Consider the following 45827-nt stretch of genomic DNA (forward strand, 5'->3'; position numbering starts at 1 on the left):
GCCGTAGGCGGCGGCCTCGCCGATGAGTTCGGCGACGGCCGCGTGGCGCGCCGTCGGCACGCTGCGCTCACGCAGCGGGTGGTGCAGGGCGTGGCGCAGCCAGCGCGAGCCCATGCTGGTGATGCAGGTATCGAGCAGCGAGAGCAGTGTGGGGGCCGCCTCGCCGCGCAGGGTCTCGGTCAGTTCCAGGTTGCGCCGTGTGGCGGCGTCCAGGCGCAGGTATTCGGACTCGCGCTCGACCGTGAGGCCGGTGACGTGGGCCAGGGTCTGGCGCTGAGTGGCCTGGGCGTAGTCGTAGAGCGCAGATGCGGCGCCGAGCGCCACCGGCAGGTCTTCGACGCCGAAGCCGACGAGATCGCGCGTACCGAAATGGCCGGTGAGCAGACGTGTCCCGGTGTCGGCGTCGAACTGCCAGTCGGCGAGCCTGCGCAGCGCCGGTGCCAGGTTGTCCAGGAGCGGCAGGGCGAGCCCGTCCGGCACCAGGACCTCGGCCGGGCGCAGGCGCTCGAACTGCGCCTGCAGCGCGTCCGACGGGCATTGCATGAGGCGAAAATCGCCATTGGCGAGGTTGAGCCAGGCCAGGCCGAGCACGCCGCGATGCATGTTCGCCGCCAGCAGCAGGGCGTCGCGGCGGTCGTCGAGCAAGGCGGCGTCTGTCAGCGTTCCCGGCGTGACGATGCGGCTCACCGCACGCTCCATCGGCCCCTTGGTCGTGCCCGGCTCGCCGACCTGCTCGGCAATCACCACCGACTCGCCCAGCTTGACCAGGCGGGCGAGGTACTGCTCGACGGCATGAAAGGGCACGCCCGCCATGCGGATCGGCTTGCCGCTGGACTGCCCGCGTGTGGTGAGGGTGATGTCGAGCAGCCGTGCTGCCTTCTCGGCATCTTCGAAGAAGAGCTCGTAGAAGTCGCCCATGCGGTAGAAGAGCAGGGTGCGCGGGTGCTGGGCCTTGATGCGCAGATACTGCTGCATCATGGGCGTGTGGGCGGCTATTTCGGCTTCGCTAAGCCGTTGTTGAGCTTGGATTTCTTCTCTTTCTTCCAGCATTTGTGCGGCTTCTAGCCTTTTAGCTGTACGTGCGTCTAGTTCCAGCAACGCCCGGTAACGATTGTCAAAACTTGCATTACGGAGTAGCTTTTCGCAGTCTCTTTAAGCGATTCCTACGCCGCACTTCGAAAACTGATGTTACGCCGCTGGCGGAGGTCTTGAGAACTTACGCTGCCATGACATTCGACGCCCGCACCATCAAGCTCCTCCCCGCGGGGCAGCATCTTACCAGCCCTGACTTTCCCGGACTCCGCATCGAGGCCAGCGCGCAGTACCGGACGTGGATCTATCGGTACAAGTCGCCGATCGACGGTCGCATGCGCCAGACCAAGATCGGCCGCTGGCCAGCCATGTCGCTGCATGCGGCTGTGACCAGGTGGGAGGAGTTGCGCGCCACCCGCGAGGCCGGCGTCGACCCCGCGCTCGAGGTGAAGCAGGCGCGAGAGGAAAAGCGCCAGGCCCACGCAGAGGCCAAGGCCGCGCAGATCCAGGCCGCCTACACCGTGGCCGACCTTTGCACCGACTACTACGAGGGCTACGTCCGCCTGTCACGCGCAAAGAAGGGCGCCGATGAGGTCCGGAGGATGTTCGACACCATGCTCGGGCCGTGCGGAGTCATGGCGGCGGCGGAGGTGACGCGGTCGCACGCCTTCGATCTGATCCAACACCACGCCGCGACTGCGCCAGTTCAGGCAAAAAAACTGCGCTCCGAACTAGGTGCGGCCTGGGACTATGCGAGTGACGCCGGCCGGCTGCCGGACACGGTACCCAACTGGTGGCGCCAGATCCTGCGCGGGAAGATCAAGTCGAAGGGGAAGAAGATCGCCGGCGAGCGTATCGGCACGGCAAAGCGCGTGCTGTCGCCGGAGGAGATTGGTACGCTGGTCCGATGGTTGCCGAACTTCACGGCACTGGTGGAGGATGCGCTGACGCTGTACCTATGTAACCGGTCACTGAGCGGCGTTCTTTGCCCGCCCGCGCCCACGCGGAACAATCCCTCCCACATTCATCAGGGAGGAGCCGGCAGTGACCAGGGCGACAGCGACCAACAACAAGTGGCGGCGGCGTAGCCGCCAGGAGTGGGAAACCGTCTTTGCGCGGTTTGCCGCGAGCGGCCTGGGGATCGAGCCGTTCTGCGCCCGCGAGGGGCTCAGCGAGTCGAGCTTCCGGCGCTGGCGTAGCCTGCTGGGCGAGCCGAGTACGCAGCCTGCCGCGCTGGCGATGGAGGCCACTGGCTTCGTCGACGCCGGCACGCTCAAACTCGGCGGCACGGGTCGCCTCGAACTGCGGCTCGACCTGGGCGACGGCGTGATCCTTCACCTGTCGCGCGGCTGATGTTCTTCCCCGAAGGCGCGGTCCGGGTCCATGTCTATGGCCGCCCGGTCGACATGCGCAAATCCTTCGACGGCCTGTACGCGCTCACACGCCAGGCGCTCGGCTGCGATCCGCTGTCGGGCGAGCTGTTCGTGTTCATCAACCGACGCGGCACGCAGATGAAGGTGCTGTACTGGGATCGCACCGGATTCTGCGTGTGGGCCAAGCGTCTCGAGCAGGGGCGCTTCGTGTCGAACTGGGCGCAGGTCCGCACGCGCCAGATGGACTGGACCGGGCTCAAACTCTTGCTCGAAGGCATCGAGCCGGCCCGCACCAAGCGCCGTTTCCAACTGCCCGCAAACGCCGTGCAACCCGCATGAATGCTGGGTTCTGCGGTAAAATACGCGCCATGCCCGCGCCGCACTGCACCCCCGTTCCGACCCTTGCCGAGGCCGCCCAGTGGGCGCCCGAGCGCATCGTCGAGATGGCGCAGGCGAACGTCGCCTTGCAGCGCGACATGGATGCGATGCGGCTCGAGTTTGCGGCACTCAAGCATCAGCTTGAGTGGTTCCGCCGCCAGCTCTTTGGCCAGAAGAGCGAGAAGCGCGTGGTGTCACCCGACACCACGCAGATGTATCTGGGCGAGTTGCCGATCCCCGACACACAGCCCGATGTCCCCGGCAAGACCGTGGCGGGACACACCCGTCGTGCGTCGCGCACCGACTTCACCCAGAGCAAGGACGACTCGGCGCTGTTCTTCGACGAGACGCGCGTCCCGGTCGAGACGATCACGCTCGCCAACCCCGAGACCGAGGGCCTCACCGCCGAACAGTTCGAGGTGATCGGCGAGAAGGTGAGCCATCGCCTGGCGCAGCGCCCGGGCAGCTACGTGATCCTCAAGTACGTACGCCCGGTCATCAAGCGCCGCGACACGCAGACGATCCACTGCCCGGCGGCCCCCGCCGGGGTGATCGACGGTAGCCGCGCCGACGTGAGCTTCATCGCCGGGCTCATCACCGACAAGTTCTGCTACCACCAGCCGCTGTACCGCCAGCATCAGCGGCTCGGGGACAACGGCATCCGGGTCTCGCGCCCGTGGCTCACGCAGCTCACCCACGCGGCGCTCGCGCTGCTCGAGCCGGTCTTTACGGCCCAGCTCGACTCGATCCGCGCAAGTCGCATCAAGGCGATGGACGAGACCCCGATCAAGGCCGGGCGCGCCGGCCCGGGGAAGATGAAGGGCGGCTACTTCTGGCCGGTGTATGGCGAGCGCGACGAAATCTGCTTCGCCTATCACGAGGGGCGTAGTGGCAAACACATTGCGCAGACCCTGGGGACCGACCCACCGCCCGAGGGGGCGGTGCTGCTCACCGACGGCTACGCGGCCTACGAACGTTACGCACAAAAATGCGGGCTCACGCGCGCGCAATGCTGGGCGCACTCGAGAAGAAAATTCTTCGAGGCCCAGTCGATCGAGCCCGAACGGGCGACGCAGGCATTGGAGATGATCGGCCAGCTCTACGCGGTAGAGCAGCACATCCGTGAGGCACAACTCATCGGCGAGGCACGCCGCGCATACCGGCTCGCCCAGGCCAAGCCGATGGTCGACCGGTTCTTCGACTGGGTCGACGCCCAGTTCGAATCCCAGGGGCTACTGCCGAGCTCACCGCTGACCACTGCCCTGGCCTACGTGCGTGAGCGCCGGGCCGCCCTCGAGGTCTACCTCGCCGACCCCGAGGTGCCGATCGACACCAACCACCTCGAGCGGGCGCTACGCGTAGTGCCGATGGGCCGCCGCAACTGGCTCTTCTGCTGGACCGAGGTCGGCGCGAAATACGTGGGGATCGCGCAGAGCCTGATCGCCACCTGTCGCCTGCACGACATCGACCCCTATGCCTATCTGGTCGATGTGCTCCAGCGCGTCGGCCAGCACCCTGCCGCCGATGTCGCGCAACTCACCCCAAGGCTGTGGAAGCAACACTTCGCGGCCAATCCGCTTCGATCCGATCTCCACCCGCGCTCGAAGTAGGCAAGAACGCCGCTCGGTTACCGCTTACGTACCTATGGACGGGCACGCGCGGCGCGGAGATCGTGGCGCTTGAGGGGAGGGAGGTCCGCCAGGAGACGGGTGGGATCTGGTGGTGGACGATCCCGAAGGCCAAGACCAAGAATGCGCGGCATGAGAATGCGACGGACTTGCGTGTGCCGCTGTTTGGGCGGGCACTGAATGTGGTGCTGCGCCGCAAGGAACGATTTGGAGATGGGTGGCTGTTCCCGGCCAAGCGGCGCGACGGCAAGGTAACGCACTCGGAGCAGAAGGCCGTGCAGGTGGCCGTCTACTACCATCAGCCGTACAGCACGACGCGGCCCGAGATCGAGCGCGCTCGATTGCCGGTGACGCATTGGGCTCCGCACGATCTTCGCCGGTCGGCGCGGACGCTGCTGGCGGCTATGGGCTGCCCGGGGGATGTGGCGGAGTCGGTGCTCGGCCACATGATTCCGGGGGTGGCTGGCGTGTACAACCGCCATCAGTATGACGAACAGCGGATTGAATGGCTGCGCCAGCTCTCGGAGCGCATCGAGGCGCTGGCGCAGCCAATTTGATCATGCTGTCACTCTAGCTGCGCGTGGTTTTGGCGAGCCGGTGTTTGGAGGTGGCGGAAGGTTCGATACTGGACGGGACTCGGCCCACTCCTGCACCTCGCGCACGAGCCAGCCTACGCGGCGCCCTGACATCTGCCGAGGCTGTGGAAATTGTCCTTGGCGCACCAACTCCTGAACCGTCGACTCCGAAAGTGCCACCGCCAGCGCAACCGTTGGCAGATCCATGAAGATCGGGTTAACGGGGATTCTTTTCTGCGCGCTCATACTGTCCCTTCCAGCATGTCCATGGTATTCGGGCAGCGATACTGCGGCAGTTCGTCCGCGGGGCTCCCCTTTCCTCCGGCCGCGGCCACGCGGCCGCTGGTCTTTGCCTTTTCCTTCGGTCTTCTCGCCGCGCTAGCGGCCTGGGCCTTGGGTTTCGTCGGCTTCACGGCGCGCGCGGGCGCAGCCTGTTTCGCGCGAGCGGCCGTTTTGGCCTTCTGGGTTTGGGCGGGTTCGTCGCCGGCCGGCGCAGCCTGGGGAGGGGTAGAAGGGGCTTCCGGCGCGTCGTGCTCGAGCGCGATCGCCGGAAGGTAGTGACGGCGGGTGCCATTGTGGAACAGCACGTCATAGCCATCGCCGCCGGCGGCGCCCTGGATCGTCCCAGGGGTATCATCGGCATTGATCGGCGTACCGTCGTCCCAGCACGCGCCGGGCCGGATCCTCACGCGCTGGCCAGCCTCGAACGTCGGCGCCGAGTACTCGCCCGCCGGCGCAGCCTGGGGAGGGGTAGGCGCTGATATCGCCACGCCGGCCTGGGGTGTCATCAATGCCCGAATCCGGTCGACGTCCAGTCCGGCCCGCTCAGCAGCAGCGACCAAGGGCGCCGGCGTGGCGATATCGTCCCCGTACGTTGGCACGTCCAAGGTGCTCACCAGCGCTAGATCGAGTAGTAGCAGCATGAGCTGCGGCGCATCGGCTTCCTCGATCATTTCGGTCAGTCGCCGACAGCGGCGGTAGTCCTCGTCCTGGTACTCGGAATCCCCGGGGCCGCGCGGGGGGGCGTCGGGGACGTACATGCGAGCGAGGATCTTGCTCGTCTCGCTCCCGCGTGCGGCAAAAAACTGGCGGGCGATCAGCGCAAGATCGTCCCGACTGAGGGCAGGCTTGGTCGTGGTGGCGGCGTTTAGCTGCGTCCGCGTGGCCGCGTGATGCGCATCGAACAGCGCGCGCCGGAACTTCTTCTCGGCCTTGCGCGCCTTTTCGCGCACGAGCTCACGCGGGTCCCGGTTGCTCTTGCTTGGCTTGATTCCGGCGGCCTTGAGCGCTTCGCTCAGATCCTGCTTGGCCACCATCGGCACGAGCGTGCCCTTCCGGTGGTCCTCGAGCATCACGATCTGCACGTCCTGCCCTTCGATCGCTTTGCGTGCGGTCTGGTAATGACCGCCGTAGTAGTCCTTCTCGTCAAGGGCCACGTAGTTGCCGGCGGTGGGGCCGTAGATGCCGTGCGGGGCGATCTTCTTCGCCGCCTCGCCGGTGATGACCTTGTGTCCGCCCTCGCGGGCGCGCGCTGCGGCTTGGGCCAGGTGCGCGGCACGCTTGTCCGCGTAACAGTTGGGGTCTGTGCAGACGTCTGGATGGATCCCCGGGTATGCCTCGGGGTCGTTGCCGGTGCGCTTGGGGCACTCGACGCAAGTCACCAGCCCCAGCGGACCTTTGCCCCCGAGGCCGGCTTCGACCGTAATCACGTAGTGCGCTGCGCGGTCGAACGGCGCCTTCGCCAGGTCGAGCATATAGCGGTTCTGGATGCAGGTCGCGGCCTGCCGCGCCGACATCGGGCCCTCGAAATGTCCCTCGCGGATTATCTCTTGCGCAGCCTGCACCTGTAGGGCGGGCACGGGGATGCGGGCGATGAGCAATGCGCGCGACGCGTCGAGCTTGCCATCCCGATAGAACTGCCGCGCCTCTGCGCACAGCGCGGTGAGCTTGAGTCGGCCGTATATGTACGCGCGGCTCTTGCCCACCTTGTCGGCCAGTTCGTCGGCGCTGTAGCCGTGGTCGCGCATCATCAGCTGGTAGCCCTCGGCCTCCTCGAGTTCGGTGACGTCGCGCCGCTGCAGGTTCTCGACGATCTGCGCCTCGAGTACCTGTCGGGTGGTGAGTGGCCGGACGAGAGCGGGGATGTCGGCGAGCCCGGCGAGCAGCGACGCCCGGTAGCGCCGCTCGCCTGCGACGATCTCGTACAGCGGGCGCTCTTCGCGGCCGTCGGGGGTGTCGTACTCGTCAGGCCACGGACGTGCGAGGATCGGCTGCATGACACCCTGCTCGCGGATAGAGGCGGCCAGGTCGGCGAGATCGGTCTCGCCGAAGGTCTTGCGCGGGTTCGTGGGGCTCGGCGCCAGGTGCGGTAGCGAGATGTCGTAGAAGGCGGGTTGGGCGGTCATGCGGTCCTCCGAGACTTGCGGTAGGTCTTGGTAAGCGGGCGGTTGATGCTGTGGCCGCGTCGTCGCAGGGTGTTGGCCAAGCGGGCGCGGTCGTGGTGGCTCTGCGGCGACTGGCGCAGCAGACCGAAATAGCTGTTGGCGGTCTCGTACAGGTCGGCCTGGTCGATCCGGCGCACGCGCTCGACCGCGACGCCGACGGTGCGGCGCCGGGTGCGGCGGCGCCAGGGCTTGATGACGTGGCCGACGAAGTCGACGCCGCGATCGACGGGCTGCAGGAGCGTCTTCGCGGGGTTGAGGCGGGCATTGAGCCTCCCCGGTAGGAAGGCCTCGATCTCGGCCAGGGCAGCGTTCAACCACTGCGGAGACTCGTGCAAGATGACGAAGTCGTCGACATAGCGCACGTAGTGCCGCGCGCCAACGCGGTGCTTGACGAACTGGTCGAGCGCGTCGAGATAGACGTTGGCAAAGAACTGGCTGCTCAGGTTGCCGATCGGCAGTCCGAGGTGCGCCGGCTGGCTGGCGAGCTGCTTGTGCGGCGGCACCCGCTCAAGCAGCTCGCGGGCGCCGCGCATCTCGTAGTTCTCGCGCGGGTCGTGGAACAGGATCAGCTCGGCGAGCTGCAGCCACCACGGCTCATGGATGCGGCTGGCGAGCTGTTCGCGCAGAATGGTCTTGTCGATCGCGACGAAGAAGTTCGCCAGGTCGCACTTCAGGTACCAGACCGGACGCGACCAGTTCTGCGTCACGCTGCGGATCTTGGCCTCGAGGCGCTCGGCGGCGTAGAGGGTGCCGCGACCGGGGATGCAGGCGCACGAGTCGGCGATGAAGCTCCGGTAGAAGCGCGGCGCGACGTGGTTGTAGAGGAGGTGATGGACGATGCGGTCTCGAAACTCTGCCGCCCACACCTCGCGCGCCTTGGGGCGCGCGACGACGAAGCAGATCGAGCGGCCGGGGCGGTAACTGCCGTCGGCGAGCTCGCCGTAGAGGCGCTCGAGGTTGCGCTCGAGGTCCTGCTCGAAGGCGAGGGCGCTGGCGGTGTTGCGCTTGTTCTTGCGGCAGGCGAAGTAGGCCACCGCCAGCGCCTCGAACGTAAAGCCCGCATGGGGGCACGCGGCTTGATCTGCGGACGGCGCGGGCACGACCCTCGTAGCTCTTGTTGTTGTTGTTCTGGTTGCCGTTGTTGAAGTTCCGATTCCAGGCATAGTCAGAGTCGGTGGCGTGCTGCGACCGATCGCGCTATCTACGTCGCCTCGCCGAAGGTCTTGGCCGATCAGCGGGGAAACTGCGCCGGACCGGACCCGGCTGCTGCCGGCGGTCTCCGAAGTGCGCATGGCGGTGGCCTCGTGGGCCAGCGGCGCGACCAGATCAAGATTTCGCACAGTCATGGTGGCCGTGACCATCACGAAACGGGCGACATTGCGGAGCGGCGCCATCCGCCGGCCTGCCGGCCAATGCTGGTGGTCAATTCCACCGCCTTGGCGTATTGCCCCGTGGAGATCAGGCGTTTGTCGCGGCCGAGCCGGAGCAGTAGCTCGGTCACCTGCAGGCGCTCGATCAGGGCTTCGAGGTGGGGCGCCTTCGCCCGGGCGGTGTTCGCCCGGAAGATCAGCACGACGATCTCGACGCATTCGTCCCGGAGCTTGCCGCCGATCGATGCCTTGAAGTCCCTCGGCATGTTCTTGGCGAGATCCGTGATGGCGTCGAGAAGGTCGTAAGCCACCTTGTAAATTGGCAGGGTCGTATGGAGTGCCATGCGGATGAAAAATGACTAAATTAATGAATCACTGATCTGCGGACGGCGCGGGCACGACCCTCGTAGCTCTTGTAGTTGTTGTCCTGGTTGCCGTTGAGGAAGAGCTGATACCAGGCAAAGTCAGAGTCGGTGGCGAGCTGCTCGCCCGACCAGTACCACCGCGGCTGAAACTGGTCGCGAAGGTTCGCGAAGAGCAGGGATTGTTCGCGCCGGGAGGGCAACTCTCCGCCGGCGGTGGTCGCCCATTCGCAGGCCTGCGCCCAGGTCACGTTCCCCGCCTCGCCGGGCAGGAGGATGAGGCGATAGTCCGGCTCGCCGTCCTTGCCAAGGATGATCCCGGCGTAGTGCTCGCCGGGCTGCAACGTGATCTCGGTCGCGGGGAGTGAAAACGTCTGCACCAGCGCCTGCGCTTCGAGGGCGGCGATCATGTTGGCCAAGCGCTGTTGCTCGGCCTTTACCGCATCGAGGGTGATGGTCGTCATCGGGTCACCTAGAAATTGATGAATGATTAAATGGGAAATCTGCGGACGGCGCGGGCACGACCCTCGTAGCTCTTGAGGAAGCTGTCCTGGTAGCCGCCGAGGAAGCGCTGACCCCAGGCAAAGTCAGAGTCGGTGGCGTGCTGCGATGAGCTCCAGTACCAGGCCGGATCGAAGGCCTCGAGGCCGCCTTCCTTGAAGGCCTCTGCGGTGGTTTGTGCGGGCATCTCCGGCGTGTAGGGCCGGGTCAGTTCGGGTGCGGCCAGGTTGATGCCGCTGCGGGCGTAGCAGTGGTTCTCGTCCTCTGTCGGCTTGAGGTTTCGGTAGCAGATCTCCAGCTCGTCCTGGCTCGGCAGGTACCAGTCGTCGACGCCGTCGATCTTGAGCGTGAGAGCCCAGGCCGCCAGCGGGCAGCCCGCTTCAGCCATCGCCCGGGTGTTCGCTCGTCCGTCGTCGTAGTGCTTGGCGCCGGGCACATCGGCATAGTCCTTGTGCCAGGAGCCCTTGGTCTCGCCCGTGGCCTTGGGGGCGATGACGAGCGCGTAGACCTGGCCGGAGATCTTCACTAGACCGGCGTAAAAGCCGCCGCCCATGGGCGTTCCGGGGGCAATCGAGAGGGGTGCTGCGGGAGTGGTTTCCATCGTGGGTCCTCGGGGTTGTGTTGCGGGGGTGGCGCTACTTCAGGGTGGGGCGGGAGCGCATGGCTCAGTGGAAGTTGGCTGCCTTGCACACCATGGCGCGCAGTGCGCTGATGTCGCGCCGACGGCCAACGAAGGTGTTGCGGGGCTGGGTCTGGCGGTACAGCAGGTAGTTGGTAACGCCGCGCGCGTCTTGCCGCTCGACCACGAAGAGGCCGTGGTCGTGGGCGATCTGCTTGGCTTCCTTGAGCTGCTGCAATGGGGAGTGGCGGCGGGTCATGTTGCGCTCTCCGCAAGCCCCGCTTTCTCGACCTCGATCTTGATGCAGGTCTCGTCCAGGTAGGCACGGGCCTCGCGCAGGGTGAGCGAGCCGGCGAGCTTGCGTAGCACAGCCGAGCACGAGCGGACGTCGTCGATGTCCTGCTGGGTGATCTCGTCGTCGAGCTCGAGCAAACGCGCAAAGCGGGTGATGGGCTCGGTCGGAACGTCCTTCCAGGCCTTGCGGCGCGCTGCGACCTGGTAGAACTCTGCGATGCCGCGGATTGCCTGCGCGCTGTTGTGCCAGCCGTTCGTGCCCGGGTCGTAGAGCTTGGGCTCGCCATCGACATACTCCGCGGTGCCGTCGATCTCGAGCTTGGTCAGGATCCGGTCTAGTGGCGCCCACACGCCGTGGATGTTCCACGGAATCAAGCGCAGGGGTAGGTCGGCACGCCTAGGTTTCTGGCGGGACGTGCGGGGCGCGCGCCGCATCGCCCTCTCGAACTTGCGGCGGTCGGCGCGAGAAAGCGAGGTCGGTTGATAGTTCATGCCTCCCTCCATTCCGCGCCGCGCACCGCCTTGCCGACGGGTACGAGTGCGAACACTTCGCCGCGCCCGCTGCCGTTGCGCGCGGCTGCCATTGCGGCCGCTTGGGCGGCTTCAGCCTTGCTAAAGGTGCGCAGCGGGCGCTTGGGCGCGCGCACCAGGTAGCCTGCGGGATCGATCGATTCCAGCGTCCGAGCGGCCGTGCTTTCAATCTGCTCCTGGAGCGCAATGCGCGCGCTGCGCTCGTAGGCGAGCTCGGCATTGGCCACGTCCAGTTGCTGGCGCAGATCCGTTTCAATCGGTTCGTCCACCGCAGCCGGCTCTGCCGAGAGGGAGGCAGCAGGCACCGGTGCGGGGTTGTGTTGGACGGCAGCGCCCGCAGGTTGAGTCGCGTTGGCACCTGCTACGCTGCTGCCGGTGTTTTGCTCCACCGCCGGCTGGGAGTTGATCCAGTACCACAACTCGTTCTTGCCCTTCTTTTTTGCACACTCGACGACCGCGTCGGTACGCAGGCGGTTGAGCTCGGTCGTGACCCGCGACGGGAAGTCGCGCTCTGTCGTCGCGGCCGCGATCTGCTTGAGCGTGGCTTCCTCTTGCCCGCTCAAGAAGGCGATGATCTGGTCGCGCAGCGGCGTGGCGTTTTTCTTGGTGCTCATTGAGCGGGCTCCGTAGTCAAGGAAAGTTCATAGGCCATCAGCCCTGTGTCGAACACAGCGTCGCTGACGTCGTTGTCGTCGATCGAGGGGTCGAGTGCGCGCAGGTCTGCGGTCAGCGCTTCCAGTCGGGCGGCGCTGGCGGGGGTCAGCATCACGGTTACCGGGATGCGCTCGTCTGGGCCGCCCGCGCAGTCCGGGAAGGGGTTCATGTCCAGGCTCACAGCAGCACCTGCTTGGCGTTGCGTTCGATGCGCCGGCGGATTGCCTCTGTGCTGATCGGCAGCAAGGGCGGCGCCTGCACCGCAGCGCGCAGGCGGTTCACGTGCGCGCGCTGCTGGGCGATCGCCGCCGGCCCGCGTGCTTCCATGTAGGCGAGGTCTGCTTCGGCCGCCTGCAGGCGGAGGTGGCGCGCCAGGCGCACGATGGGGCTCAGGGGGTTTCTCATGCTGCGATCTCCTCGACAACGATGGGGGTGTCCAGCCACTGGACTGACAGCAGCCAGCGTGCATCCGGGTGTTCGAACAAGGTGCTGCCCTGGGGGCTGCCGAACGACCGCAGCACCGCCAGCGCGGCGCGCACGTCCGGTTCGTCGGTCACCATGGCCTCGGCATGTACCAGCACGTCGTTCGACAGCCGGCCACGGCCGCCCGGCGCCGAATCGCGCCCTACCTGCATCAGCGTGATGCCGGTGATCTTGATCGGTGTCCCGCCGAGCACCGCCTCGATCGCTGCCAGTTCGTCGGTGCGCCAGGCGAGGAATCTCAGGTCCGATTCGTGCCGCTGCCGCAGCGTCTGCTCGGCCAGGGCCATCAGGGTGGGCGTGGCCGGTGCTCCACCACCCCCTGCGGCCTCACCCCCCAGGGCGCGGCGAGCCTCGGTTACGAGTTGGGTGAGCATCCCGGCGCCGATCAGACCGGCGTCGGGGTTGAGCGCGGCGACGCGCTCGGCGATGGCGCGTAGTGGGGAGGGGTGTGCAGACGTTTGCATGGCGGGCTCCATTGGCGGTGAGTGCGAACAGAGGTTAGCAAACGCTATCGTTCTAATCAATAGCAAACGCTAAGATTTTGCCGTCAGCGCGTACGTATTGCTTTCTTGTCATGTATTGCTAAGATGCAATACATGAAAGCAAAGCCGCTGACCCGCCGAACAGAGCGCCGCGACGACGGCAGCGCGATCCACCTGGTGATCTGGGAGCTGGATGCGCCGTTGGAACCCTGCCGGCATCCGTACAAGTACCGGCTGGCCTATGTGGTGGATGGGGTGTGCGTGGTGCGCTACGACAACGAGCGCGGCAAGGGCGACCACCGCCACGTCGGCGAACGCGAAGAGACTTATGAGTTCAGTACGCCGCGCCAGTTGGTGGCGGATTTCATGAACGACGTGAAGGAGTGGACGCGATGAAAGCCATCATCGAAGTGGCAGCCCCGAACAGCATCTTCGATGCCGCGCTGGCCGACCTGGCGGCCGGGGGCGATGCCGATTACCACCTGGCCTTCGAGTCGGCGCGCGCCTTGTTCGCCGAGGTCACGCCGGCGCGACTGGATTTGCTCGGGGTGTTGCGGCGGGCGGGGCCATGCTCGGTGTATGCGCTCGCCAAGGCGGCCGGGCGCAACTACTCGAACGTGCATACCGACGTGGCCAAGCTCGCCGAGCTCAACCTCATCGAGCGCACCGACGACGACGCGGTGTGCGTGCCGTTCGAAGAGGTCGAGATCCGCCTCGCCCTGGCGCAGGCGGCCTGAGCGCGTTTGCCGCGGCCCAGGCTTACTCGGCCATCTCCAGCAACGCGGTGGCGCCTTCCTCGGCGCTGGTTACCGGCTTCAGGCGGATGTTCACGTCGTCGGCCTCGCGCTCGATCTCGCGCTGGTTGCGCAGCGCGGAGGCGCGCTGCTTGTCGCCCAGCACGGGGTCGTTGGCGCGCGGCACGGCCAGCAGCAGCGCCGCGTGGGGGCGTCGCGCCGCTTCCTGCGCGCGGGCCAACTCCCACAGCCGTGCGCGCGCATCGCGCAGGCTCGAGGGCTGCTGCACTGGCCGCAGCACCCCGAAATGGATCACCGCGCGGTCGTTGAGAAAGCCGAAGCGCACCGGCTCGCCGTCGGGGTAGAACTTGGCGCGGCGGTTGAACCCGGCCGAAAGGTCCGGGCGCCGGGCCACCACGCGTTCGCGCACGTCGATAGTCCAGTGGCGCACCTGCTCGTCCTGGCTGGGCGCATCGGTGTCGTCCTGCTCATCCACCAGGTCGATGTTTGCCAGGCTGGAGAACATCGTTGCGGCGGTGCGCAACGCGTCGTCCACGCTCTCGGGCTCGGTGTGGCGCGCGCGCAGGCAGGTCAGCCCCATGCTGGCTTCGCCCTCCAGGGCGGCCAGGCCGCGGTGCTCGGCCACGGTGCGCAGGTCGTCGAGGCCGAACTCGATCAGCGCCTGCGGCCGCCCCAGCGCCTTGCCGTACAGCGCCTGCAGCGCGTCGTCGCGGATGATGCGGTGCGTGCTGATCTGCCCCGCAAAGCACACCACCACGCCGACCATGAGCCGCTCGCCGGTGCCCGCCACGGGCTCCCAGAAAACCGGCACCCAGCCGTCTTTCACGGGCTGAGCAAGTCCTTTTGCGGTTTCGGAAAGCATGCGATCACCCTGTTGGCTAGGTTCGGCAGGCGCTCGGCAACGAACTGCTCGAACGCCTCTCGGCATTCTAGCCAAGTTTCGGGGAGCTGCTCGGCCGCCGCGCTGATCGCCTCGTGCGCCAGGGTAAAGCACGCCGCCACCGCGGCGCGCTCGATGCGCTCGGCGGCGCCCACGGCCAGCATCAGCCCGGCCAGCTTGTTGATGCCCTTGGCCGCCGGGTCCAGCGCCGCGGCGTGGTCGATGTAGCTGCGCGATTCGCCGTCCCACAGGATGTTGCCCAGGTTGCGGTCGTGGTTGCCCAGCGCCTCGTCGGCGGCGATTACCAGCGGGGTTTCGTCCCACTCGCGCACCACCCGTGCGGCGGCCAGGGCGCGCGCGGCGCGTTCCGGCGCGGATAGCGTGGAGGCGATGCCGAAGCGGCGCTTGAGGCTGGGGTAGTGCGTGTCCAGGCTGGCAAAGAGCAGGGCGTCGCCGTCGCGCACCAGGGCGGCCGGCGGGGTGGGGATGCCCCAGCGCTCGAGCAACTGCGCGCAGAAGCACTCGACCGCCAGTTCGCGCGGGGGCAGCCGCTTGACGATGGCTTGCACGCTGCGCCCGTCGTCCAGGCGAATCTTCGCGCGCATCGGCGGGGGCTGGGTGGCGCCGTCGTCGAGCGGCGTCTCGGTGTCCGGGATCAGGCGTCCGCGCAGCATCAGTGTTTTTCCGGAGAGCTGGAGATCAGGGTCAGGATCGCCTGGCGCACGTGCTCGGGCAGCTCGTGAGTGGCAATGCCCTCGGTGACGGTGGCGAGGAACTCTTGATCCGCAGGCGGAAGACTGCGCGGGGATTGCTGATCAAGGTGGCCGTGCGGAAGACCGAGCCTTTTCTCCATGTTTCGTGCCGCTCGTTCACCGAAGTTGCGGTGGCGGTTCAGCAGCTGCGAAACGTAAGTCGGATCGACGCCGTCGTGCAACCGGGCAAACGCTGCCGGGCCGCCTGCAGACTCTACGAGTTCACGAAGAGCGCTTAATCGAGTTTCGCGGGTTGGATCGTCTGGCATTTCGGGATTCTCAAACGACGATAGCAATCGGTAAATTGATAGCTGCTATTGCCTCAGGGCTTAGCGTTTGCTATCGTTCTGAGCATGAGACTCAAGGACTACACCAAGGCGCACGGGCTGAAGCCGCTGGCGGGCAAGGTCGGCACGTCATCGGCCTACCTCAGCCAGATCGCACATGGCCACCGCGCGTGCTCCGAACCCCTGGCGCTCGCCATCGAACGCGAGACCGCCGGCGCCGTCACCGTGGCCGACCTGCGCCCCCAGTTCGCCGCGCTGCTCGCTGCGTGTGGCTATAGAAAGGGCGGCGAGCCGGCCGTCGAGATCGATGCCCCGATCGATCACCACGAGGCCGCGTGACGCGGCACAACCTCTGAGGAGCAATCGCATGTCCAACACCGTCCTGATCCATGGCCCGCAAGGTTGCGGCAAGACCCGCAACGCGCAGGCGCTCGCCGCGCACTTCGGCTGCAGTCGCATCGTCGATGACTGGGACGGCCAGTCGAGGATCGAGGATGGCTGCCTTGTCCTGATCAGCTCGATTGTCTTCGGATTCAAGGCGCCCGCATTGCCCGTCGGCTGTCGATTTGTTGCGTTCTCGAAGGCGATGGCCGAAGCCGGCCTGCCTTCCGAGGTCGACCACCACGAGGCCGCGTGACATGCAGTCCCTGACGACACCTTTCGCCATCGGTGTCGATGCCAGGCGCGAGAACGTCGAGGTCCTGTCCGGCCGCAACGGGTCGCGGCTGGTGGTCCCAGTGGCTGACTGGGCACTGCTTACAGCAGTCCTGCGCGACTTTGATCCGCAATCGTCACGACCCGAAAAACCTTGCCTTGATCTTTCCGAGTGAAGTGATGCGAGCGATAGAACGCCTGCACCAGCCTGGCTGCCTGCTGATCGGTCAGCGGATCGAACGAGACGACCTCGAAGTAGATCCCCTTGATCGTGAATCGCTTCGGATGCACGACGGACGGTATCGAGCTGCTCATGGTGCGCTCCTGTGGTGATGAACATGGTGGGTGAGATCTCCAATTCTATCCGCATGGGGCGCGCCGCCCGTTTTGCATGCTTGTCTCCCTCGGCCGTCTCGGCTGTTTGCGCCGGGTGGCGGTGCCGCCCGGCGTTCTTTTTCGGCTGAGGTTGAGGCGAGTCTAGGTGTGATGTTTCGAGAAGGGGACTGAGGGAATAACAAGATGACTCACGCAACTCCTGACCGCGCAGACGCTGTTCTGGCGCTGCATGCGGACGCTAAGCACTACCCCGGCGGTATTGCTGCCCTGGCGCGCCTGATCGGGCGTAGCCCCGGGATCCTGTACAACAAGTTCAGCGACTCCATGCCGAACTACGAGGTGACCGACCACGAGGCGGACGCGATAGCCGCGGCAATCCTGGAGAAGACGGGCGCGACGGGCTACATCGAGGCCAAGTGCGCAGGGTTCGGCGGGCTGTTCGTGCCGCTGCCGGTGAGCGAGGCCGGTGAGGGCGATCTGCTGCAGGCGCAGCTGGAGATGATGCGCCGCTTTGGCGAGTTGGCGCATGAGTACACTGAGTCGCGCCGCGACGGGCTCATCACACTCGACGAGGTGGCGGCGTTGCGGGTGGCCGGAAACCGCGTTGTCCGGGCGGTGTATGCCTTCCTGAAGGAGGTCGAAAGCCAGGTTAAGCCTGGTGACGACGTTGTCCACCCGATCTCTGCGGTGCGCTGAGGCGTTATGCAGGGTGTAACCGACCTGCCACCTCCCTGGGGTGACTTGCCCGCCTACAGGGCCGAGTTCCGCGCGCGCAATCCGCTGCCCGGCGCTGCGCCGGCCGGGCTTGCTGATCGCGCACAGTGGTTGCTGTGGCGTTATGAGCCGGGCGAGACGCCGGAGAAGAAGCCGCGCAAGATGCCTTACTACGCGGACGGTGGCCGGCGGTGGAAAGAGCAGGGGAGCGAGCGCGACCGCTCGCACCTGGTGCCATTCGCCGCGGCCGTGTCAGCGGCCGGGCGGGGCGATTTCGACGGGGTTGGGTTTGCCTTCCTGCCCGGCGATGGCCTGCTGGGCATCGACCTGGACGGGATGATCGATGCCGAGTCGGGCGAGGTGGCGGACCGCTGCCTGTCGATCATCCTGGCCTGCGACAGCTACACTGAGTACTCGCCCTCGGGCACCGGGGTGCACATCATCTGCGCCGCGCCGGCCGATGGCGAGGTGAGCACCTTCAAGAACAACAAGGTGGGGATCGAGGTCTTCACCGGGCGGCAGTATTTCACCTTCACCGGCCGCGCCTGGTGCGGGGGCCCTGACGAGGTGCGCGAGATCTCGCAGGTGACCTTGCGCCGGCTGTACGTCACGGTGAAGGGTAAGCCGGCCGCCGCCGCGCCTGTGGCGGTGCCGGCCGCGCCACCCGCAACGGCGGTGGATATCGGAGGCGGGCGCCAGCGCAGCCGGGCGGAGACGGTGGCGCTGGCCGAAGATGCGCTGGCGTTTCTGTCGCCCGACGAGTACGCGGAGTGGATCGAAACCGGCATGGCGCTCGTGGAACTGGGCGCACCGGGCTACATGGTGTGGGACGCGTGGTCGTCGCGCAGCCCCAAGTACGCCGGGCCGGACGATACCGCCAAGCGCTGGGCGGGCTTCAAGCCCACGAACATTTCGATGGGAACGGTGTTCGCGCGCGCCGAAGCGGCGGGGTGGGTGTCGCCCTGGGCCAAGGCGCGGGCAAGAAAGCCGCGTGCGCACAAGGCAACACCTCCCTCACCCTCACCCTCACCCTCACCTGCGCCCCCGCCGACGGAACCGCCGGCCGATCCCCGCCCGCCTGTCCCGGATGACGATGCGGCGCACTTCGACTTCGCCCCCACCGCGACGGCAGCTCCCGCGGGGGCCGGTCAAGGTGCGCCCGGTGCTCCCCCCGGTGACGACGAGCCGCCCGACGAGTGGGAACGCGATCTGCTCGAGAAGAAGGGCGACATCAGCCCGTGTCTCGCTAATGCGGAGCTGATCCTGTCGTGCATGCGCGAGTGGCGCGGCGCGATCGGCTACAACGAGTTCGCTGAGAAGACAGAGTTTCGCCGCCCGATTCCATGCGAGCGCAACGGACCGGACGCTGGGGAATGGACGGATCTGCTCGACATCACCACGGCCATTTGGCTTCAACGCAAGTGGGGGGTGGAGTTCAGCGCGAGTACCGTAGCGCAGGCGGTGGAGGTGCTGGCACGCAGACACCGCTTCCACCCCGTTCGCGAGGCACTCGAGGCGCTGCCGCCGTGGGACGGCGTGCGCCGCAACGCGCACTGGCTGAGCGACTTCCTGGGCGTGGAGCACAGCGAGTATGTAGCGTTGGTCGGGCAGTTCTTTCTTCGCGGCATGATCAAGCGCGTGATGGAGCCCGGCTGCAAGTTCGACTACTGCCTGGTGCTGGAAGGCGAGCAGGGGAGGGGTAAATCGACTGCCGCGCGCATCCTGTCCTGGCACTGGTTTGCCGATACCGACCTCGATCTGAGCAACAAAGACTCGTTGATGGCGCTGCCGGGCCACTGGGTCTATGAGATCGCGGAGCTGGGCTCGTTGATGAAGGCGGAGGAGCGCAAGCAAAAGTCGTTCCTCAGCCGGCAGGATGACGAGTATCGCCCCCCGTATGGCAAACGCATCATCAAGGTGCCGCGCCAGTCGGTGTTCATCGGGACGACCAACGAGGAGGAATACCTCAAGGACGCGACCGGGGCACGCCGATTCTGGCCGGTGATGTGCGCGGGCGATTTCGACCTCGACGGTCTGCTGGCCGTGCGCGAGCTGCTGTTTGCCGAGGCGCTGCACGACTACCGCAGCGGCGAACGCTGCTGGCCCACGCACGACGAGCAGCGCGCGCTGTTCAACCCTGAGCAGGCCAAGCGGGGCATGCCCGAGCCGTTCGAGGACTACCTGTACGACTGGGTCAATAAGCAGCCCGGCCCGTTCAGCATGGCGGACGTGGCTGCAGGCCCGCTCAATCTCACGCCGGACAAGCTCACCCCTGCGGTGGTGACACGCATCGGCATCACCCTCCGCAAGCTCGGCTGCGGGCGTAAGGAAGATCGGCTTGCCGCTGACCCGGGTCGCCGTCGTCTTTACACGCCGCCGAGTATTAATAAGGGTGTAAGCGATATTCGTGCCAGCGCAGTGCCGGTGCGGGTTTCACCGCCGTCGAGCGAAGGGGGCAGCCGTGCGCCGTTCTGATCGCTCTGTGGCTGCGTTCCCACCCTCCGCTCCCAACCTTCCCAGCCTCTGCGCAGAGGTTGGGAAGCTGCAGCCCGCGTCGTTGCTGAGGGTTCCCAACCTTCCCAGCCTTCCCAGCCTCGTCCCTCACGTGTGCGCGCCCGCGCGTGTACGAGGGCGCGGGGGCACACGCACGCCCCCGCGCGTGCACGCGTGTGCACCGGACAAAAAAAGGTTGGGAAGGTTGGGAAGGTTGGGAACAGGCAGTGTTGGTAAGGCTTCTGGCTTCCCACCCTCTGTCCTGAGGTTGGGAAGGTTGGGAATCAAGGCTGGGAAACGCGAGGAGGCAGTGCCGTGGAAACGATGAAAACGGTGATCGACAAGATGCGCAGCGACTTCGTCCGGGTGGCGGAGGTGCGCAAGGTGCGCGGCGACTGGAGCGAGGCCGACGAGAAGGAGATCGGCGCCGCGATCAAGGCCGCGGTGGAGAAGGGCGACCCCGACATGATCCTGAGCTGGGCTGCTTGGCTTGCAGACCTCTCGCATGCGATCGCGGCATGGGATCTGATCGTTCGCGGCAGCGTGGCGCGTATGCGCGCTCAGGCCCGCCAGGAACGCGAGGCGCGCGAACTGGCTGGGAAGGGGAAACGGTGATGGTGGCGAGGCTCAGCGTGAAGTCAGACATTGACCAGGTGATCGGTCGCGTGGCAAGGGCTGCGCCCCATGCGGTCGAGATCGCCACCCAGCGCGCGCTGCTGCACACGGCCCGAGAGGTGAAAAATGCCGAGGTTCGCGAGATGGGGCGCGTGTTCGATCGCCCCACCCGCTGGACCCTCAACAGCTTCCAGGTGCGGCTGGACAAGGCCGCGCTGCAGGCTCGCGTCGAGATCAAGGACGGCTACTGGTATCGGGCGGACAACTACCTGCAGACTCAGATTGAAGGCGGCAGCCGAAAGAGCAAGGCATTTGAGACTGCGCTGCGGCGGGTGGGCGTGCTTCCTGCGGGCTGGTTCATTGTCCCTGGTGAGAAAGCGTCGCTGGATGCGTTCGGGAACATCAGCGTTGGGCAAATCAGGCAGATCCTGTCGTGGTTCGATGCCGCTGAGATGGTTGCGGGCAGCATGCAGAACATGGGCGAAAGGGGCAGGGAGAAGCGTCGCAGAGGGACGCGCACCCGGCGAGGGTTCGAGTATTTCGTCGCGCAGCCCGGCAGCCGGGTGGGGCGCGGGTCATGGAAGAACGGGCGCCCTCAGAACCTGCAGCCGGGCGTGTATCGCCGCACTGCTTTCGGCTTCGGCTCCGCCATCGAGCCGATTCTGATCTTCGTGACCCGCGCCAACTACAAGCCCCGCTTCGACTTCTACGGAGTCGCGCAGCGCACGGTCGATCGTGAGTTCAAGCCACGCCTCGATGCCGCGCTGCAGTTCGAGCTCGACCGGCTGTCCGGCGCCGCGGGTCCTTCCAGATGACCACCAGCAAGGGTAATTCGAACCCCGTTCTTCCACTGTTTATCAACCTTCCTAAGGGGGTTCCGGTTTTGAGCACTCAACACGACATCATCGAGCACATCGACCCGGAGGCGCTGACGCCGCATCCGGATAACAGCATGAAGCACGGCGACGGGCAGATCACCCAGCTCGTGGCTAGCTTCGAGCAATTCGGCTTCAACGGAGTGATCGTCATCGACGAGAGCAACGTGGTGCTGGCGGGTCATGGGCGCCGATTGGCGGCGATCCGCGCCGGCATGAAGACGGTGCCCTGCCTGCGCCGTGCAGGGCTGAGCGAGGCACAGAAGCGCGCGTACATCATCGCCGACAACCAGATCGGCCGTAACGGCGAGTGGGACGAAGCCGTCCTGGCGCAGCAACTGGCCCTGTTGAAGGATGACGGCTTCGACCTCGATACGCTCGGCATCGGCGCGGACGCCCTCGCATCGTTGGCGGATCTCGGCGAGGCGCCGACGGAGCAGGCCTCGGATACGGAGAAGGCTCCGCCCGCCTCGCCTGCCATCAAGCGCCGCCGTGGCGTAGAGGCAATCGAGGATGTGATCAACGAGCGCGAGCGTCAGATTGCGGTCGAGGGCTGGGCACCTGCGCACGACGACAGGTATCAGGCGGGCGAACTGCCCCGTGCGGCGGCCTGCTACGCGCTGCATGGCTGCGCCCCGCAGCAGGACGATGGCTGCTCGTCGCAATGGCCGTTTCCGGCCGCATGGTGGAAGCCTGGCGCGCCGCGGCGCAACCTGGTGAAAGCAGCTGCGCTGCTGATTGCGGAGATTGAGCGCCTGGACCGCGACGCGAAGCGGCGGGCAGTGATCGCCGAGGCCGCTGCCAAGGCTGCCGCGAAAGCTGCCGAAAAACTTGACCGTGCCGCCGCAAAGAGCGAGCGCTAATCCGCCATGTCAGGCCATCTCAACCACGACACCGCCGCCCGGCTGCTGGATCTCACGCCGGGCGAGCTGAGCCGGCTCGTGGATCGGGGCGTTATCCCGCGTGTCGACAAGAACGCCTACAACCTGGCCCCGTTGGTGCACGCGTATGTACGCCATCTGCGCGACGAGGCCGGGCGGATCGAGCGCGCCCCCACGCAGGCAGAGATCGCCGCGCACCTGGATATCAGCGACAGACGTCTGCGCGAACTGCTGACCGAGTTCGGCCTCGACCACAAGCAAGTTCCCTTGGCGGAGATCCGCATCCGCTACCTGCGCAAGCTTCGGGAAGAGGCGGCTGGCCGGGCTGCAGCCGACGGCTCGATCGACCTGCCGACCGAGCGCGCCTTGCTCGCTCGGTCGCAACGCGAAGGGCAGGACATCAAGAACGCCGTCGCGCGCGGCACCTACGCCCCCATCGACGTCCTCACCGACGTGCTCTCCAACGCAGCCCAGTCTGCCGTGGATCACTTCGACCAGATCCCCGCCGGCATCAACCGCGTCTGCCCCGGCCTGCCGCAACCCGTGCGCGATCTGGTCATGAGCGAAATCGCTCGAGCACGCAACGAGATGGTCCGCAAGACGGCCTCGCTGATCGCCGACGCCCTGGACCCGTTCGACATCCAGGAAGACGACTCGCCCGACGCCTCAACGGAGGCCGACTGACCCATGACCGCACGACTGCCCACCGAAACCGTCGAGGCCCTGAAGCGCGCGATTGAAGCGGGCCTGCGCCCCCTCAAGGCCGACCCGCCCGTTCCCTACAGCGTCTGGGCCGCGGAGCACTTCGATCTGGACGAAGAGTCGAGCCACCAGCGCGGTCTGTTCGTGCCGTGGCCGTTCCAGATCGGTTGGATGGATGCCTTCTCCAACGACGACATCGAGGAGGTCGACGTCGAGAAGGCCAAGAGGGTGGGCTACACCAAGACCGTGGTCGGCTTCGCCGAATACAACGCATCTCACCGCCGCCGCAAGCTCGCCATCTGGCAACCCACCGACGACGACCGTGACAGCTTCGTCAAGTCCGAGATCTCGCCGTGTTTCGATATCTGTCGCGCGCTCGATCCCGTCCGCCGTCTCGGCCGCGACGACGACACCATGAAGTTCAAACGTTTTCGTGGCAGCGTGCAGCACTACCTTGGCGCCAAGGCCGCCCGCAGCTTTCGGCGCATCACCATCGCCGTGGCCATTCTCGACGAAGTCGACGCCATGGATCAGGTCGTCGAGAAGACCATCGACCCCGTCACCGGCGCCAAGGGCCGGCTAGAAGGCGCGCCGTTCCCCAAGCTCATCCTCGGCACCACGCCACGCCACAAGCTCACCAGCCACGTCCGCCGCCGCGTGCAGGCCGCCGAGGCCATCATGGAGTTCCGCATCGACTGCCCGCATTGCGAGCTCGATCACCCTCTGATGTGGGGCGGGTCAGAGGTCCGCCATGGCTTCAAGTGGGACAACGGCGACCCCGCCACCGTCCGCCACGTCTGCCCGCACTGCAACGAGTCCATCACCCAGGCCGACTACCTCTCCATCTGGGAAGCTGGCCGCTGGGTCAGCCGCTGCGGCGATTACCTCTACGACCACACCGCCAAGGTCTGGACCGACAGCCACGGCACCCCGCGCAAGCCCCCGCGCCACGTCGCCTTCGTTAACGTCTGGACGGCCTACAGCCCGCAGCGCGCCTGGTCCGATATCGCCCGCGAGTTTCTCGAGGCCCGCAAAGCACAGAAGCTCGGCGACAGCGGTCCCATGCAGGGCTTCAAGAACGAGACCCTCGCCGACGTCTGGGAAGAAGAATACGACCACACCGACGCCAGCCTGCTGCGTGCTCGTGCCCTCACGGACATCGACATCCCCCTGCAGCTCGTGCCCCAAGGCGCCTGCAAGATCCTGCTCGGCATCGACACCCAGCAAGACCGCTGGGAAGCCGTCGCCTGGGCCATCGGCGAGGGCGAGGAGATGTGGCCTATCGACTACCGCGTCATCTACGGCAACCCTGCTCAGCAGCAGGAATGGTTCGAAAAGCTCAACCCCGTCATCGAAGCCACCTACCGCCACATCAACGGCCACACCATGCCCATCGACGCCGTCGGCATCGACACCGGCGGCACCAACTGGACGCACCAAGCCTACACCTACTGCCGCGCCATGAACGCCCGCAAGGTCTTCGCCACGAAGGGCGACCAGGCGCTTGGCGCCCCGATCAAGATGAAGCCCAGCTGGGTGGATGTGAACGCCTTCGGCAAGACGCTCAAGCGCGGTATCAAGCTCTGGCGCATCTGCGTCGACACCGCCAAGGATCTGCTCCATGGCCGGCTCGATAAGGTCAAGCAGCCCGGCCCCGGCTATATCCACCTCAACCGCCACCTGCCGCCCGAATGGTTCGACCAGCTCACCGCCGAGCACCGCATCAAGGTGCGTATGGCCCACGGCTGGGCAGACCGCTGGGTATGCCCCAGCGGGCACCGCAACGAGGTGCTCGACTGCACCGTTATCGTGCTGTTCCTAGCTCAGGCCATGGGCTATCACACCACGCCCGCCAGCACTTGGCAAAAGTGGCGGGATGCCCTCGCGCCCGACCTGTTCAGCGCGCCCGCGCCTGCACAGGCACACCCGCCCGCTCCGCAAACACGCACTGAGTTGCCTCGAGCACCGACTACGCCCAGCCCTACCCCCATGGCCGCGCTCCTCGCCCGCCGCCAGGCCGCGGCCAACCCCACACCGGAATCGTCATCATGGCTGTAGAGATCAACGACCACGAAGAGGCCATCATCGATGCCGTGCGCGAAACGGTGATGGAAATGCTCCGCGACCAGGAGGTCGAGATCATCCGGCGCATCCGCGCGCGCATCGGCGGCGAGCAGTTCTACCTTCCCAAGGACGGGCGCGACAGCCAGCGTGCCGGCCGTGACGCCGCCATCCGCGCGGAGCGCGCCGCGGGGCTCAGCATCCGGGCGCTGGCCAAAAAGCACAACATCAGCCCCAGCCACGTGATGCGCGTCCTGCAAACGTCTGCAGAAGGGCCAGCAGCGCGATGACCGCCAAGGTGTACCGTCTTTTCCTGAAAGACGGTACACCCCCGCCAGCACGATACGCTGGCCATGGAAACCCTAGCCGAACTCCAAGCCCAGCTTGCTGCCGCCCAAGACGCCCTTGCCCGTTTGCGCGAGGGGCGCATGGTGCGCGCGGTCCAGATCGACGACGTCCGCCGCGAGTACGCCACCCCCAAGGTGGAAGAGCTCGAGCGCACCGTCGCCACCCTGCAATCCCGCATCGCCGCGGCCGGTGGTGGCGGAAGCCGGCGCCGCGGCCTCGTGGTGGTGCTATGACGGCACTCCCCCGATCGAAGCCGCACTTGCGCCCACGCACCGCGGCCAGCGCCTATACCGCCGCCAGCCACACCAACCCCGACCTCAAATCCTGGCAGCCGGCCATCGCCAGCGCCGACGCCGAGCTGCTGCCCGAGCTCGGCACCATCGTCGCGCGCTCACGCGACCTCGTGCGCAACTCGGGGATCGCCGCCGGCGCCGAGCAGACCATCGTCGACAACGTCGTCGGAACCGGCTTGCGCCTCAACGCTGCGCCCGACTGGCGCGCCCTCGGCATCGACCGCGACGCGGCCGAGGCCTGGGCCAACAACGTCGAAGCCTACTGGCGCATGTGGGCAGACACCACCGCCTGCGACACTACCGGCCGCATGACTTTCGCCGACCAGACCGCCCTGGTCGCGCGCAGCGTCTTCCAGTCCGGCGCCGCGCTGGCCTTGCCGCTGTGGCTGCCCGAACCCGGCGAGCCTTATGCGCTGCGCCTGCAGATCCTCGACCCCGATCGCCTCTGCAACCCCAACCACGCCCCCGACCGCGACGGCCTGCGCGGCGGCATCGAGGCCGATCGCTACGGTCGCCCCCAAGCCTACTGGCTGCGCAGCACGCACCCCTTCGAAGGCTTCAGCCTACGCAGCGCCGCCGGCGAATGGCGGCGCATTCCCGCCCGCACCGAGTGGGGCCGCGCGCGCATCATCTACTGCGCCCCGATCACCCGCCCCGGGCAAACACGCGGCGTCCCCGCGCTCGCTGCCGTGATGCGCCAGTTCAAGGTGCTGGGCGACTACCAGAGCGCCGAACTCAAGGCAGCCGTCGTCAACGCCATGGTCGCCCTGGTCGCAGAAACGCCGATGGATTCCGAGGCCCTCGCCACGCTCTTCAGCGGCGACAGCGAGTTCGCCAGCCTCCTGGCCGCCCGGGGCGAGGTCAAGCCCAAGGAAGGCATGATCATCCCGCTGCTGCCCGGCGAGCGGCTCAACGCCGTCGCCCCCGCGCGCCCGGCCGCAGCCTTCCCCGCCTTCACCATGGCGGTCATGCGGCACATCGCCGCCGGCCTCAACATCCCCTACGAACTGCTGCTCAAGGACTTCTCTCAGACCAACTACTCCAGCGCCCGTGCCGCGCTGCTCGAAGCCTGGCGCTACTTCAAGAGCCGCCGCGCCTGGCTGGCTGCCCACTGGGCGCGGCCGGTCTATGAACTGTGGCTGGAAGAAGCCATCAGCAAGGGCCACGTCGACGCGCCGAACTTCTACGCGCGCCGCGCCGCATGGAGCCGCGCGCGCTGGATCGGCCCCGGCCGCGGCTGGATCGACCCGGTCAAGGAGGCCAACGCCTCCGAGACCCGCCTGCGCATCGGTATCACCACCCTCGAGGATGAATGCGCAGAGCAGGGCGCCGACTGGGAGGAAGTCGCCGAGCAGCGTGCGCGCGAGAAGGCCAAGCTCGACGAACTGGGGCTCGACCAAGCCACAGCGGCGCCGGATGCGGCGCCCGGCAGCGCAGCGGACGACGAAGATCAAGGCGAAGACGACGCGGATGACGCACGCGACGACGATTCCGAAGATCAACGCCAGCGCGCAGAGCGGGCCCTCGACAGCCGGGTGCTCGATCTTCTCGGGGGGCACTCGTGAGTCTGCTGCGCAGTAAGGCCTTGCTCGCCGTCGTGGCCGAGCGGGTCGCGGCGGCGGAACGCAAGCTCGCGGACCTCCTCGCACGGCAGCTGGAGCGCGGCGAGCCGGGTGCGCCCGGACCCGCAGGCGAGCGCGGTGCCGAAGGCCCTCGCGGCGCACCAGGGCATCCGGGCCCCCGCGGCGAAAAGGGCGAGCCCGGCCCGATGGGGCCGAGAGGCGAGAAGGGGCCACAGGGCCCGCCCGGCCCGGCAGGCCCCCCTGGAGAGAAAGGCGATCGAGGCCCGCAAGGCGAACCGGGCCCAGTCGGTCCGGCGGGCCCCGCCGGGCGGGCAGGCGATGTCGGCCCCACGCCGCGCCACGAATGGCGCGGCTCCAAGCTGCGCTTCGAGCAATCCCCCGGCACCTGGGGAGACTGGACGGACCTGCGCGGTCCCCGGGGCCCGGTCGGCCCGGCGGGCGGCGGTGGGGGATCCGGTGGCGGCGACCTGGCCCGGCTACTGCCCGGTGGCGCGCACGTGGAGCCCGCCGGTCTTGCCGTCCTCCAGGCTGGCCAGTGGGTGCAACTCCCCTGGACCGCCTTCATCAGCATGATCGAAGGGGCCCTCGAAATGGGTGAAACCAACATGGCGCGCCGCGTTGACTTCGTCGGCGACACGCTGATCTACCGCGGCGAGGCCGCCCCCGGTGCCGACGAGGCAGCCCCCGTCTGGCGCATCAAGCGCATCCAGTTCGGCGCAGATGGCGACGTCACCGAGACCTGGGCAGATGGTGTCGCCGAGTTTGCACACGTCTGGACGGACCGTGCTTCGCTGACCTACCTGTAACCATAGTGACCGCCTACCTCTGGAACCTCCTCATCGCCCTGGATCAATTCGCCAACGTGCTGTTGCCCCCGATTCTGAACCTGATCTTGTGCCCCACGGTGGCGCGCTTCGGCCATCTCGACGAGACGATCTCCAGTGTGCTCGGCAAGAACGAGGAGTCGGGGGCGTGCGTGGGTTGCAGGCTGATCTGCCGACTGCTGCACATCTTTGATCCGGGCCACTGTGACAAGTCAATTGAACGTTACGAGGGTGTGGCATGAAGACCTATCGCGTAGTTCGCAAATCTGACGGTGCGCTCGTCTATCAGTACCAGTCCGAGACTCCTGTCGAGTGGTCGGGAATGAGCTTTGAGGAGTGCGATCACGTCGAAGAGCCGCAAGAGGTTTCGCCCGAGGCGGACACGCGCGTCTTTGGTGGTCGCCGTCGTCTGACCAAGCTCGAATTCGTTGCGCTGCTTGGCGACGCCTTCCCGGCAATTCTGACTGCTGCCAAGTCCAGCGTTCAGGCAGAGGCGTGGGTGAAGGTCGTTGAGTTGGCAACGCCCGACCCCGACACCTACTCGATTGACCTCGACGACCCTCGCCTTGAGCTGGGCCTGCGGGCGTTCGAGGCAATGAATGTGATCGATACCGGAACTACCGAGCGAGTGCTGAATGGCTGACAGATACTGTGATCATGGCGCCTACGGGGCGTCGAACCGTCTGGGTCTGAACAACCCCGTCTGGGGTGTGCCCCAGGATGGCGACGGCACCTCTCCGAGCGTATCGACCACTGCAGGCACCGCATTGATCTCGTTCAGTGCCACCCCGACGAGCGGCACAATCTCGGTGTGCGGCGTCACGATCAGCACTTCTGGCGTGCTCAATGCTGCAAGCGCAGATGCTGCAGCCAACGCCCTGGCGACGAACATCAACGCAACGACAACTACGGTTGCAACAGGCGTGTCTGCAGGCGTGCCTCAGTTGCGCAACATGGTCTTCGCTCGCGGCCCCTCGGGCGGTGCTCCGTCAGGTACGTGTCAGATCATGATGCGCGTGGGCGCGACCTCGCTCAACCACGCAACGAACCCGCTTTGCCTGATCGCCACCACGTTCAACAACGTGACCTCGAACGCGGCAAGTCACCAATTTTCCGGTGGCGTTGGCGGGTGCTGGGGCTGGGTCTGGAACCTCGAGACGGCACTCGGCGTTGCGAGCTCCATCATACCGACAGCCTACGGTGTGATCGGTTCTTCTCGCCCTATCGGTGGCACCGTCGCAGATGGTGACGTGGTGCATATCCGGGCTGGAAAGCTCGTCGCATTCACCGAATCGACCAGTCGAGAGTTCCACACGATGTACCAATGCGGGACTCCGCAGAACCCCGTCGAGTTTCGCGTCGATGACGGCACTGTATGGACTGCCGATGCGGGTCAGAACCTTGTGTTCGAGTTCAACTATGGCGGCGGTCTGACGACTGCATTTAACCTCGTTCACGCAATCCATCAGAATTCGCAAGTGATCTTTTCGGGCGCGAAGTACGCGAACGGCACTCGCAACTGGCGTTGGATTGGTAACAGCAATAGTCCCTCCAACTATATGTGCAGTCTGCGATGGCTGCCAACTCCGGCGCTGTTCAAGAACTTGCATATCGAGGATGCGGGCACCGCGACCAACAACGGCGCACTTCGCTTGATGCAGGCGGGCGTCACGTTGCCTGCGAGCAAATGCGCCGTCTTTGAAGATTGCTTCGTCGGGCTCGCTCGCAACCGAACCATCCAGTTCCGCCAAGCGAACTATCGCGGCAAGGTTCGCTTTATCGGGTGCCACATCGACATGAAGCTCGCTGTGGCGCCGGCAGACGTAGTCATTGAAATGACCTCCGGCCAGGCGAACATTGTCGAGATCATCGGTACGAAATTCACCGGCTTTGTGTCGGGCTCGACTCTGTTTTCGCCCAACGGAAGGACGCTTTTCTACATCCTCAACTCCGAGCTTGGCAACATCACCAAGTTGGGCGCATCGGCGATGGGACGTGATCTTCTGGCCTCTGAAGAATTCGTTTGGGTCAATCAGGTCGTCAATAGCGCTCAGAAGGGTTACTTCTTCTACGAGGACAACCTGGGCCAAGCATCCTGGGATCCGAATTCGAACCAGCCGGTCCTGAACGCGCTTCTGATCGATGGCGTGACTAAGACTTCGCTCCGGGCAAATACCACCAGCGTGTCGTCTTTGCTCAGTCGGACTAGCGCATTCAGACTCCCGCCTATCGTCAAGGTCAATACGCTGGGTGATACGCCCATTCAGTACGCGCTGGAGTTCCTGGCTGACAAGACCCTTCCGGCCCCGACCGGGAGCACGATCTGGGTTGAGTGCCTGTACGTCGATTCCACTGGTGCTCATCGCACCGAAAGCACCTTCGGAGGCGCAATTGCGGCATCTGGCGTCTCTTGGTATCCAGAAGACGTGAGTGGTTCGCCGTTCTTCGGTGCGCTGACCTACAACAAGCATCGAATCTCGGCAAGCACTTCGGCCCCGGTCAAGGCCGGCACCGAGGTCACGTTCGTAGTGAGCGTGTGTCAGCCCTCTTCGAACGCCGCGCAGTTCTATTTCTTCGATCCGTCGCCGTCGATGGGGGCTGCCTAATGCTTGGCGTCTTTTCTGGCGGGCCTGGTTGCGTGCCTGGAATCACGCACTACCCGCAGTATCGCGGGCGCGTATCCACGAACGCTGGCGGTGCGCTTCTTTCTAGACAGACGCTGCCGGAAGACCCTGCCGGCACCTACACCCTGCGTCTCGAGAACATCGTTCCTGGTTCCAGATTCCGAGTCGAGGCTGACCAGTCCGGCGTGGCGCTCGCGGACGGCATCGCAACTCAGTCAGTTGTGAGTATTCCTCTCCAGCTTTACGCGGCTGGCAGCCCACTCAACAGTTTGCGCATCAAGGTGCGCAAGGCCAGCGAAGAGCCGTACTTCCGGCCTTTCGAGTCTCAAGCCACAGCGCAGTCCGGGGTTGTGACTGTTTTCGTTTTCCAAGAACCCGATGAATAAAGGAGCCATACATGGCAATCACTGCATCTGATTTCTCGGTTGCCCTTAACGGCGACCTTCGTTCCATCGCTGGCAGCACCGTCTATACAGCACTTGAACTGCACGCTTGGTTGCAAGACCTTGCGGACAACCCTGCGCCAACCAGTGACGATCAGGTCTCGATCCTAGGCGCAAACCCTTCGGAGCTGGCGGGTAAGCGAAACGCCCTGCGTCCGATGGCGGTCACGCTGCTCAACGGCATCAACGTCGATGACACGACCAGCCGCCGCTTCAAGTTCGGCTCCATTGAGCAGCAGAATGGGCAGGTGCTCTACACCGGCCTGAAGACCATCGGTACGGTGCCGGGTGACGCCTCGATCTACATCGTCCAGAACAACGCCAAGATCAACGGTGGCACGAAGTGGTGGCCTGCTGGTCCGATTCAGACGCTTGTCAAAGCAAGAGCCGCAGGCACGCTGATCGCCGGTAACACGGTGGCCGGCACCGCCCAGCCCGCAGGCTACGCAACGGTGTTCGCCCGCGAGTTCGGTCGTACGTACTCGCACTTCGACGCGGACCTCGGTCCAGGCTCGGAGCAACAGGCTGCGCTTTCTGTCTCGACCGACCCGAACATCACACTGTCTTCGGCTCAGGCCCAAGCCAAGTTCGCAGACATCACTATCACCGTCGGCACAACCAACCAGACGCTAGGCGGTGTCACCAAGGAATATCGCGGCACGATCACGCTGGCGAACGGCATCACAGTGGCTGAAGCCTATCAGGCGCTCCAGTGGGCTACGTCCGAGTCCTCGGCGGCGACGATCAACGGTGAACCTGGCTGGCGCTACCGCAAGCTGCTCAGTGCCTACCCTGAGAACCAAGCGGCGCCGTTCGGCACCTTCGCGGGCGGTAAGCTCTTCGTCGCACAGGGTTGGTGGCTCGCTGGCGTGCTGCCAGCCGACTCGAAGAACTACCAGTTGATCTCGCACGACGGCACGACCGTGACTCCGCCGACGACCATCGGCGTGACCGTGGGCAACCTCGTGGTCGGAGACTACGTGATCGCGGCCAAGGACGACGGCGCGGGCAGCTTCGATTTCACGCACTCCGCGACCGGCTCCGCCGCCGCCACGACTGTGACGCTATCGCCCGCCCCGGACGCCAGCCAGCCCGCCACGGGCACGATCCGTATCAACGGCAACAAGCACAGCTACACCGGCAAGTCGGGCAGCACGCTAACCGGCCTGTCGCCCGCGATCCCGACAGGTGGCTACAGCACCGCACCGGCCTTCTTCACATATATCGACAAGGTGGCGGCATCTGCGTCCGAGTCGTCCGCGCCGTTCAACTACGTGAGCACTTTCAACATGCGTGCACGGGTTCGCAATGGCAACGACGTGAGCGCTATCGTGCCGTTCGAGTCGGTGTTCTCGGTGACGGAGGCCGGCGGCTCGGTGAACTCTGTTCGGACCGCAGACGTTTAAGGGTCGACCATGACCATCACGGTCGATTTTCCCGCCTCCCGCATTCGAGTGTCGTCCGACCAGACGGCGCTCGATGTGGGCGCGCTCTACGCCGCGATCAAGGACGCCCAGGACAGCGAGACCGGGGTGATGTACGCACCGATCGCTGCCGGGGCGGGCCGGTTCGACCTGGGTGGGGGGCGCATTTCCGGCCTCGTCGTGCGGTTGAATTCACCGTGGCAGGTTGAGTTCTTGGGCTCGGGTCAGCGCACGGTCGACGGTGGCACGCTGATGGGTGGAGCAGGGGGCCAGCCGGTGGCTGTGACCGAAGGCACGCAAGTGGTATTGAACCGGCCGGCAGACGCCTTTGGAGTCAGCACCAGCGGCACCCCCGCGCCCACCGCCGAGGAGGTGGCCAATGCCGTTGCCGCGCGTCTGTCCGCTCTCACGTTGAAGCAGTTCATCGCGCTGAGCTGACCGTGTTTGCCCGGTGTACCGTCTTTTCCTGAAACACGGTACACCCCCGCCCGCACCATGCGGGCTATGCGAAACCTTGCCTACCTCGCCGGTCGCCTCTACAACACCCCGCTGCTGATCCACCCGGACAAAGCAGAGGTCATCGAGCGCGTGTTCGCCGCCAAGCTTGGCGCCGACGTCCTGCTCCAGGACACGGCGGACATCGAGCGCCCATCGCCCGAAGCCGTCGCCTACGCATCCCCGCGCTACGCCGACAAGCCCTACATCGTCACCGAAGGTCAGGTCGCCATCATCCCGGTCATGGGCTCGCTCGTGCAGCGCGCCGGCGGTCTGGACGCCCTGTCCGGCCTCACTGGCTACAACCGCATCGAGCGCCTCTACCGCCACGCACAGGCCGACCGCGATGTACGCGGCGTCCTGCTCGAGCTCGATAGCCCCGGCGGCGAGGGCGCCGGTCTGTTCGACCTTGCCGACCTTCTGCGCAACGCCGCCAAGCCGGTCTGGGCGGCCGTCAATGAAATGGCCTTCTCCGCCGGCTACGCCATTGCCGCCGCCGCGCAGCGCATCAGCGTCACCCGCACCGCCGGTACCGGCTCGGTCGGTGTCATCGCCCTGCATATGGACCAGTCCGAGCGCGACGCCAAGGACGGCCGCCGCTACACCGCCATCTACGCCGGCGCGCGCAAGAACGACTTCTCCAGCCACGAGCCGCTCTCCACCGATGCGCGCCAAGTGCTGCAAGCCAGCATCGACCGCATGTATGCCCTATTCGTCGATCACGTCGCCGCCGCCCGCAGCATGAAGCCCGAGGCGGTGCGCGCCACCGAGGCCGGCCTCTTCGAAGGCCAGCTCGCGGTCGACATCGGTTTTGCCGACGTCGTGCAGCCCTTCAACGACACCCTGCTCGAACTCGAACAGCACGTCGCCGGCACTCGCACCCAGTTTTCAAACCAGGGCATCGCTGCCCGCCACACAGGAGTTCGTTCTATGAACGGCACCGAGAACCCCGCGGCGGGGGGCGAAACCGCCAACACCGGCTTCACCCAAGCCGACCTCGATCGCACCCGCGCCGAAGCCCACGCCGCAGGCGTCAAGGCCGGCGCGGAAGCCGAGCGCACCCGCATCACCGGAATCTACGGTCATGCCGAAGCCGCTGGCCGCCGCGCCATGGCCGACAAGTGCGTTTCGATGGGCCTCACCGTCGAGCAAGCCGGCGAACTGCTCGCAGCGGCGCCCAAGGAAGCCGCCCAGGCCGCTGCCGACCCGCTGTCGCGCGCCATGGGCGGCATCCCCAACCCCGCCATCGGTGCCGACCCCGCCGACCCGACCGAAACCACCGCAGAAGCCGAGGCCGCGAAGATCGTCGCCTTCGCCTCGCGCCGCCCCAAGTAAGGAGCCCGCGTCATGCATGCCTCGTTCTCCAAGGACGCCTACGCGCCCGACAACCTCATCGCCGGCAATGCCGACCTGCTCATCTCGCGCAAGGTCACCATTCCCTCCGGCCAGACCAACCTCAAGCGCGGGGCCCTGATGGGCAAGATCACCAGCGGCGGCAAGTACGTGCTCAGCCTCTCCGCCGCTACTGACGGCAGTCAGACGCCCGACGCAGTGCTCGCCCACGACGTCGGCACCACCACCGCCGACACCGAAGCCCTGATCTATGTGCGCGGCGACTTCCAGTCCGCCGCCATCACCTTCGGCGCCGCCCACACCGCCGCCAGCGTGCGCGAAGGCCTGCGCGCCAAGGGCATCAACCTCATCGACACCTTCGGAGCCTGACCACCATGGATCTGTTCTCGACCAACGTGCTCGCGGCTGCCGTAGGCAGCCTCTTCACCCCGCAGACCTTCCTGCTCGACAACTTCTTCCCCACCATCCAGACCGAGCAGTCGGAAGAAATCCACTTCGACATCGACACCGGCAAGCGTCGCGTGGCGCCGTTCGTCTCGCCGGTCGTGGCCGGGCAGGTGGTCGCCTCGCGCGGCTTCCACACCGCCACCTTCAAGCCCGCGTACATCAAAGACAAGCGCGTCTTCGACGTCAACCGGCCGTTCAAGCGCGCCATGGGCGAGCAGATCGGCGGCGCCCTCGCGCCCGCCGACCGCCTGCGCGCCATGCTCGCCACCGAGCTCGAGGACCAGATCGGCATGGTCACCCGCCGCATGGAGCTGATGGCTGCTCAGGCCATGCGCACCGGCAAGGTCATCGTCACCGGCGACCAGTACCCCACGGTCGAGGTCGACTTCCAGCGCGACGTCGCGCTCACCGTCGTGCTCACCTCTACCTCCCGCTGGGGCGAATCCGGCGTCAAGCCGCTCGACAACCTGCAGGCCTGGTCGCTACTGGTCACCCAGAAGTCCGGCGCCCGTCCGCGCACCGTCGTGATGGACGTCGAGGCCTGGAAGCTCTTCGCGGCCGATGCCGACGTGCAGAAGCAGCTCGACCGCTTCCGCGGCAATGCCACCCTCGAACCGGTCAAAACCGGCGCGGGCGGCAGCTACATGGGCAGCGTCGGCGACTTCGATATCTACGTCTATGCCGACTGGTACGTCGACCCGGCCGACGGCCAGGAGAAGCCCATCCTGCCCGCCTACACGGTCATCCTCACCTCGCAGGAAGTGCAGGGCACGCGCGCCTTCGGCGCCATCCGCGACGAAGCGGCCGGCTTCCAGGCCGTGCCGTACTTCGCCAAGTCGTGGGTGAACGATGACCCCGCCGTGCGCTACCTGCTCATGCAGTCGGCCCCGCTCACCGTGCCGTACCGCGTCAATGCCTCCATGGGCGTCACCGTCCGCTAACCGGGAGACTGGACCATGAAGCTCACCGCACGCATCACCCTGCACACCCCGAAAGGGGTGGTGCAGCCCGGCGAATCCATCGAGATCAAGGACAAGGACGAAGCTGCGTACCTGATCTCGATCGGCGCGGCGGCCGATCCCGCCGCATCCGCCGCGCCTGTCGCGACGGACGAAGCCGTCCAGCCCCCCGAGGCCTGATCAACGTGCTCGACGTTTCCGCACTCAAGCGCCAGGCCTACGCCGACCTCGGCGAGCCGGTCACTCCGGCTGCCGGGGCAGTGTTCTACGCCCTGTTCCGGCTGTCCGACGTCGACCCGCTCGGGGTGCCTTCCGTCGCCGGCGACTGCGAGCTGCGCTACCTGCTCGAATCGGCCGCGCTTGAGGTAGGAGACGTGCTCACCCTCCGCGGCCAGCAGTACCGCGTCGCCGACGACCCCTACCGCATCGGCGACGGTCGCGAGGCCGTTGTCCGTCTGCGTGAGGTCGCCGCCTGATGTTCGCCCTCGAATCCCCGCTTCTCGCCCGCCTGCAAGCTGACTCAGCCCTCGCCGGCTGGTCGGTGCGCAGCAGCGCCGCCGAGACCACCCGGCGCCCGCTGCCGGCCGTCGAAGTGCAATGCGAGGGTGCCGACATCACCGACGCTCGCAACACCGCGGTCGCCGTCGGCGTCACCTGGGGCGTGCACCTCATCGCCCAGTACAGCCCCACCGCGTTCGCCGAGCTCGACGCCGCCTTCGCTGCTGTCGTCGCCCACCTGCACAACTGGGCACCCGGCACGCACGGCGGTCGCGCCTGGCAGCGGCTGCAGCTCCAGCAAGTGCAGCGCGAGACCACCGACCAGGGCCTCATCGCATACAGCCTCATTTTCAAGACATCCGCCCGCTACGACGGGCAACCGTAACTTCAGGAGATCGTCATGGCTCTGATCCACACCAGCAACGAGTACCAGATCCCGCGCGGGCGTGTGTACTTCGACCCCCGTAACGCCCTGGATCAACTCACCGGCGAGGAGGCGTTTGGCAACTGCCCGTCGTTCGCGATCAGCATCGAAACCGAGAAGCTCGAGCATTTTTCCAGCGAAACAGGATTGCGCGAGAAAGACGACAGCCGTGTCGTCCAGGTCAACCGCACCGCATCCCTCACCTGCGACAACGTGAGTTTCGACAACCTCGCGCGTTATCTCTCGGGCCAGATCGAAACCGTCTCGCAGACCGCCGATGCAGTCAGCGCTGTCACCATGGCCGTAGTGCCCGGCCGCTACTATCAGCTCGGCCGTAGCGACACCAACCCTGCAGGCCATCGCAACATCTCGGCCCTGGTCGTGACCAACGAGGCCGGCACCACCACTTACGACGCGGGCGATGACTACGCGGTCGACCTCGTCAAGGGTCGTCTGCAGATCTTGGCCGGCGGCGACATTGTCGCGGGCAACATCAAGGTCAGCTACACCAAGGGCGTCAAGTCCTGGAAGCGCATCAAGACCGGCGCCGCATCCGAGCTGCGGGGCGCAATCCGCGTCGTCTCGGACAACGCCGGCAGCACCAACCGCGACTACTACATGCCGCTGGTCACGCTCAAGCCCGCCGGCGAGCTCCCGGTGATCGCCGAAGAAGCCGAGTACGTGACCATGGAATTCGAGCTTGAGGTGCTGACCCCGCCCAACGGCTCGGCCATCTATCTCGACGACGCCCCGGTCGCCGAGTAACCCGATCGCCAGACCAGAGCGCCTTGCACCGCAGGGCGCTCGAGCCTGCCGACCTGTACCGCGCCATGACCGAGCCCGCATCCACCACCACCGCAGCAGCCACCGCCGGCAGCATCATGATTGCTGGCCTGGCCACGGGCCTGCCCGCCGAGCTGATTTTCCCTGCGTTCGTGGGGTCGCTGTGGGCGCTGCGCACGGCCGACCAGGGCGGCCCCTGGGCGCGCGCCTTGCAAGTGCTCATCGGCACCCTTTTCGCAGCCTGGACGGCGATGCCGCTGGCGCTGTTCGCGGCCACGCTCGCGCCCGAGTCGGCTGGTGTCAGCCCTGAGCTATTGCGTTACCCCGTGGCGTTCGCGCTCGGGTGGGGCGGGCTCAGTATCCTGCTCGACCGCATCGGTCGATTCATGGGGGGGCTGCAATGACGCCGGCTGTCCTGTTCGTGGTTCTCGAAGTGGCGGCGGGCTGCGTCATCGCCTGGCAGTCCATCGCGCACCTCAACCGCATGAGCCGCTGCACACGCCTGCCCATCGTCCTGGGCTGGGTGCTGCTCGGCGGTGCCGCCGCGGCGATCGTTGCCGCAGTACTCGCCGGGCACACTGCGCCCGATCTCTACAGCGCCGCCACGCTCGCCGGCGTCGCGCTACTCGTTGCCGCAGACAAGAGGCGTCTATGATCACCGCGCTCATCAACCGGATCACCGGGCTGCTGCGGCCGTCGCCGTCGCCGGCAAACCATCCGCCCAGCGCCCCGGAATCGGTCATGCTGCCGCCGGCCGATCTCGTCACCCCTGCGCTGCTCGAGCGCCTGGGCGCCAGCCGTGCCAACGCCGCCACCTACGCCGCGCCGCTCAGCCGCGCGGCGCGCGAGTACGGTATCACCGCCCCTCGTCAGCTCGCGGCGTGGCTCGCCAACCTGGCGCACGAGAGCGGCCGGTTTGCCACTCTCGAAGAGCGCCTGGGCTACACCGCCCCGCGCCTGGCCGCGGTTTGGCCTGGCCGCTATGCCGTGCGCGGCCCCAACGGCGCGTACGTGCGCGATACCGCCGGCACCGGCTACCAGCCCAACGAGCTCGCGCGCAGCATCGCGGGCAGTCCGGTGCAGATCGCAAACCTCACCTACGCCGATCGCCTGGGCAACGGCCCGGCCGAGTCCGGCGACGGCTGGCGATACCGCGGGCGTGGTCTCATCCAGATCACCGGCCGCGCCAACTACCGCGACTGCGGCGAGGCGCTCGGCCTGCCGTTGCTCCTACGCCCCGAGCTGCTCATCGAACCCGAACACGCCGCGCGCTCTGCCGCCTGGTTCTGGGCCCGCAACGGGCTCAACGCTCACGCCGACGCCGGCCGGCTCGACCAGATCACACGCCGCATCAATGGCGGTCTCAATGGCCATGGCGACCGCGTCAGCCTCTACGAGATCGCCCTTGGCCACCTGGGAGGGGCCTGATGTGCTACCCGCCGCTTATCGTCTTCCTGCCGCTCTGGTGGCTGTCGCAGTGGCAGCTTGGGGCGTTTACGACCTCGGCCGCACGGCTGGCCGCGATGACTGTGCCGCGCGCATTGCCGCGGCTGCGGTCGCCGCTGCTGACGCTGCACGTGCAGACGCAGCGCTTGAATCCGACCGCCGGCACGCGGCCGCCCTACAGCATGCACAGGCCGCCGCTGCGGCTCGTGAGCGCCGACTGAAAGGTCAGCTCGATGCCCTGCGCGAAACGCCTCGCCCCGATTGCGGCCTGCCTGCTGGCCGCCTGCACAACTACAACGCCGCCATCGATGCTGCCAACGCCCCCGATGCGCCCCACGGCCTGCGCGCAACCCTGCCCGCCACTACCCAATCTGGGCAGTAACGACGAGATCGCCGCAGTGATCTGGACGCACGAACTCATCGACGCCGCCGGCCAGTGCAGACGCCTGCACGCTGAATGCCGGAGTGCACGCTGACCATGGCTCGCAACCCCGTTACCCGCATCATCATCACCGCCAGAGACGAGGCCTCGGCGGTGTTCGGTGGGCTCAAAACAAAAGCTGCGGCCGTGGCGACAGCCATTGCCGGCTACTTTGGCGTGCGCATGTTCGGCGACGCGCTGGGCAGCGCGCGCGAGTTCGAGTCGGCCATGTCTCGCGTAGCCGCCGCATCCGGCGCCACGGGTGCCGAGCTCGCATCCCTACGCCGCGCGGCCGACGAGGCCGGCACCAACACGCGCTACACCGCAACAGAGGCGGCCAACGCGCTCGAGACGCTGGCCAAATCCGGCCTCAACGCCTCGAGCGCGGTCGAGGCGTTGCCCGCGGTGCTCAACCTGGCGCAGGCCGGCGGGGTAGGGCTCGCCGAGGCGTCCGAGTTTGTCACCAAGGCCGTCAACGGCATGGGCCTGTCGTTTGCCGAAGCAGGGCGCGTAGCCGACGTGCTGTCTGCGGGCGCCAACGCCAGCAACACCAGCGTGCAGGGGCTCGCGGGTGCGCTGTCGTATGCTGCGCCGGTGGCCAACGCGCTCGGGCTCAGCCTCGAGGATACGGTCGGCATCATCGGCAAGTTTGCCGACGCCGGCATTGACGCCAGCCGCGCCGGCACCGCGCTCAATAGCATTCTCAGCCAGTTCGCCAACCCGGCGAGCAAGTTCCGGCAAGAGCTCGCCGCCGCTGGCATCACCACCAGCGACTTCAACACCGCCCTGCGCGAGCTCGCGGCCGCCGGGCCCGAAGGTCAGCGCGCCGTGCTGGCCGTGGGTCAAGAGGCGGGCCCCGCCCTGCGTGCGCTGCTCAACCAGGGCATGGGCGCGCTCGACGAGCTCACCGCCAAGCTGCAAGACGCCGCCGGCAGCGCCCAGGCCACTGCGGCGGTCATGAACAACAACCTCGACGGCGCCATGACCGGCCTCGGCTCGGCGTGGGACGCACTGCGCCGCGCGTTTGTCGAGCCCCTGCTGCAGCCCATTACCGAGCAGGTCAACCGCCTGGCTGGCGGTCTGCGCAATTTCGTGACCGGGGGCACCGCAAAGGCCTTTGGCGATGCGCTCGTCAGCGCCTTCCAAGCGGGCGCAAAGTGGGCCGAGGAGTTCGTCGGCAAAATCGACTTCGACGCCGTAGCCGCGCGCCTGAGCACGCTGGCCAGCGAGGTGGGCGCCTTTTTTGCTCGCCTGGGCGAGCAAGCCACGGACGCCGGAAACCGCGTCCAGCTCGCCTACGGCGTCATGTCTGCCGGTATCAACACTGTGCTGGCGGCGGTCTACAAGCTCGGGCAGGGCATGTCGTGGCTCACGTCCGCGTTCCTGGCTGACCTCGCGCTGATCACCCAGGGGCTGGCCAAGATCACGTTTGGCGACGTGAGCGCCGGGTTTGCACAGGCGGCTGCATCAATGCGTGAGCAGGCCCAGGCGGCGTACTCGGTGTTCGAGGCGTTTGGGGCCAAGGCAGACGCCGCGTTTGACGCCGCCGTGGCCGGCGCCGATCGGGCACAAACGGCCTGGGGCGCGCTGCAGGGCACGACGCAGGCCGCAGCAGCGCAGACCGTGGCCGCGCTCGAACAGGTTGGCCAGGCCGCGGGGCTGACGGCCGACCAACTCGACGCGCTGGGCGAGGGCGCGCAGGTGATGGGCGGCAAGGTGGTCGACGCGGCCACCAAGGCCGCCGGAGCGGCCGGCGAGGTCGATAGGCTCGGTGCGGCCGCGGGGCGTGCAGCAACGGGTGTTGCAAACGTCAAGGCGAGTGCAGAGGAGGTTGCGGTAGCGTTCCAGCGCCTCGGTGTAACGAGCACTGCCGAGCTCAAGCGGCTCGCCGACAACGCTCGGCGAGACTTCGAAACCATTCGCGACAGCGGTGTTGCCAGCAAAAACGACATCCAGGCCGCGTTCATGGCATACGCAAAGCAGGCGATCGAGGCCAACGGCGGTGTGGTTGCGTCATCGCTCCAGCTCGCGGCGCGGCTGCATGGTGTGCAGCTCGGCGCAGATGAGATGGGGCGGGCTGTCGTCTCCGCTGCGGTGTCGGGTGCTGCAGCGATGCAGTCGCTGGGCGCTGAAGCAGAAGAAGTTGCTGAGCGTATCGGCATGATCGAGCGCGCGGCTATTGGTCTGTCTGATGCCATGGATGGCGTCTCGGGTGCTGCGGCGCAGGCATCTGGCCGCGGCGGCCCCGCGCGTTTGATGGACTCTGGCGAGTACGCGCTACTCGGCCGCGCCGAGCGTCTGGGTGGCCTGGCGTTGCGCAAGGAGATCGAGGATCAGCTCCGGCAGATCGGGCGGGCAACGTCGCCGGCTGGCATTGGGCTGGCGGGGATCTCGGAGCGGTACATCCAGCGGGTGCAAGACACGGTTGTTGCGCGCCTGGATGCGTTGCAGATCGATCAAGAGTCGGCCTCGAATCGATACCAGAGCAACGAGCCGCGCGTCACGTCGCAACAGCCGAAAGAGCAGGTCACAACCTATCGCGTCGAAATCGGCCGCGGTGCAGGGCGCAGCACCGCCATCAATGCCGCAAGCCAGCAGGACGCCGACGCGCTCGTCGAGCTGCTGCGCCAGCTCGAAGCAGACAGATCCCGGGCCTGACACGACATGCCATCCACACACCTTCTCGACACCATCGCGCTCCCCGCCGGCATGATCTGGCAGGACGAGTTCGACTGGTCGCCCGCCGTCTCCGCGCAAGATTATTCGGTGACCGGCGCGCTCATCATCGACGCCGGCCTGCGCCAGGCGGGCCGCCCGATCACCCTGTCGGCAAACGACACCCGCGGCTGGTCGGGCATGACACGCACAAAAGTGCAGGCGCTGCGCGCCCTGGCCGCGGTCCCGGGCGCAACCTACCCCCTGCAGCTGGCAGACGGCCGCAGCTTCACTGTGGCATTCCGCCCTGGCGATGAGCCCATCACCGCCCGGCAGCTGTGGGACCGCGAGCTGCCTCCGGCCGACTGGCCCTACATCGTCACCCTACGCCTCATCGAGATCTGACCATGCCCATCCAAGAGCAGAACATCGTATTCGTCGAAAGCCAGGTCATGGACGACGTGCCCGAGGGCGGCGGTGCCGCCACCGGCCGCGTCATTGTCGACGGCAAAATGAACAACGTGTTCGAGGACATCTCAGACCTCGATCGCGCCTACGGCCGATTCAACCTGCGCAAGATCTTCCTGGCCGTGCGCACCCTCAGCACGGACCTGTATGGCGGCGCCAAATCGGTCATCACCGCCCTGCCGCAGGACGATGCGCTCGGCTACACACTTTTCTCGAGCGCAGACCCCTTCGACACGCGCGCGCAGGCAGCAAACAAGGTTGAGGCCTATTTGTACAAAGGGCCTACCTGGGGCGGCTATCTGCTCGAGAACCACATCGCCGGCATGCGCGCGATCAGCCTCATCCAGCGCGTGGGCGCGCCGGTGCCCAATGTGGGTAAAACATTGGTGCTTGTGCTCAACGAAGGGCAGGTGAGCGAGGTCGAGCAGTACGTCCGCGTGACAGGGGTGGATGTGGTCGAGCGCACGTTCACAGACGGGCAGACCACTGCCGGCGACGACATCACGTTTACGCGCTGGGTCGTCACGCTCTCTCTGTCCGACGCCCTGCGCACAAATTTCCCCGGGCACGAGGCTCGCCGTCTCGACAGCCAATACACCTACACCGGCAAGACGCGCGTCCGCGACACCACTGTTGCAGACGCTACCCGCTATTACGGCGCCCAGCCAATTGCCGATGCGGCCGGGGTAGGCGACATCACCCTGCGAGCACAGAGCATCTACACAAAGCTGGTGCCCTCGGCGCAGACTGAGACGCCGCTCATCAACCAGGTCATCAGCCCCGAGGTGGTGGCCACGTACTCAGCTGGTGCGCGCACGGTCGACGTCGCTCAGCAGGCCCATACGCGCGCGCTCGGCGTCACGGCCGAAACCCGCCGCCTGAACTGGGTGGAAACCGTTGCGCCCATCCCCGCGCCGGGCGCGCTCTCAGTGTCGTTCCGCGCGCAAGGCAATTGGTACCAGCTGGCAGACAATGGCGCGGGCAATCTGGTTGCCAGTGACCCCAGCATCGGCGCGGGCACCGTCAGCTACAGCACGGGCGTCATCGCTGTCACGCTGGGCGCACTGCCCGATGTAGGCAGTCAGGTCATCATCGTCTGGGCGTCACCTGTGCACTACGATCAGCGGACGGGCTCGGCCGCAGACGCTGCCAGCTCGCTGGACATCGAGTACACGCTTGCTCATGCGCCTGTTGTCCCCGGCAGCTTCAGCGTGAGTTACCCGGTTTCAGGCGTGTCGCGTACCGCGACGGACACTGCAGCCACGGGGGCGATCGGGGGTACGGGTGTTGCCGGCCGGATCGACTATGCCACGGGCCGCGTGGTGCTGCGCTTCACCGCGCCGCCCGACCGCAGCGCATCGCTGTCCAACGGCTACACCTGGCGCGATGGGCTAGATCTGTTTTCGGGCACTTCTGCGACGATTACGGACAATGCATTCACAGTCCCCGGCACGGCGCCGTTCCGCAGTGCCGGCACCATGCGGCTGCTGGTGAGCATGCTGTATGGCAATGTGGAGGTCGACGCGTACCTGGCCGACGGCGGTGTGCTGCGCATACTGCCTGGGCGCGCCGAGTTGTCGGGGTATCGGTTCGCGTGGGCAGACCAGATCGTCGGTTCGCTGAATCTCGCATCGGGTTTGCTCCAGCTGACTGGCGCGCTGGACGTTGCCGGGGTGGCCACAATCGGCGTCACGATCTCCGGCTGGAGCGCGGTCATGCGCGAATTCGAATCCGCGTCGATTCGCGCTGGAGTGGTCGGGGTCTCGGACATCGCAGTCGAGCGCGACACGGCTGCATATGACCCGCAGTCTGTAGCCGCCGAGCTGTTCGCGATCAATGGCCCGGGCTTGGCACTCAACCTCACCGCAACGGTGTCCGATACGCTCGTGCCCAACTCCCTGCGATTCTCCGCGGCCGGCAAGACCTACGACGACCGCGACGGCGTGCTCTACGCCGACATCAACCCCGCAACTGGCAGCGGCATCGTAGCCGGGTCTGTGGACTACGGCACCGGGATTGCGCGCATCACGTTCTGGGCCGACGGCGCCGGGGCTGGGGTCAGCGTTGCGAGCTGCCTCACGCGGTACGGCCAATGGACGGCGGTAGATGCCGCGTTCAGGGCCGTGCTGTCCCCGATCAAGCCCGAGGCACTGTCAGTGACAGCCACCTCGCGTGACGGGACCGTGATCAGCGGCACGGCCGACGCGGACGGCGAGATATCCGGGGCTCTCGTACGGGGCAGCATCAACTACGAGATGGGCACCGCTGCCCTCGAGTTCGGTGTCCTGGTCGGTGGGGTGTGGCAGTCGCGCGAAGTGCTACCCGAAACGATCCGCTACAACGCCGTGGCGTACAGCTACCTGCCGCTCGACGCCGACATCCTCGGCATCGACCCGGTACGCCTGCCGTCTGACGGCCGCGTGCCGATCTACCGCGCGGGCGACGTGGTCATGGTCATGCACACCGCCGAGACAGCACCGGCTACCGTCACCAACGGCGGGACGATCAACTGCGGCCGCACCCGTATCGGCTGGGTGCGTGTGCTGGATGCCAACGGGGCCGTCGTCATCAGCGGCTACAGCCTGGATCGCGCCACCGGCATCGTCACCATCGACGACGCCACCGGCATCACCATGCCTGTGCGCGTGCGGCACACTGTTGGGGATCTGCGGCAGGTCACTGACGTGCAGATCACCGGCCAGCTCACCCTGGCGCGCCCGCTCACCCACAACTACCCGGCGAACGAGTCCATCGTCGCATCCTGCCTCATCCACGGCGACCGCCGCGCGCGCGTCAGCGCGGTGTGGGATCAGGCGACCTGGGGCGGCACCTGGAGCGACTCGCTGATCGGTAGCGAGGCCACGGCCACGCTCGACACCATCGCGCACCCGATCCAGGTCACCAACGAGGGCGCCGAGACCGAACGCTGGCTGCTGCGCTGGACCTCGACCACCAACGTCGAACTGATCGGGCAGCGACGCGGGCTCGTGTTCAGCGGCCCCTTCACCGCCGACATCGCGCCCATCAACCCGCGCACCCGCAACCCGGACGGCACGGGCGGCGCCCCGTATCTGCGCATCCCGCTCGCGGCCAACGGCGGGGGCTGGAGCACCGGCAACGTGGTGCGCATCAACACGGTCGGCGCCCTGGCCGACATTTGGATCGCGCGCTCGATCCAGCAATCCGACGAACCCCTCGGCGATGGTGAGGACGGCGTGGAACTGTACGCGCTGGGCAACATCGACCGGCCGTAATTGAGGACAGATAGATGGCGACGAAACTCGATACGCAAGTCAAATGGTTTCACAGTGCTCAACCGGACGCGCCCGTGCTCAATGGGCAGGCGGGTAGCCTTATCAACGTGCTGGATGCGTGCCTCCTTAACGGTTATTCGGTTCGCACCCCGGACAGCGTGGTCGTTTCCGGCGGCGTTGCTACCGTGGGGATTTCGGCGGGGAACCCCTACGAGAAACACGCGGTGGTCGAAATCAGTGGTGCAAGTGATTCGGCGCTCAACGGGCAATGGCGCATCGTAAGCGGTAACCGAGCGGCGTTCTTGCCTACTTCGAGCGCGGGTGGAGATCGGATCGAAGCGGATTGGCCGCGAA

Annotated in this window: 57 protein-coding genes and 1 pseudogene; 41 read left to right on the top strand and 17 right to left on the bottom strand. The window is 66.5% G+C overall.

Annotated elements, in window-relative coordinates; translation table 11 throughout:
• Positions 1 to 975 (bottom strand): annotated as a pseudogene (locus B447_RS17400) (DNA mismatch repair protein MutS); the annotation flags it as partial.
• A 251-nt stretch (positions 976 to 1226) separates the two neighbouring features.
• Between B447_RS17400 and B447_RS17405 the strand changes: the two are divergent.
• From B447_RS17405 to B447_RS17425, 5 genes are read left to right on the top strand one after another with little or no spacing between them, the layout of a single operon-like run.
• The gene (locus tag B447_RS17405; protein ID WP_002943505.1) at positions 1227 to 2120 is read left to right on the top strand and encodes an integrase arm-type DNA-binding domain-containing protein; all 894 of its coding nucleotides are present in this window, start codon (positions 1227 to 1229) and stop codon (positions 2118 to 2120) included.
• Complete coding sequence (tnpA, locus tag B447_RS17410; RefSeq protein WP_002937029.1) at positions 2077 to 2385, top strand: IS66 family insertion sequence element accessory protein TnpA; 309 nt, start codon at positions 2077 to 2079, stop codon at positions 2383 to 2385. Before B447_RS17405 ends, tnpA begins: the two co-directional genes overlap by 44 nt.
• A complete protein-coding gene (gene tnpB / locus B447_RS17415) occupies positions 2385 to 2744 on the top strand; it encodes an IS66 family insertion sequence element accessory protein TnpB (RefSeq protein WP_002937031.1) in 360 nt (119 codons plus the stop codon). The genes tnpA and tnpB overlap by 1 nt, the downstream gene beginning before the upstream one ends.
• Positions 2745 to 2773: 29 nt before the next feature.
• Positions 2774 to 4393: an IS66 family transposase gene (gene tnpC, locus B447_RS17420; RefSeq protein WP_002937033.1), complete on the top strand. Its 1620-nt coding sequence runs from the start codon at positions 2774 to 2776 to the stop codon at positions 4391 to 4393.
• Positions 4333 to 4968: a tyrosine-type recombinase/integrase gene (locus tag B447_RS17425; RefSeq protein WP_083491491.1), complete on the top strand. Its 636-nt coding sequence runs from the start codon at positions 4333 to 4335 to the stop codon at positions 4966 to 4968. Before tnpC ends, B447_RS17425 begins: the two co-directional genes overlap by 61 nt.
• Here the strand turns inward: B447_RS17425 and B447_RS22330 are convergent, their stop codons facing one another.
• The 12 genes from B447_RS22330 to B447_RS17480 form a co-directional block, all read right to left on the bottom strand.
• The gene (locus B447_RS22330; RefSeq protein ID WP_002943512.1) at positions 4969 to 5232 is read right to left on the bottom strand and encodes a helix-turn-helix transcriptional regulator; all 264 of its coding nucleotides are present in this window, start codon (positions 5230 to 5232) and stop codon (positions 4969 to 4971) included.
• Positions 5229 to 7391: a ParB/RepB/Spo0J family partition protein gene (locus B447_RS21920; RefSeq protein WP_002943514.1), complete on the bottom strand. Its 2163-nt coding sequence runs from the start codon at positions 7389 to 7391 to the stop codon at positions 5229 to 5231. Before B447_RS21920 ends, B447_RS22330 begins: the two co-directional genes overlap by 4 nt.
• Positions 7388 to 8530 (bottom strand): RNA-directed DNA polymerase, encoded by a 1143-nt coding sequence (locus B447_RS17435; protein WP_002943515.1) that lies wholly within the window; start codon positions 8528 to 8530, stop codon positions 7388 to 7390. The genes B447_RS21920 and B447_RS17435 overlap by 4 nt, the downstream gene beginning before the upstream one ends.
• 260 nt (positions 8531 to 8790) lie before the next feature.
• Positions 8791 to 9144 (bottom strand): four helix bundle protein, encoded by a 354-nt coding sequence (locus B447_RS17440; RefSeq protein ID WP_002943517.1) that lies wholly within the window; start codon positions 9142 to 9144, stop codon positions 8791 to 8793.
• Positions 9145 to 9164: 20 nt separating this feature from the next.
• Positions 9165 to 9626 carry a DUF1566 domain-containing protein gene (locus B447_RS17445; RefSeq protein ID WP_002943519.1) on the bottom strand — a complete coding sequence of 154 codons (462 nt, stop codon included), beginning with the start codon at positions 9624 to 9626 and terminating at the stop codon, positions 9165 to 9167.
• A 26-nt stretch (positions 9627 to 9652) separates the two neighbouring features.
• Positions 9653 to 10264: a DUF1566 domain-containing protein gene (locus tag B447_RS17450; RefSeq protein WP_037983086.1), complete on the bottom strand. Its 612-nt coding sequence runs from the start codon at positions 10262 to 10264 to the stop codon at positions 9653 to 9655.
• Between the two features lie 64 nt (positions 10265 to 10328).
• The gene (locus B447_RS17455) at positions 10329 to 10541 is read right to left on the bottom strand and encodes a hypothetical protein (protein ID WP_002943527.1); all 213 of its coding nucleotides are present in this window, start codon (positions 10539 to 10541) and stop codon (positions 10329 to 10331) included.
• Positions 10538 to 11068: a hypothetical protein gene (locus tag B447_RS17460; RefSeq protein ID WP_002943529.1), complete on the bottom strand. Its 531-nt coding sequence runs from the start codon at positions 11066 to 11068 to the stop codon at positions 10538 to 10540. Before B447_RS17460 ends, B447_RS17455 begins: the two co-directional genes overlap by 4 nt.
• Complete coding sequence (locus B447_RS17465) at positions 11065 to 11721, bottom strand: hypothetical protein (protein ID WP_002943532.1); 657 nt, start codon at positions 11719 to 11721, stop codon at positions 11065 to 11067. Before B447_RS17465 ends, B447_RS17460 begins: the two co-directional genes overlap by 4 nt.
• Positions 11718 to 11930, bottom strand: a complete 213-nt coding sequence (locus B447_RS17470) for a hypothetical protein (protein WP_157384718.1) — start codon at positions 11928 to 11930, stop codon at positions 11718 to 11720. The genes B447_RS17465 and B447_RS17470 overlap by 4 nt, the downstream gene beginning before the upstream one ends.
• An 8-nt stretch (positions 11931 to 11938) precedes the next feature.
• Positions 11939 to 12166 (bottom strand): hypothetical protein, encoded by a 228-nt coding sequence (locus B447_RS17475; protein ID WP_002943536.1) that lies wholly within the window; start codon positions 12164 to 12166, stop codon positions 11939 to 11941.
• Entirely contained in the window at positions 12163 to 12708 is a 546-nt protein-coding gene (locus B447_RS17480) for a hypothetical protein (RefSeq protein ID WP_002943537.1), read from the bottom strand. Before B447_RS17480 ends, B447_RS17475 begins: the two co-directional genes overlap by 4 nt.
• Positions 12709 to 12840: 132 nt before the next feature.
• On the opposite strand from B447_RS17480, the gene B447_RS17485 reads away from it, so the two are divergent.
• Positions 12841 to 13122: a toxin-antitoxin system TumE family protein gene (locus B447_RS17485; protein ID WP_002943538.1), complete on the top strand. Its 282-nt coding sequence runs from the start codon at positions 12841 to 12843 to the stop codon at positions 13120 to 13122.
• The gene (locus B447_RS17490; RefSeq protein WP_002943539.1) at positions 13119 to 13463 is read left to right on the top strand and encodes an HVO_A0114 family putative DNA-binding protein; all 345 of its coding nucleotides are present in this window, start codon (positions 13119 to 13121) and stop codon (positions 13461 to 13463) included. Before B447_RS17485 ends, B447_RS17490 begins: the two co-directional genes overlap by 4 nt.
• Positions 13464 to 13485: 22 nt before the next feature.
• On the opposite strand, the gene B447_RS21925 is transcribed toward B447_RS17490, so the two are convergent.
• Genes B447_RS21925 through B447_RS22650 form a run of 3 tightly spaced genes read right to left on the bottom strand, consistent with a single transcriptional unit; the run spans position 13486 to position 15382 of the window.
• A complete protein-coding gene (locus B447_RS21925) occupies positions 13486 to 14307 on the bottom strand; it encodes a hypothetical protein (RefSeq protein WP_002943540.1) in 822 nt (273 codons plus the stop codon).
• Complete coding sequence (locus tag B447_RS17505) at positions 14304 to 15035, bottom strand: HipA family kinase (protein ID WP_002943541.1); 732 nt, start codon at positions 15033 to 15035, stop codon at positions 14304 to 14306. The genes B447_RS21925 and B447_RS17505 overlap by 4 nt, the downstream gene beginning before the upstream one ends.
• Positions 15035 to 15382, bottom strand: a complete 348-nt coding sequence (locus B447_RS22650; protein WP_157384719.1) for a hypothetical protein — start codon at positions 15380 to 15382, stop codon at positions 15035 to 15037. Before B447_RS22650 ends, B447_RS17505 begins: the two co-directional genes overlap by 1 nt.
• 84 nt (positions 15383 to 15466) lie before the next feature.
• Here B447_RS22650 and B447_RS17515 point away from each other — a divergent pair, with 84 nt between their 5' ends.
• Positions 15467 to 15739: a transcriptional regulator gene (locus tag B447_RS17515; RefSeq protein ID WP_002943544.1), complete on the top strand. Its 273-nt coding sequence runs from the start codon at positions 15467 to 15469 to the stop codon at positions 15737 to 15739.
• A gap of 28 nt (positions 15740 to 15767) precedes the next feature.
• Positions 15768 to 16037, top strand: coding sequence for a hypothetical protein (locus tag B447_RS17520; RefSeq protein WP_002943545.1), 270 nt, complete (start codon positions 15768 to 15770; stop codon positions 16035 to 16037).
• A 119-nt stretch (positions 16038 to 16156) separates the two neighbouring features.
• Here the strand turns inward: B447_RS17520 and B447_RS17525 are convergent, their stop codons facing one another.
• Complete coding sequence (locus B447_RS17525; RefSeq protein ID WP_002943546.1) at positions 16157 to 16369, bottom strand: hypothetical protein; 213 nt, start codon at positions 16367 to 16369, stop codon at positions 16157 to 16159.
• A gap of 204 nt (positions 16370 to 16573) precedes the next feature.
• Between B447_RS17525 and B447_RS17530 the strand changes: the two genes are divergently transcribed.
• From B447_RS17530 to B447_RS22655, 32 genes are all read left to right on the top strand, one after another.
• Positions 16574 to 17086, top strand: coding sequence for a phage regulatory CII family protein (locus B447_RS17530; protein ID WP_002943547.1), 513 nt, complete (start codon positions 16574 to 16576; stop codon positions 17084 to 17086).
• Between the two features lie 45 nt (positions 17087 to 17131).
• A complete protein-coding gene (locus B447_RS21930) occupies positions 17132 to 19579 on the top strand; it encodes a VapE domain-containing protein (RefSeq protein WP_157384720.1) in 2448 nt (815 codons plus the stop codon).
• A 342-nt stretch (positions 19580 to 19921) separates the two neighbouring features.
• Positions 19922 to 20212, top strand: a complete 291-nt coding sequence (locus B447_RS17540; protein WP_157384724.1) for a hypothetical protein — start codon at positions 19922 to 19924, stop codon at positions 20210 to 20212.
• Positions 20212 to 21027, top strand: coding sequence for a hypothetical protein (locus tag B447_RS17545; protein WP_002943556.1), 816 nt, complete (start codon positions 20212 to 20214; stop codon positions 21025 to 21027). The genes B447_RS17540 and B447_RS17545 overlap by 1 nt, the downstream gene beginning before the upstream one ends.
• A complete protein-coding gene (locus B447_RS21935) occupies positions 21024 to 21950 on the top strand; it encodes a ParB/Srx family N-terminal domain-containing protein (RefSeq protein WP_083491492.1) in 927 nt (308 codons plus the stop codon). The genes B447_RS17545 and B447_RS21935 overlap by 4 nt, the downstream gene beginning before the upstream one ends.
• A 6-nt stretch (positions 21951 to 21956) precedes the next feature.
• Positions 21957 to 22652 carry a terminase small subunit gene (locus B447_RS17555; RefSeq protein ID WP_002943565.1) on the top strand — a complete coding sequence of 232 codons (696 nt, stop codon included), beginning with the start codon at positions 21957 to 21959 and terminating at the stop codon, positions 22650 to 22652.
• 3 nt (positions 22653 to 22655) lie between these two features.
• A complete protein-coding gene (locus B447_RS17560; protein ID WP_002943566.1) occupies positions 22656 to 24728 on the top strand; it encodes a phage terminase large subunit family protein in 2073 nt (690 codons plus the stop codon).
• On the top strand, positions 24719 to 25021 hold the full coding sequence (locus tag B447_RS17565; protein ID WP_002943567.1) for a Mor transcription activator family protein: 303 nt from the start codon (positions 24719 to 24721) through the stop codon (positions 25019 to 25021). Before B447_RS17560 ends, B447_RS17565 begins: the two co-directional genes overlap by 10 nt.
• Before the next feature lie 63 nt (positions 25022 to 25084).
• Complete coding sequence (gene gpW / locus B447_RS17570; protein ID WP_002943568.1) at positions 25085 to 25312, top strand: gpW family head-tail joining protein; 228 nt, start codon at positions 25085 to 25087, stop codon at positions 25310 to 25312.
• 26 nt (positions 25313 to 25338) lie between these two features.
• A complete protein-coding gene (locus tag B447_RS17575) occupies positions 25339 to 26937 on the top strand; it encodes a phage portal protein (RefSeq protein ID WP_002943569.1) in 1599 nt (532 codons plus the stop codon).
• 515 nt (positions 26938 to 27452) lie between these two features.
• Positions 27453 to 27761, top strand: coding sequence for a hypothetical protein (locus B447_RS22900; RefSeq protein WP_232431667.1), 309 nt, complete (start codon positions 27453 to 27455; stop codon positions 27759 to 27761).
• 5 nt (positions 27762 to 27766) lie between these two features.
• Positions 27767 to 28021, top strand: coding sequence for a hypothetical protein (locus B447_RS17585; protein ID WP_002943575.1), 255 nt, complete (start codon positions 27767 to 27769; stop codon positions 28019 to 28021).
• Complete coding sequence (locus tag B447_RS17590; protein WP_002943576.1) at positions 28018 to 28422, top strand: hypothetical protein; 405 nt, start codon at positions 28018 to 28020, stop codon at positions 28420 to 28422. The genes B447_RS17585 and B447_RS17590 overlap by 4 nt, the downstream gene beginning before the upstream one ends.
• Positions 28415 to 30385, top strand: a complete 1971-nt coding sequence (locus B447_RS17595; RefSeq protein ID WP_157384722.1) for a hypothetical protein — start codon at positions 28415 to 28417, stop codon at positions 30383 to 30385. The genes B447_RS17590 and B447_RS17595 overlap by 8 nt, the downstream gene beginning before the upstream one ends.
• Positions 30385 to 30789, top strand: coding sequence for a hypothetical protein (locus B447_RS17600; RefSeq protein WP_002943579.1), 405 nt, complete (start codon positions 30385 to 30387; stop codon positions 30787 to 30789). Before B447_RS17595 ends, B447_RS17600 begins: the two co-directional genes overlap by 1 nt.
• A gap of 11 nt (positions 30790 to 30800) precedes the next feature.
• Positions 30801 to 32252, top strand: coding sequence for a hypothetical protein (locus B447_RS17605; RefSeq protein ID WP_002943584.1), 1452 nt, complete (start codon positions 30801 to 30803; stop codon positions 32250 to 32252).
• 9 nt (positions 32253 to 32261) lie between these two features.
• Positions 32262 to 32708 carry a hypothetical protein gene (locus B447_RS17610; RefSeq protein ID WP_002943586.1) on the top strand — a complete coding sequence of 149 codons (447 nt, stop codon included), beginning with the start codon at positions 32262 to 32264 and terminating at the stop codon, positions 32706 to 32708.
• Between the two features lie 66 nt (positions 32709 to 32774).
• Positions 32775 to 34100 (top strand): S49 family peptidase, encoded by a 1326-nt coding sequence (locus B447_RS17615; RefSeq protein ID WP_002943596.1) that lies wholly within the window; start codon positions 32775 to 32777, stop codon positions 34098 to 34100.
• Between the two features lie 12 nt (positions 34101 to 34112).
• The gene (locus tag B447_RS17620) at positions 34113 to 34487 is read left to right on the top strand and encodes a head decoration protein (protein WP_002943597.1); all 375 of its coding nucleotides are present in this window, start codon (positions 34113 to 34115) and stop codon (positions 34485 to 34487) included.
• A 5-nt stretch (positions 34488 to 34492) separates the two neighbouring features.
• Positions 34493 to 35506 (top strand): major capsid protein, encoded by a 1014-nt coding sequence (locus tag B447_RS17625; protein ID WP_002943599.1) that lies wholly within the window; start codon positions 34493 to 34495, stop codon positions 35504 to 35506.
• A 15-nt stretch (positions 35507 to 35521) separates the two neighbouring features.
• Positions 35522 to 35704 (top strand): hypothetical protein, encoded by a 183-nt coding sequence (locus B447_RS17630; protein ID WP_002943603.1) that lies wholly within the window; start codon positions 35522 to 35524, stop codon positions 35702 to 35704.
• 5 nt (positions 35705 to 35709) lie between these two features.
• Positions 35710 to 36000 (top strand): hypothetical protein, encoded by a 291-nt coding sequence (locus tag B447_RS17635; RefSeq protein ID WP_002943605.1) that lies wholly within the window; start codon positions 35710 to 35712, stop codon positions 35998 to 36000.
• Positions 36000 to 36407 carry a hypothetical protein gene (locus tag B447_RS17640; RefSeq protein ID WP_002943608.1) on the top strand — a complete coding sequence of 136 codons (408 nt, stop codon included), beginning with the start codon at positions 36000 to 36002 and terminating at the stop codon, positions 36405 to 36407. Before B447_RS17635 ends, B447_RS17640 begins: the two co-directional genes overlap by 1 nt.
• A 15-nt stretch (positions 36408 to 36422) precedes the next feature.
• On the top strand, positions 36423 to 37211 hold the full coding sequence (locus B447_RS17645; RefSeq protein ID WP_002943610.1) for a hypothetical protein: 789 nt from the start codon (positions 36423 to 36425) through the stop codon (positions 37209 to 37211).
• 23 nt (positions 37212 to 37234) lie between these two features.
• Positions 37235 to 37633 carry a hypothetical protein gene (locus B447_RS17650; protein WP_002943614.1) on the top strand — a complete coding sequence of 133 codons (399 nt, stop codon included), beginning with the start codon at positions 37235 to 37237 and terminating at the stop codon, positions 37631 to 37633.
• Positions 37630 to 37884: a hypothetical protein gene (locus tag B447_RS17655; RefSeq protein WP_002943619.1), complete on the top strand. Its 255-nt coding sequence runs from the start codon at positions 37630 to 37632 to the stop codon at positions 37882 to 37884. The genes B447_RS17650 and B447_RS17655 overlap by 4 nt, the downstream gene beginning before the upstream one ends.
• Positions 37881 to 38657, top strand: a complete 777-nt coding sequence (locus tag B447_RS17660; RefSeq protein WP_002943622.1) for a glycoside hydrolase family 19 protein — start codon at positions 37881 to 37883, stop codon at positions 38655 to 38657. Before B447_RS17655 ends, B447_RS17660 begins: the two co-directional genes overlap by 4 nt.
• Positions 38657 to 38896: a hypothetical protein gene (locus tag B447_RS17665; protein ID WP_002943624.1), complete on the top strand. Its 240-nt coding sequence runs from the start codon at positions 38657 to 38659 to the stop codon at positions 38894 to 38896. Before B447_RS17660 ends, B447_RS17665 begins: the two co-directional genes overlap by 1 nt.
• A gap of 257 nt (positions 38897 to 39153) precedes the next feature.
• The gene (locus B447_RS17670; protein ID WP_198291834.1) at positions 39154 to 41754 is read left to right on the top strand and encodes a phage tail tape measure protein; all 2601 of its coding nucleotides are present in this window, start codon (positions 39154 to 39156) and stop codon (positions 41752 to 41754) included.
• A 6-nt stretch (positions 41755 to 41760) separates the two neighbouring features.
• Complete coding sequence (locus tag B447_RS17675; protein ID WP_002943629.1) at positions 41761 to 42156, top strand: hypothetical protein; 396 nt, start codon at positions 41761 to 41763, stop codon at positions 42154 to 42156.
• 2 nt (positions 42157 to 42158) lie between these two features.
• Positions 42159 to 45473, top strand: coding sequence for a hypothetical protein (locus tag B447_RS17680; RefSeq protein ID WP_002943630.1), 3315 nt, complete (start codon positions 42159 to 42161; stop codon positions 45471 to 45473).
• 14 nt (positions 45474 to 45487) lie between these two features.
• The coding region (locus B447_RS22655; protein ID WP_002943632.1) for a hypothetical protein at positions 45488 to 45827 on the top strand (340 nt) is incomplete at its 3' end.

Source organism: Thauera sp. 27, from assembly GCF_000310125.2.
GTDB classification, from domain to species: Bacteria; Pseudomonadota; Gammaproteobacteria; order Burkholderiales; family Rhodocyclaceae; genus Thauera; species Thauera mechernichensis.

Excerpts from the sequence above, each read along its gene's own strand:
- B447_RS17405 (WP_002943505.1), top strand. The coding sequence starts at position 1,227 with ATGACATTCGACGCCCGCACCATCAAGCTCCTCCCCGCGGGGCAGCAT.
- tnpB (WP_002937031.1), top strand. The coding sequence starts at position 2,385 with ATGTTCTTCCCCGAAGGCGCGGTCCGGGTCCATGTCTATGGCCGCCCG.
- tnpC (WP_002937033.1), top strand. The coding sequence starts at position 2,774 with ATGCCCGCGCCGCACTGCACCCCCGTTCCGACCCTTGCCGAGGCCGCC.
- B447_RS22330 (WP_002943512.1), bottom strand. The coding sequence starts at position 5,232 with ATGAGCGCGCAGAAAAGAATCCCCGTTAACCCGATCTTCATGGATCTG.
- B447_RS21920 (WP_002943514.1), bottom strand. The coding sequence starts at position 7,391 with ATGACCGCCCAACCCGCCTTCTACGACATCTCGCTACCGCACCTGGCG.
- B447_RS17440 (WP_002943517.1), bottom strand. The coding sequence starts at position 9,144 with ATGGCACTCCATACGACCCTGCCAATTTACAAGGTGGCTTACGACCTT.
- B447_RS17445 (WP_002943519.1), bottom strand. The coding sequence starts at position 9,626 with ATGACGACCATCACCCTCGATGCGGTAAAGGCCGAGCAACAGCGCTTG.
- B447_RS17450 (WP_037983086.1), bottom strand. The coding sequence starts at position 10,264 with ATGGAAACCACTCCCGCAGCACCCCTCTCGATTGCCCCCGGAACGCCC.
- B447_RS17455 (WP_002943527.1), bottom strand. The coding sequence starts at position 10,541 with ATGACCCGCCGCCACTCCCCATTGCAGCAGCTCAAGGAAGCCAAGCAG.
- B447_RS17460 (WP_002943529.1), bottom strand. The coding sequence starts at position 11,068 with ATGAACTATCAACCGACCTCGCTTTCTCGCGCCGACCGCCGCAAGTTC.
- B447_RS17465 (WP_002943532.1), bottom strand. The coding sequence starts at position 11,721 with ATGAGCACCAAGAAAAACGCCACGCCGCTGCGCGACCAGATCATCGCC.
- B447_RS17470 (WP_157384718.1), bottom strand. The coding sequence starts at position 11,930 with ATGAACCCCTTCCCGGACTGCGCGGGCGGCCCAGACGAGCGCATCCCG.
- B447_RS17475 (WP_002943536.1), bottom strand. The coding sequence starts at position 12,166 with ATGAGAAACCCCCTGAGCCCCATCGTGCGCCTGGCGCGCCACCTCCGC.
- B447_RS17480 (WP_002943537.1), bottom strand. The coding sequence starts at position 12,708 with ATGCAAACGTCTGCACACCCCTCCCCACTACGCGCCATCGCCGAGCGC.
- B447_RS17485 (WP_002943538.1), top strand. The coding sequence starts at position 12,841 with ATGAAAGCAAAGCCGCTGACCCGCCGAACAGAGCGCCGCGACGACGGC.
- B447_RS17490 (WP_002943539.1), top strand. The coding sequence starts at position 13,119 with ATGAAAGCCATCATCGAAGTGGCAGCCCCGAACAGCATCTTCGATGCC.
- B447_RS17505 (WP_002943541.1), bottom strand. The coding sequence starts at position 15,035 with ATGCTGCGCGGACGCCTGATCCCGGACACCGAGACGCCGCTCGACGAC.
- B447_RS22650 (WP_157384719.1), bottom strand. The coding sequence starts at position 15,382 with ATGCCAGACGATCCAACCCGCGAAACTCGATTAAGCGCTCTTCGTGAA.
- B447_RS17515 (WP_002943544.1), top strand. The coding sequence starts at position 15,467 with ATGAGACTCAAGGACTACACCAAGGCGCACGGGCTGAAGCCGCTGGCG.
- B447_RS17520 (WP_002943545.1), top strand. The coding sequence starts at position 15,768 with ATGTCCAACACCGTCCTGATCCATGGCCCGCAAGGTTGCGGCAAGACC.
- B447_RS17525 (WP_002943546.1), bottom strand. The coding sequence starts at position 16,369 with ATGAGCAGCTCGATACCGTCCGTCGTGCATCCGAAGCGATTCACGATC.
- B447_RS17530 (WP_002943547.1), top strand. The coding sequence starts at position 16,574 with ATGACTCACGCAACTCCTGACCGCGCAGACGCTGTTCTGGCGCTGCAT.
- B447_RS17540 (WP_157384724.1), top strand. The coding sequence starts at position 19,922 with ATGAAAACGGTGATCGACAAGATGCGCAGCGACTTCGTCCGGGTGGCG.
- B447_RS17545 (WP_002943556.1), top strand. The coding sequence starts at position 20,212 with ATGGTGGCGAGGCTCAGCGTGAAGTCAGACATTGACCAGGTGATCGGT.
- B447_RS21935 (WP_083491492.1), top strand. The coding sequence starts at position 21,024 with ATGACCACCAGCAAGGGTAATTCGAACCCCGTTCTTCCACTGTTTATC.
- B447_RS17555 (WP_002943565.1), top strand. The coding sequence starts at position 21,957 with ATGTCAGGCCATCTCAACCACGACACCGCCGCCCGGCTGCTGGATCTC.
- B447_RS17560 (WP_002943566.1), top strand. The coding sequence starts at position 22,656 with ATGACCGCACGACTGCCCACCGAAACCGTCGAGGCCCTGAAGCGCGCG.
- B447_RS17565 (WP_002943567.1), top strand. The coding sequence starts at position 24,719 with ATGGCTGTAGAGATCAACGACCACGAAGAGGCCATCATCGATGCCGTG.
- gpW (WP_002943568.1), top strand. The coding sequence starts at position 25,085 with ATGGAAACCCTAGCCGAACTCCAAGCCCAGCTTGCTGCCGCCCAAGAC.
- B447_RS17590 (WP_002943576.1), top strand. The coding sequence starts at position 28,018 with ATGAAGACCTATCGCGTAGTTCGCAAATCTGACGGTGCGCTCGTCTAT.
- B447_RS17595 (WP_157384722.1), top strand. The coding sequence starts at position 28,415 with ATGGCTGACAGATACTGTGATCATGGCGCCTACGGGGCGTCGAACCGT.
- B447_RS17600 (WP_002943579.1), top strand. The coding sequence starts at position 30,385 with ATGCTTGGCGTCTTTTCTGGCGGGCCTGGTTGCGTGCCTGGAATCACG.
- B447_RS17605 (WP_002943584.1), top strand. The coding sequence starts at position 30,801 with ATGGCAATCACTGCATCTGATTTCTCGGTTGCCCTTAACGGCGACCTT.
- B447_RS17610 (WP_002943586.1), top strand. The coding sequence starts at position 32,262 with ATGACCATCACGGTCGATTTTCCCGCCTCCCGCATTCGAGTGTCGTCC.
- B447_RS17615 (WP_002943596.1), top strand. The coding sequence starts at position 32,775 with ATGCGAAACCTTGCCTACCTCGCCGGTCGCCTCTACAACACCCCGCTG.
- B447_RS17620 (WP_002943597.1), top strand. The coding sequence starts at position 34,113 with ATGCATGCCTCGTTCTCCAAGGACGCCTACGCGCCCGACAACCTCATC.
- B447_RS17625 (WP_002943599.1), top strand. The coding sequence starts at position 34,493 with ATGGATCTGTTCTCGACCAACGTGCTCGCGGCTGCCGTAGGCAGCCTC.
- B447_RS17630 (WP_002943603.1), top strand. The coding sequence starts at position 35,522 with ATGAAGCTCACCGCACGCATCACCCTGCACACCCCGAAAGGGGTGGTG.
- B447_RS17640 (WP_002943608.1), top strand. The coding sequence starts at position 36,000 with ATGTTCGCCCTCGAATCCCCGCTTCTCGCCCGCCTGCAAGCTGACTCA.
- B447_RS17645 (WP_002943610.1), top strand. The coding sequence starts at position 36,423 with ATGGCTCTGATCCACACCAGCAACGAGTACCAGATCCCGCGCGGGCGT.
- B447_RS17655 (WP_002943619.1), top strand. The coding sequence starts at position 37,630 with ATGACGCCGGCTGTCCTGTTCGTGGTTCTCGAAGTGGCGGCGGGCTGC.
- B447_RS17660 (WP_002943622.1), top strand. The coding sequence starts at position 37,881 with ATGATCACCGCGCTCATCAACCGGATCACCGGGCTGCTGCGGCCGTCG.
- B447_RS17665 (WP_002943624.1), top strand. The coding sequence starts at position 38,657 with ATGTGCTACCCGCCGCTTATCGTCTTCCTGCCGCTCTGGTGGCTGTCG.
- B447_RS17670 (WP_198291834.1), top strand. The coding sequence starts at position 39,154 with ATGGCTCGCAACCCCGTTACCCGCATCATCATCACCGCCAGAGACGAG.
- B447_RS17675 (WP_002943629.1), top strand. The coding sequence starts at position 41,761 with ATGCCATCCACACACCTTCTCGACACCATCGCGCTCCCCGCCGGCATG.
- B447_RS17680 (WP_002943630.1), top strand. The coding sequence starts at position 42,159 with ATGCCCATCCAAGAGCAGAACATCGTATTCGTCGAAAGCCAGGTCATG.